The sequence below is a fragment of the Streptomyces sp. NBC_01429 genome (assembly GCF_036231945.1).
Taxonomy (GTDB): domain Bacteria; phylum Actinomycetota; class Actinomycetes; order Streptomycetales; family Streptomycetaceae; genus Streptomyces.
In genome coordinates this window covers 57,050-114,720 of sequence record NZ_CP109599.1, presented here as the reverse complement: position 1 = coordinate 114,720, position 57,671 = coordinate 57,050, and the positions used below count along the sequence as shown (strand labels likewise).

Below are 57,671 nucleotides of genomic sequence, written 5' to 3'. Positions count from 1 at the left end.
CGAAGCGGCGATCGACGAGAACACCGCGGCCGTCCTCATCGAGCCGATCCAGGGCGAGGCGGGCGTCATCATCCCCTCCGACGGCTATCTCACGGGCGTACGCGAACTCACCCGGCGCACAAACGTCCTGTTCATCGCCGACGAGATCCAGTCGGGACTGGGCCGCACCGGCACGACCCTCGCCGTCCAGCACGAGAACGTGCACCCCGACATGCTGCTCCTGGGCAAGGCGCTCGGCGGCGGCATCGTGCCCGTCTCCGCGGTGCTGGCCGACCGTGACGTCCTGGGCGTTCTGCACCCCGGCGAGCACGGCTCCACCTTCGGCGGCAACCCGCTGGCCGCCGCGGTCGGTTCCGCCGTGGTCGCGCTGCTCGAAACCGGTGAGTACCAGCGGCGCGCCAGGGAGCTGGGCACGGTCCTCGACGCCGGTCTGGCCTCCCTGGTGGGCAAGGGTGTGACGAGCTACCGCAGCCGCGGCCTGTGGGCCGGCGTCGATGTCGACCCGGCCGTCGGCACGGGCCGTGAGATCAGCGAACGCCTGGCCGGGGAAGGCATCCTGGTGAAGGACACCCACGGCTCCACCATCCGGTTCGCTCCGCCGCTGACCATCACCGGCGAGGAGATCGAGTCCGCGCTGGACGCGCTCGCCCGCGTGCTCGGCTGATCACCCCGGCGGCCCGCTTCGGCGGGCCGCCGCGATCAGCCGGACGGCAGCGCGCGCAGCCACTCCAGCAGCAGCCGGCCGACCTCCTCGGCCCGCTCCTGCTGGACCCAGTGCCCGCAGCCTTCGAGCAGGTGGGAGGAGACCAGACCGGGCAGGGTGGCCGGATAGGCCGCGATGGCGTCCGCCATCCAGGCCGTGGAGGGGTCCAGCGTCCCGCCGATGAACAGCGAGGGCTGGGTGATCGGCGCACCGTCGAGGGCGGCGAGATCCGCCCAGTCCCGGTCCACGTTGCGGTAGCGGCCCAGCGCCCCGGTCAGCCCGGTCCGCTCGAACTCCGCCGCGTACACCTCCAGATCTGCCTCCGTGAGCCAGCTGGGCAGCGGGTCGGCGGCGAACCGGTCGCGCATCCTGCCGCCCTCCGGTACGAAGTGGATGCCGCCGGCGCCGACGTTCCCCATGGTGTCGGCCGACAGCGCGGCGTAGAACCCGGCCAGCCAGCCCCGGACATCCGGCTCGATCTCGCCCTCGGCCCGGCCCGGCTCCTGGAAGTAGCTCACGTAGAACTCGCCCGGCCCGTCGATCATGCCGAACGTGTCGGTCGGACGCGGCCCGCCCCGGGGCGCGTAGGGCACGCTGAGCAGCCCCACGGCCGTGAAGACGTCGGGCCGCAGCAGCGCGCTGTTGGCGGCGATGCCGGAGCCCCAGTCGTGGCCCACGACCGTCGCGGTCCCGGCGCCGAGGGCCCGTACGACCTCCACGTTGTCCTCGACGAGGCGCGTCATCCGGTACTCGGCCACATCGGCGGGCTTCGACGAGCGCCCGTAGCCGCGCACGTCCACGGCGACCGCGCGATACCCCGCCGCCGCGAGCACCGGCAGCTGGTGGCGCCACGAGTACCACGACTCGGGGAACCCGTGGACCAGCAGGACCAACGGCCCCGTGCCCTGTTCCACCAGGTGGATACGGCCACCCGGCACAGGGACCAGCCGGTGCCGGGCGCCGTCGGGCGTCGGCGTGGACGAGGTGCTGGGGTGGTGCGGCATACGTACTCCTCGGGAAGGGCCGGACGGTCGTGACAGGGGGTCCACGCGGCCGGCCGCCCGCCCGGTGGTGCCCAGTGCCCGTCGGCCGCCCGCGCTCCGATCATGATCGCGGGTCCGCGCCCGGCCAAGCGGATTTGCCGGTCCGGCAAACCGGTGGCGGGACGGCGAGCCCCGGATCGGCCCCCGGCCGTCCGTTCCCCCGTCCGCCGAACGGGGTACTGCTCGTGCGAGGGGGAGGTACGGACGCGATCGCGGGCCGCCGCCTCCCCGACGTAGTCGGCCCGGCCCCGGGAGGACCCGTGAACGACGACAGCCCCGCCCAGGACCTACCGAGGCTGCGGCTCGGGCTCTACATCGAGACGCTCAAGGCCAGGATGCCCGAGCCGCAGTACCGGCTCCTCATGGACGTCATCCGCATGTGGGCCGAGAACGGCGGCGGAACGGTGCGCCTGCGGATGGACGACGAGGAGAAGAAGCTGTTCACCCGCGACGTGCAGCGCGAGATGCTCAACATCATGGGGCTCATCGGCGCGCTGCGGCCCGGTCACGAGGACCGGGCCGACCATGTCGTCGCCGATCTCGGCGACGGCGAACACACCAGCGGCGCCCTGACCCTGGTACCGCCCGAGGTGGCCGCCGACCCCGAGCGGCTGCGCACCATGCGCGACGAACTCGACGCCAAGGCGGACCGGCGCAAGAAGGACGAGGCGGCGCTCGACGGCATCGCCAGAGCCAGCGGCATGCTGCCCGAGCAGCCCGACGAGCGGGTTGACCGGAGCGAACGGGACGACCGGGAGGACTGACGGCGCCGGTGTCACGGCTCGGCGGCTGCGGCGGGGGCCGCCGGCGGGTCAGGAGCCGGTACGGGACTCCAGGTCGCGGCGGGTGTTCTCGCCGTACACGCCGGTCTCGTCGCCCCGGATGCCGTACCAGAGCTGGAAGCGGCCGACGGCCTCGGTGAACGTGGTGTCGTAGACCCCGTCGACGCTGCCGCCCGCGTACACGTCGGGGATGCGCAGCAGCCGCTCCTGCGCCTCGCGCACCTCAGGGCCGCTGTCCCCCTGCCGCAGCACCCCGGCGCCCGGGACCCCCGGCGCCGGGTCGGCCGGCGCCTCTGGGGCCGTCGAGGCGGTGGCCGGCGGCGGCGCGGTGGCCGGGGGCTCCTCCTGCGTACCGTTCCAGGTGAGCAGCAGCGCGGCGGCGAACCCCGCCACCGCCGCCCCGGCCACCGCGACCAGCGCCGTGGCCCTGCCGCTCCATCGCCGTCCGTCCGCGCGGGGCGGCCCGCCGGGCAGCGCCCCGCGCGCGGTGGCGGGCGGCACCTGCGGCGGGACGGGCGGCAACTCCTCGGTCTCCTGGGCGTCCTGGGCCGCGCCCGGACCGGCCACCGCCACCCGCTCCCAGCCCTCGCCCCGTCCGTCCTCCGGTCCCTCCGGGCGGAAGAGGTCACCGAAGTCGGACAGCGGCTTCGGCCGCCTAGGCCGCATGACATGGGTCGGTTCGAGCACTCCGCGCCGGGCCGGCGGGCGCTGCTCGGAGGATCCGGTCATCTGCGTGCACTCCTCCTGTCCGGCCGCCGCCGAGGTGCCGGTCGGCTGGATACGGGACGCTACCGCGCCCGCGCCAGACATGTGTGCGAATCCGCGCAATGGCTGGTCGGAGCCCCGGTCACCGGCTCCCGATCTCGATCAGCAGCGCCTGACCGGGGTTGAGCGTCGGCATCGGCAGCCCCGCGCCCGTGAGCACCGCGCCGGGCAGCGCGACCCAGCCCTCCAGCGCCGCCGAGAACCACGCGGGGCCGGCGATCTGATGCAGTGCCGGAAGGCCCGCCTCGGTACGGATCCGCACCCGGTAGCGCCCGCGCGGATCCAGTCCGGGCAGCCGGACGCGCCCCGACTGGCCGTCGGGGGACGTGGCGAGCCGGGCCCAGCAGTAGAGCGCCGAGCCCGCGTCGAGCGCCACCACCCCGTGCAGCACGGTGGCCTCGTCCGCCGGATCCGCGCGCACCACCCGGCCACTGTGCAGCAGCGGCCGCAGCTCCTTGTACAGCTCGGCCCACCGCCGCAGATCCGCCAGCTCCTCCGGCGTGCGCGCGGTGAGGTCGTCCTCGATGCCGGCGTGCCCGAACAGCGCGGTGATCCGGCCGAACGACGCGTCGTTGGTGCGCGCGGTGGTGTGACTGCGCTCCGCGCCCACATGCGTGCCGATCAGCTCGGGCGGCAGCAGCTGACCCGTCCAGCGCTGGATGGTCTGACGCTCGACGGGATCGTTGCAGTCCGACGCCCACACCCGGTCCGTGCGGGCGAGTATCGCGAGGTCGACCCGGCCGCCGCCGCTGGAGCAGCTCTCGATCTCCAGGCCGGGATGGCGCTCCCGCAGGGCGTCGAGCAACTGGTGCACGGCGTGCGTCTGCGCGTGCACGCCGGGCCGGTCAGCCCCGTCCGCGCCCTGGCACACCGCCTCGTGCAGATCGCGGTTGTGGTCCCACTTCAGATAGTCCACCGCGTACCGGGAGACCAGGGCGTCCAGCGAGGTCAGCAGATACTCCCGGGCGCCGTCGTCGGCGACGTTCAGCACGTACTGGTGGCGCGCGCTCGGGCCGAGCCCGGCGGTGTACGGGCCGAGGATCCACTCCGGATGCTCCCTGGCCAGCCGGGAGTCGAGGTTGACCATCTCCGGCTCGAACCACAGCCCGAACTGCATGCCGTGGCCGTGCACCCGGTCGGCGAGCGGTCCCAGCCCCTGCGGCCACACCGTCTCGTCCACGGTCCAGTCGCCCAGCCCGGAGGTGTCGTCGCGGCGGCCGGAGAACCAGCCGTCGTCCAGGACGACGCGCTCGACCCCCGTCGCCGCCGCCAGGTCGGTCAGCTCCAGCAGCCGGTCCAGGCGGTGGTCGAAGTAGACGGCCTCCCAGGTGTTCAGCGTCAGCGGACGCGGACTCGACGGATGCCCGGGCCGCGCCCGCAGCAGGGTGTGGAAGCGGTCGGCGAGGCCGTCCAGGCCCGCGTCGGACCAGACGAAGTGGCAGACGGGCGCCGTGTAACTCTCCCCGGGCGCGAGCCGGATCTCTCCGGGCGCGAGCAGCTCGCCGCCGCCGAGGACCGCCCCGTGCACCCCGGCCCCCTCCGGAAGGCGCTCGGCCAGCCAGCGCTGGTCCCCGCTCCACGCCACATGCAGGCCCCACACCTCGCCCGAGCGGAATCCGAAGCCGGGCACACCGACGGTGAGCAGATAGGGGGAGTCCTGCCCCGACCGGCCCCGGCGCGTCTCGCGCACATGGGCGCCGAACCCGAGCCGGCCGCGCTGCGGCGACCGCTCCCGGCACCACTTGCCGGTGAAGTCGAGTACCTCGTCGGCGCGTCCCGGCAACGGCAGCAGGGTGGTCACGCCGGCGAGGTCGTACGGTGTCCCGTCGTCCGCCGCGTCCCGGCCACCGGCGCCGAGGGGGCGCGCGAGCCGGGTGGCGACACTGAGCACCCCCGACCGGTCCAGCCGGTAGGAGAGCGTGATGTCGAGGTCGCTGATCCGGTCGGTGAGCCGCAGCACCAGCTCGTCCGCGCTCTCCCGAGCCTCCGTCAGCCGCACGCGCGGGGTGGTCGCGACGCCGCCCCGGTGCCCCTGGTGCGCCGGGGTGCCCGACCAGGCGTCGGCCTGGGTCGGCCAGACCGTGAACCGTCTCGGGCCGTCCGGCGCGTTGTTGAGCACGGCGGCCTCGGCGGTCAGACACAGCGCGGCGAGGTCGTCGTCCGTCAGCTCTCCGAGATCCTCGCCCCAGTGCAGAACACGCGGCAGCGGATCGCCGAGTTCGACGACGAAGCTCACTCCGGCCGCGCGCAGATGGACGGTCCGCGCGGTGGTGCGGGTCATGCGGTTCCCCTTAGCTGCTGGTCCTGCCCGATGGTCGTACGCCATGTGCCGTATGCACAGGATGGAGTCGTCACGCACAGGATGGATTCGTCGTAGGTCTCACTCGTCCGCCGGCCCGCCGGAATCGGACGGCTGCTCGCCGAACAGCTCGCGCACGGTGGCCCGGTGGTTGGCCCGTACATGGGCGAGGGCGTCGGCGCGCGCCCGTGCCGGGTCGCCGGAGGCGATGGCCTCGTACAGGGCGCGGTGTTCGGCCAGTTGCCTGGGCCACTGCTCGTTGCGCCGGGTCAGCCAGCGCAGCCGTCCGCCGACCGGTTCCATCACCGAGATCAGCAGGCTGTTGCCCGCCATGGCCAGGACGCGGTCGTGGAAGAGGGTGTTGAGGTCGGTGATCCGTTCGGCGTCCAGCGCCCGGGTGGCTGCGGCGGCCCGCTCCAGCACCTCCGCGAGCGCGGCGAGGCTCTCGCGGCCGGCGCGCTCGGCGGCGAGACCGGCCGCGTACACCTCCAGGGCCTCGCGCAGCTCGAAGAGTTCGTCGACGTCGCCGACCGTCAGCCGGCGCACCACCGCGCGGCGCGGGGTCTCGAACAGCACGAAGCCCTCGGCGACCAGCGCCCGGACCGCCTCGCGCACCGGGACCCGGGAGACGTCGAAGCGCTCGGCGAGTTCGCGCTCGACGAGCCGGTCGCCGGGGCGCAGCCGTCCGGCGATGATGTCCTGCCGCAGTCCGGCGAGCACACGCTCGCGTACGGCTCCCAGCGGTTCGGCGGTCGTCATGTCCCCATGATCCCCGACCGGGGCGGTGGTTGTTTTACCGGGCCGTAACCGCCGGGACACGATCGGTGGTGATCGAGGGGTCGACCATGGGGCGCGACTTTGGTATACCAAAGTCGCGCCCCCATTTCCCCCACCGGGAGGCCCCGTGTCCCTCGCCGACCGTGCCGAGACCACCGGCACCGCCGCGTTCGTCCCCGATCCCCGGCTCACCAACGAAGACCTGGCGCCCGCCACCACCCGCAAGTGGAAGGTCTTCGACCTCTTCGCGCTGTGGATGTCCGACGTCCACAACCTCGGCAACTACACCTTCGCCGCCGGGCTGCTGGTGCTCGGCATGAACGTCTGGCAGGTCTTCACCTCGCTGCTCGTCGGCTTCGTCCTCATCTATCTCGGGATGAACATGATGGGCCGCATCGGCCAGCGGCACGGCGTCCCGTTCCCCGTGGTCAGCCGCATCAGCTTCGGGATATGGGGAGCCAACATCCCCGCCCTGATCCGGGCCGTCATCGCCATCATGTGGTACGGAATCCAGACCTATCTGGCCTCCGTCGCGGTCAACGTGATGCTGCTCGCGGCGATACCCGACCTCGTCTCCTGGACGCGCCACTCCTTCCTCGGGCTCGACGCGCTGGGCTGGACGTCGTTCCTGGTCCTCTGGGTGGTCCAGGCGCTGATCATCAGCCAGGGCATGGAGTCGGTCCGTAAGTTCCAGGACTTCTGCGGCCCGGCGATCTGGCTCGTGATGATCGTGCTCGCCGTATGGATCCTCGCGAAGGCCGGCTGGTCGATCTCGCTCACCTCCACCCCGCACCCCGTCTCCACGGGCAAGCAGTTCGCCCAGTGGTTCGGCGCGATCGGCCTCATCCTGTCGATCTACGGCACGCTGATGCTCAACTTCTGCGACTTCTCGCGCTTCGCACCCGACTACCGGACCGTCCGGCGCGGCAACTTCTGGGGCCTGCCCATCAACTCGACGGCGTTCGTCATCGTCTCCGTCATCGTCACGGCCGGCTCCATCGAGGTCTTCGGCGAGGCGATCACCGACCCCGCGCTCCTCGTCGCCGAGGCGGGCAACACCTGGGTGCTGGTGCTGGGGGCGCTCACCTTCGCGATCGCCACGATGGGCGTCAACATCGTCGCCAACTTCGTCTCACCCGCGTACGACCTGGCCAATGTCTGGCCGCAGAAGATCAGCTTCAAGGTCGGCGGACTGATCAGCACCGTCGCCGCCCTGCTGGTCACGCCCTGGAACCTCTACTCCAACCCCGCCGTGGTCAACTACTTCCTCGGCGGCCTCGGCGCCTTCCTGGGACCGCTGTTCGGCGTGATCATGGTCGACTACTACTGGGTGAAGCGCGGCCGGATCGACGTCGACCAGCTCTTCGACGCCGGGACGGACTCCCGCTACTACTACCGCAAGGGCTTCAACCCGAAGGCGCTCCAGGCGTTCCTGCCGTCGGCCGCCGTCGCCGGAGTGCTCGCGCTCGTACCGTCGTTCGGCGACGTCGCCGCCTACTCCTGGTTCATCGGCACGGCCGTGTCGGCGGCGCTCTACGCACTGCTCTGCCGTACGGAACGGGCCGTGTCCGCGGCCGAGGAGCCCGTGGCCGCCCCGCCGGTGGCCGCCGAGAGCGCGGAGGTCTGAGCGGCGTGCGGATCGTCGTCACCAACTGCAACACCACTCGGACGATGACCGACGAGATCGTGCGCGGCGCCAGGGCCGCCGCCGCCCCGGGCACCACGATCACCGGTCTCACCCCGGCCTGGGGACCCGAGTCCGCGGAGGGATGGCTCGACAGCTATCTCTCCGCGGCGGCGGTCCTCGACACCCTGCGCCGCTACCGGGAGCCGTACGACGCCGTGGTGATGGCGGGGTTCGGCGAGCACGGCCGCGAGGGAGCCAGGGAACTCGTGGAGGCGCCCGTCATCGACATCACCGAGGCCGCCGCCCACCTGGCCTGCCTGCTGGGGCGGCGCTACGGCGTCGTCACCACCCTCGACCGCACGCGCGGCCAGATCGAGGACAGCCTGCACACGGCCGGCGTCGCCCAGAACTGCGCCGCCGTCGTCGGCACCGGACTGGGCGTCCTCGACCTCGGCGACGAACGCCGCACCACCGAGGCGTTCCTGACCGCAGCCGCCCGGGCCAGGGACGCCGGAGCCGAGGTCCTGGTCCTCGGCTGCGCGGGCATGACCGGGCTCCAGCGCACGGTGGGGGAGCGGCTCGGGATGCCCGTGGTCGACGGCGTCGGCGCCGCCGTGAAACTCGCCGAGTCCCTGATCGCGCTGGACCTCGCCACCAGCCGTACCGGCGGCTACGCCCGCCCGCTGCCCAAAGGGCGCTCCTGGTCCGCGCCCGCGTGAGGTACGGACGGGGGCTGCCCGCCGGTCATCCGTGGTCGCGCGGCGGGCGCAAACGGTCGCTTCCGGTCGGGATCGAGGAAACGGGAAGGGGGAGGCCGGAGCGAGGAGAGCATGGTGGCCCGGCCACCGAAGGGAACACCCATGCCCCGCAAGGACGTTGCCCGAAGACTCCTGGTCCCCGTCACCGCCGTGCTCGCCCTCGTCCTGCCGGCCACGAGCGCGCGGGCCCTGCCCGCCGACACCGCGACGGCCGGGGCCGCCGCCACGGCCGCGCGGCCGCTGGACCATACTGTCTGGCTCTGCAAGCCCGGCATGGCCGGCAACGCCTGCGGGCAGGACGCGGACGGCAGGCCCGGCACCCCGGACGGGGAACTGGTCACCCGCTATCCCGGCGGCGCCACCCGGTTGCTGGACGACACCAGGATCGCGGCCGACGGAAGCCGCGAGCGGGTGCCCTTCACCGTCACCGGCGCGCCGCCCGTCGACTGCTTCTACGCCTATCCCACGGTGGACCTGCTGGCCAATCCGCTGCTCCAGACCGGCAGCCTGCCGCCCGCGCGCCAGGACGCCCACCAGGCCGTCACCCTCACTCAGGCCGCCCGCTTCGCCGGACTGTGCCGGCTGTTCGTGCCGGTCTACCGCCAAGTGCCGCTCACCGGGCTGCTCGCGGGGATCCTCACCGGCACGGACACCGATCTTTCCACCGCCACGATGGACATCCGCGACGCCTGGGACGACTACTGGGCCCACGACAACCGGGACCCGAGGACCGGTGAGCGCCGCGGAGTGGTCGTCCTCGGACACTCCCAGGGCACGGCGACGGCCGCCGCGATGATGGCGCAGCGCGTGGACGGCGACGCCGAGGTGCGGAGCCGGCTGGTCTCCGCGATCCTGCTCGGCGGCAATGTGGAGGTCCCCGAGGGCCGGGACTCGGGAGGCGGCTTCGACCCGGACTCGACGTTCCAGCACATCCCCGCCTGCCACCGGGGCGCGGGCGAGCCGATGCCCACCGGCTGCGTCGTCTCGTACTCCTCGTACGCCCTGCCCGACGGTTCCCTCCCGGTCGCGATGGGCCGGACGGCGCGGCCGGGCCATCGCGCCGTCTGCGTCAACCGGCGGCGCTGCTGCGCGGCGAGCCCGCCGACGCGCGGGTCCCCCTCGATCTGCACATGCCCACCCGGCGGCTCGTCGGCGGCAACGCGCTGCTGCCCAACGGGCACCTCACCGTCCCCCTCGGCGGATACCGCCTCCCCGACCTGCCCACCGGCTTCGCCCACCACCCGGCCGCCATCAGCGGGGAGTGCGTCCACGCCACCGACTCCGGCGGCAGCGCCGACTGGCTCCAGATCGGCGGCGACCTCTCCGCCTTTCCCGCCTCCGCCCCCACCAGCCTGACCGGGCTGCACGTGGCGGACTTCAACGTGGCCCTGGGGGACCTGGTCCGGCTGGCCACCGTCCAGGCCGGAGCCTGGCTGGCGGAGCGCGAGGGCTGAGGGGACCGACCGGGACGCGCACCGGCTCCCGCCGAGAGCCGTAAAGCCCTCGACGGGAGCCGGTGCGGGCCGGTGCGCGGTGGTTCGGGGCGCCTACTTCGGGGTGTAGATGACGCCGAGCTTGTCGATCTCGTCGCCCGAGCGCCCGGTGAAGCCGCTGATCCGCCAGCCCGTGGGCGCGGTGTACGTCACGGCGTCCGAGGTGGGGGAGCCGGTGGCCAGGGTGCGTCCCTTGTCGGTGCCGAACGCGGCGGAGAAGATCCGGGTACGCCCGTCCTTCTGGCCCTGGGTGAGCGTGACCGAGGTCAGGTGTTCGCCGGAGGCCAGGGTGAGGGAGGCGGCGGTGCCACCGGCGCCGCCGTGACCGAGGACCGTACCCCCGTCGAGTGCGAGGGTGAGGCCGTCGAGCCGGGCGCCGCCGCGCAGGGTGAGGGTGCGGGGCTCGGGGGCGGCGGGCAGGGCGCCGGCGTCGTTGAAGGCGGTGCCGTGCGGCCCGCCGATACGGTCGGAGGCGCGGCGGTCGGCCGGCAGCGACCAGCTGAAGGCGGTGGAGTGCGGGTAGTGGTCGGACAGGTGCTTGCCCGCCGAGTCGAGGAACCCGCGCCATTCGTTGGCGTAGCGGGTGGCGGTGAGCTTCAGCAGCGGGCCGCCCCGGTAGAGGACCTTGTCCACCACCTCGCAGTCGTCGCCCGGCGCGAGCGCGTCGCAGACCAGCGCGTCGCTTCCGGCGGCCGGGGCCGAGCCGCCGCGCGCCAGCTGCACCCAGGCGTCGGTGAGGCCGTTGTCCGAGACGAGTGTGCGGATGTTGTCACCGGTGCGGGTGTAGCGGGTGTTGGTGTCGCCCATGACGATCACCGCGTTGGAGTCGCTGTAGCTCTTGATGAAACGGGAGAGCTGTTCGATGTTGGCGCGGCGCGCGGCGAGCGCGGCGTCGGTGGTGTCGGCGTTGGTGTGGACGTTGTACACGTCCACGAACACCCCGGCGGCGAGCCGGACGCGGGCGAGCGAGAACCCTTTGGGGGTGAGGCAGTCCGTGCCCGTGCAGTTGCTCCAGCGGACCCGCTCGAAGTCCTCGAAGGGGTGGTCGGAGAGGGTGTTGAGCCCGTCACCGAACGCCGCGCCGCCACTGGTGGCGGTCCGGTACGGATGGGAGTCGTTCGCGTACAGCGAGGCGTGATAGTTGAAGTCCTCCTGCACGTTGACGATGCCGTACGGCGCCAGCCGCTGCCCGATGAGCGGCGTGTTGACCTCGGGGTTGCTGTCACCGAGCCCGAGCGGCAGCCCCGCGATGTTGTACGTGAGGACGTTGAACGTGCCGGAATCACCGGCGGCGGCCGCGGCGGCCGCGGCGGGCGCCGCGCCGGCGCCGGTCAGGCCGGTGAGCGCGAGGGCGCCGGCGGCCACGACGCCGGCCAGTCTTCGGATCGGGGTTCGCATCGTGGGGGCCTCTTCCCGTGAGGGTGTGGGGACGGGCGTACACGTCCGCGCCGCGTCGGCCGGACGACCACTGTCTACGGTGAAGTAACTTATAACGCAAGAGAGTTGGGGAATTCTTCAGCGCTTGTTCCGGCAGGCGATACGGCGGTCCTCGTCGTACTCCTTGACCGTGTTGGTGATCTGATGGCCGAGGCCGAACAGTTTCATCGCCATCCGGAACTCCGCGCCGAGGCTCAGCCGCTTCACACCGAAACTGACTTCTTCACCGAGCCGGAGCCGTCGAAGTCGGCGTGCCGCTGCGGATCGGTGATCACGGCGAAGGCAGCGGAGGGCGGCGCGGCGATGGTGACGCCGCGCGAGATCGTCACATCAGGCGCCATGGTGCTGGTCCTCTCGCACGCTGCTGCTCGGCCCGCGGCTTCCCTCCCTACGTCGTGGGCTCCACGGCCTCCGGATTCGGACGGCCGAACGGCAGCGCCGGGGGTGCCAGGCTGAGCAGGGCATTCGAGGTCGCGTTGTCCGCTGGGTGGAAGGCCCAGATCTTGTGTCCTTCACTCCCCGGCAGTTCCAGGACGTGCTGGTCGAGTGCGAGCGGTCCGAGCCTCGGGTGCCGGAACAGTTTGTGGTCCATCGTCTTCTCGAAGAGGTGGTGCTCGCCCCAGGCGGATCTGAAGAAAGCGCTGTACGTGGACAGCTCCTTCACAAGCTCTGCCACACGGGCCGACCCCGCCTCGGAGCCGGCCTGTGTGCGCAGGGCTGCCACCATGCAACTGGCGAGTTCGGGCCACTCGGCGAAGAACGCCGGTGCCCCGGGGGCAAGGAAGACCATGCGGGCGTAATTGTCCCGGGGCTCCAACCCTTCGTGAAGGAGATCGCCGAGTGTGTTGCTGTCCACGATGTCGAGCCATCGGTTCACCAGCAGTGCGGGTACCGTCATGGCGCCGAGCAGATGGCGCACTGCCTCCAGGCGATCAGTGCCCATGCGGAGGCCCTCGCCGCCCCCGCCCACGGCAGCCTCCGGGGCAGATAGTTCGCGCAGGTAACGCGCCGCGACGGTGTCCAGTAGCAATGCCTTACACAGGCCTTCCACCACTGCGGGGGACGGCCGGCGTTCCCTCCCCTGTTCGAGGCGCACGTAGTAATCGGTGCTGATCCCGGCCAGGAGCGCCACCTCATCTCGCCGCAGCCCGGGCACCTGGCGCTGTGCCCCCGCGACAAGCTGGTGATGTTCAGGCCGCACCCGATTCCTTCTGGCACGCAGGAAAGCCGCCAGTGGTTCGCCTCCGCCGCGCCCCTGTGAAACCTTCATGCCACCAGCATAAGGATGTGGTGTTCGCCTTCTCGGGGACAAGGCTGTGCCCCATCACGGCTGCCCGGCTCCAGTTACGCGCTACGCGACGCCGCCGAGACCAACACGAGCAGCGTATCGATGCCGCCGGAACTACGGCTACGCGCGGCTGGGCAGGCCGTAGGGTCGGCCCGCAGCTCTGGCTGTCGCACCACTGACGCCTGAACGAAGTGTGCCGGCCCTCAGCGCGAAGAGGCTCGGCCGGTGTCGACCGGCGCGGCTGGTGTTCGGGGTGGGTGTGGCACTCCTACCCGCCCGGTTCGACGGGTGGCTAGCGTGTCGAACGCCTACCGAAGAGTCCGGATCACAGTCGGCAGCGCCTCGCTCCACTGCCCGGCCCCGGGAATGCCGTCAGGGCGCCGTGTGATCGCGGTTGGCTTCCCGGCACCCGTACAGAACGCCAATGAAAAGAGAGACACCGATGTTCGTCATCACCGGCGCCGGCGGCCGCACCGGACGAGCCGCCACTGTGCACCTGCTCGCAGCCGGACACCGCGTCCGAGCCGTCGGCCGTTCGGCCCAGCGGCTCACCGACCTTGCCGCGCGGGGCGCCGAGGTGTGGGAAGCCGACCCGACCGACCCGGCCGCGCTGACGGATGCCTTCCGGGGCGCGGAGGGCGTCTACGCGGTGATCCAGCCCAATTACCTTCCCGACCACCCCGACTTCGGCGCCTTCCAGGACCAGGTGGCGGCCTCCCTGACCAAGGCAGTCGCTGAGTCCGGCGTGACGCGTGTCGTCGGGCTCAGCAGCTGGGGAGCCCGGCACCCCAAAGGCACCGGACCGGTCATGGGGCTCCACCGCTTCGAGCAACGCCTCTCGGCCGTCCCCGACATCGACACACTGTTGTTGCGGGCCGGCTACTTCATGGAGAACCTGCTGGACCACATCGACACGGCCAAGGCCCACCACCGCATCACCGCCCCCTTCGATCCCGACCTTCCGCTGCCCTTCGTCACCACCGGAGACATCGGAGCTCGTGCGGCGGAGGAACTCGCCACCGGGGCCTGGCACGGTACGGAGGTCCTGGAGCTGCAGGGGGAACGCGACGTGAGCATGCGGGAAGCCGTGGGCGTGATCGCGAACGCCGTGCGTGCGGAGGACTTCGCCTATGAGCAGACCAGCGTCGCCGACTTCCACGCGGAACTCCGGAGGAAAGGCGTGTCCGTCAGCGTCGCGGACATGATGGCCGAGGTCGGCGAAGCTCTCAACTCCCGGCACACGAAAATGGAGCAGCCGCGTACCGCCCGCACATCCACCCCCACCTCCATCGAGCGGTTCATCGAGGATGAATTCGTTCCCCGGTACCGCGCAGCCTGAACGGATTGAAGATCCTGGCGGGGCTCACCGCGACGGACGCATCAGTTGCACGTCGAAAACGACCCGGCACGGCCCTGTCTGTCGTGACCGGGGGTGTCGTTGCCCGCAGTGGATTTCAGGGTTGCCACAACGACGACCTGGACCTTGACCGAGCAGGACGGGCCGACGAGCCCCACCGGGGCGGCTGCCGTCAGCTCGGCGCGTACTTCAGTGATACGGTCTAACCTGCGTAAGGTGAGATCGCTAAAATTAGCTATGAAAAGTTAAGGATGTCTATGAAAGTGATGTTCAGCGCAACTCCTGCCTTTGGTCACATACTGCCCTTGGTCCCGCTCATGCAGGGGGCGGTCGATGCCGGTCACGTCGTAGGGCTGCTGTCGAGTGACGGATTCCGGTCCGCGGTCGTCGAGGAGGTGCCTCCGGAGGTGGAGTTCCTCGGCGCGGGCGTGATGCCGGACGTGTTCTCCGAGGAGGCGGCCCGCCGCACCGGTGCCGATGTGTTCCATCCGACACCCGCGACCATCGGTGAGATCTTCGGCGGCGCCCGTGTCGACCTCGCTGTCGAGGAGAGCATCGAACAGGCCATCGCATGGGCTCCGGACCTGGTTGTCGCCGAGCCGTTCGACGCGGTCGGTCCGCTCGTCGCCGCTCGGCTCGGCGTCGCATGGCACAGGGCGGGCATCGGCCCGGCGCTGCCTGCGGTGATCACCGGTGAGATCGAGCGCGTGGCCTTGGCCCGGTACGACCGGCTGCACCTTCGCCCAGTCGCGGCCTCAAGCTATATCGACCCGTGCCCTCCGCAACTGCAGGATCCGGACTGGTCTCCCGTCGCCCAGGTGCGAGCGGTTCGTCCTCAGGCCCACCGTCGACTGAAGGACGTCGCGCTCGACCTGCCCGACTCCGGCGAGCACGACAAGCCGACGGTGCTCGTCACCTTGGGCACGATCTTCTCCGACCCGGACACACTTTCCGCGGCCGTAACGGCGGTCGCGGACGCCGGCGTCAATGTGATCGCCACGCTTGGCTCGTCCCTGAGGCACCCGACCGCGAGCCAGGCGGCCCAAGTCGACTCGACGAGTGTGCAGTACGTGCCTTTCGTTCCGCTGGACCAGTTGCTCGAAAAGGTCGACCTGGTGGTCGGTGCCGGAGGTGTCGGCACAGTTGTCGGCACCCTCGCGCACGGCCTCCCGATGGTGCTCTGGCCCCAAGGCGCCGACCAGCCCATCAACGCCGCACGCGCAGCCGCATCAGGGGCGTCGATCACGGTCGACTCGGCAGCCGGCATCTCTTCGGCCGTGGCGGCAGTGCTCGAGCAGGGCGCGTACCGCGAACGAGCCCAGGCAATCGCAGTAGAGATCGCCAAGCTTCCCTTGCCGGCCACGGTGATCGCGGAGATCACGAATCCGTAGCGGGTAGTCGTAGTCGTCGCCGGTGTCGTCACCCGTGGTCAGTGGTGTCTTTCTGGGGTACTTCAATGAGGGCGGGCGCTTGTAAGGGCGAGCGATGGCCTGCCGCCCAACTGGGGGGCGCCTGGGTGAGGGACCGCCGCTGACTCCGCGTACAACCGCGACAACAGGGCTCCCTGGTACTGCTCGATTTGGTTCGCGCCTGCGAGCTGCCAAGGGGTCCTGTCTTTGTGTCGAGATCACCCGCCCGAAGATCACCCCACCCGGAACCCTCTGCGGACAACCGCAGAGGCGCAGCGCGTACGGGCAGCGCGGGCGGGTGGCGTGGCGGTCACCGCCTGGTGTCGAGGCCCAAGCTCGACCTGGTCGTGTCCTGCTGCGGTTTGTATGACGTCCAGTCAGAGTCGCGGAGCGAGGAATGGCTCTCGCGCCGCCTCCGCTACGGGCCGCCCGTTTGAGGGCGTCGCGAGTCCGTCAACGGGCACTGCGGGCGCCGCCCCGCGTCCAGCACGTCCAGCGCATCCTGACCGTCATCGCGGTCACCTCGAACGCATCGGCACCACCTGCCGCCGTCACCTGTCCGGCAGCCCCGGAGCCAACCGCTCTCACCCGCTCGCCATGACCGCCTCGACTGGCAGCACAGCCCCCGGTCCTGGCGTATCGCGACCCACCTCGCAGGCTGAATGATCGTCCTCAAGGGTCGGCCGGCATCTTGCCCCAGTCACCGGCGGGCCAAGACGAGCTCCGCGAGCAGCCTCCAGCCTCCCTGGACCGGCACATCACGCGTCACCGCTGCAATCCGGAATCTGGCGCTGTCCAAGATCCCCGACGGCGTCAGGCGCTCGGCCTGGAGCGGAGACGTCGTCGACCTCGATGACGCGCGGGGCTTTCTCACCGTAGCTGAGTGGAGCCGCAGTTGATGTCTGTGGTCGCGAACGAGGAAACGAGAACAGTGTTCTTGACGTGGGTCCGGGCGGCAGTGCAGAGTGGTCCACGCGAGAGAACGGTGTTCTCGCTTTCTGAAAGGGATGGCCTGCCATGACCACAGCAACCTCAACTTCTTCCTCTTCCTGGACCCACCGCGCTCCCTCTCGCCTCTGGGATCGCATCGGCCGTAGCCTGATGGGCTTCAACGCCGTACTCACCTTCGGCGTGTTCATCAACGGGCTCTTCCTGATGGCGGACGCGAGCGACGACCGCCTCATGGTCGAGGGCTGGCGGACCTTCGGCTACTTCGTGTTCAGCGCCTTGTGGGCCCTGCTCGCGTTCCGGCCGCGTCAGGCGCCAGTCGTGTGGGAACTGATCATGTTCCACAAGATCGCGGCGTCGGCGCTGGCGCTGACCATCACCCACACCACCGAGGGCGCGCAGTCCGCGATCACCGACCCCTGGGTCGCACTGTCCACCATCTCCGCCTACGTCGCCTGCCGGGGATGGCGGTCATGGCGCGTCCTCAAGCGCGAGGCCGCCCTGCCGACCGCAGCGTGAGCCGCCGCCACCCGACACCTTCCGTCCCCGGGGGAGATCATGAGCGCCCAGCCCTCCCCCTCGAAGAGCGCAGTCCGCAAGGCAACCCCGGAGTGCTGCGACGATTCGTCATCATCTCCGCGCTCCTCGCACCCGTAACGATCGTGATCGGCCTGGCAGTCCTCGCGGTGATCCCGGTGGGCATCGTCGTCCACTTCACCCCGCGTGGGGCGCGTTGCCGGATCGCGGACCAAGCCCCACCAAGGACACGCGCCTCGCATTCGCCGTCGCCATCGTCCTGGCGGCACTCGCCTGCAGCGCCGCCTACCACCGCCGCGAGATCCGCGACGGTGGTAGGCGACAATGATCCGGAAGGAGCCACAACACACCGGCTACCCTTCTTCGCGACACAGGTGCCGTGCCGACCGGCCGGCACGCCACGACCCGGCCGAAGCGCCCTGGCTACGAGGTGCGTACGAAATGACATCGCGGCAAGCAGCGCGCGAGCACATGATGGCCCAGATCGTGAACGTCGGACGCGAGCATCTGAAGACGGTGCTCCCCGCCGACCTGTCACTGCGCGCCGTCGCCCGCGACATCGGCGTCGTACCGTCCGCGCTCTACCGCTACGTCCGCGACCGCGAAGCCCTCATCACGCTCCTCATCGTCGACGCCTACGACGAACTCGGCGACGAAGTCGATGCGGCCCTCGCCGCCGCCTCGCACCGACCTCACCGCGAACAACTCGAAGCCGCAGTCCTCGCCTTCCGCGCGTGGGCCGCCCGCGAGCCCTCCCGCTTCGCTCTGCTGTACGGCACCCCTGTCCCCGGCTACACCGCCCCCGGCCAGCAGACCATCGAATCCGGAACCCGATTGGCCGCCGCCCTCGTCACCATCGCCGAAGACGCCTGGCGCACCGGACACCTCAAGAAGATCGACGCCACGCTCAGCCCGACCCTCCGCGCCGATATGGAACGCCTGCGGCACAGCTACCACCTCGATATGCCCGTCGAGAACGTTGCACGCGTCTACGGGCTGTGGTCGGCCGTCATCGGCGCCGTTCTGTTCGACGTCTTCGGCCAGCACGGCCCGGACACCATCAGCGACCACCAGGACTTCCTGCGGGCCCACACCGCCGGCCTCGCACACACCATCGGGCTGTGACCGCTGAAGCTCCGCGGACGCGCGTTCCGAGGTCAGCGTCAGCACGCGTCCGGTCGCCGACGTGGCTACGGATCCGAGGATCCACGCGGAGGGCCTGCGTCTTGGTCCGGCAGGACTCCGAAACAACTAAAAGAACGTGTGTGTCCTGTCGCCGGACCGGGGGAGTGGGCGGGGGCAACTTCGCGCGTGCTGCCGCCTGAAAGTCCAGAGTTCCAGCAGGTCAGCGGAGACTGGACGGGATGTCAGGCACCGCAACGGGACGGATCACAGGGAGAGATTCTTCCTGGCGAGCCGTCATCGCGAAGGGGAACCTGTCGATTTCCAAGCAGAGATCGACATCGTCTGGGTGGTATCCGCTCCGCAGCCCACCGGCAAGTTCGGCCGCGGCGCGAGAAGTCCTCGCACGGTGGAGATACGGGGCCGCCTCGACATCGCCTCCGGCCATGGACTGACCGATGTATTGAGCGCAGGCCAGGTCCTCGTCGGCCTGGCCTCCCTCACCGGCGACAACGAACGTCACCGGGCCGGAATCCTCGGTCTGCAGGAACCGCGCGGTCGGGCCGGCCACCACGAAGCTCGCGCACAGGACCAGGGGTGCGTTCGCGACGGCCAGCGCGCCCACGGTCCCCGCCGTCGTCTTCTGCACCAGTGTGCGGCCGGCGAAATCGCATGACCTGAGCAAGCCAGGTGAGTTCACCGCGTCGAAGCCCGCTGCTGGAGCTCCGTCCTTCAAAGCCAGCCAACCCGGGCGGCTCTCCTTCAAGGCAAGTGCCTCACTCTCCGTTGAGGCCAGGACGATTTCTCGACGCCACGCGAGAAGGCCCAGGCAGCCACGGTGAAGGCGCGCATGACATCGATGACGACAGCAACACGGGGAACGCCTGTCAACTCTGGGATGCCAACGAAGTGATGGTCCATCGCACATTCTGACGCCCCTGGATCATCCCGAGGGCACAATTGATCCGGCTCCCGTCGGGGTGACGCTCAGCGAAGCAGACCTGACCGGGGTGCCGGTGGACAGGCTGTCGGCACCCGCGTGACCCAAGCGTAACGGTCCGCATTTCGTCGTTTCCAAGCGCTGCATGTGGGTCTCACGATCGAAGCAAGGCGGCCGACTGACTCGGCGGCCTCGCCTGCGCGTCGCGCACGCAGAATCTGGAGCTGCCGCTCGCTGGGGTGATCTCTCACGCCGCTTCCTCGGTCCGACGTGTGCGCGGACCGTGCGGTGCGGCTCGACCCGGACAGCCTGATGGCCGGGTGGGTCCGGCGGCGAGTACGGGTGGTGGGCGATGGCCTCGGGCAGCCGCGGCTGTCGGCGCCGCAGCACCGTCGCGTCGGTGGCGGCGCCTTGCGGAGGGTTTCGTGGAGGGATCTCTGCGCGCTAGGGTTCCGCGGTGACTTGGTCCGAGCGTGTGGTTGAACGGGAAAGTGTGCGGCTTGTCTGCCGGGACTGGGGCGGAGACGGGCGGGGGCTGGTGCTGCTGCACGGGCTGGCTGGCCACGCGGGTGAGTGGGATGCACTGGCCGGACCGCTGAGTTCGGTGTATCGGGTGGTCGCAGTCGACCAACGCGGTCACGGTGTCAGCGGCCGCTTTCCTTCTGACGTCTCCAAAGATGCCTTCGTTGAAGACGTCGCCGTTGTGGCGAACCAGTTGGGCCTGGAGCGCGTTGTCCTGGTCGGACAGTCGATGGGCGGACACACGGCCATCCTGATCGCCGCGAGACATCCTGAGTTGGTCCGCGCGCTGGTGGTCATCGAAGCCGACGTGGGCGGCCCCGACCCCGAATGGCCCGGGCATATCCGCCGGTGGTTCGACTCGTGGCCGGTTCCCTTTCCCTCGCGCGATGCCGCAGTCCGGTTCTTCGGCGGCGGGGCGATCGGCACGGGCTGGGCGAATGGTCTGGAGGAGCGCGGTGGCCAATGGTGGCCCCGCTTCGACCGGGACGTGATGGTCCAGTCCGTGGCGGACACTGCCAAGCACTCCTATGCACACGAGTGGGAGGGCGTCACCTGCCCCACTCTGCTCATGCTGGCTCAGTCGAGTTTCATCTCACCTGCCCGGGTCGACGAACTGATGCGCCGCCGCGTCCCGGCCATGTCCGTCAGCATTCCCGGGACCCGACATGACCTGCACCTGGAGCAACCCGAAATCGTGTACGACCTGATCTCTCAATTTCTCGCCGGCCTGCCTGCGTAGGGACGCGCCGGGCCCCCGCTGGTGTGGCCGCGTTCGGCTGGCAGCCGTCTGCTGGATCGAAGTCAGCTCCACCAACTGGTGCGCCAATCCGCCAACTGAATTGCTCAGCCGCGCTTGACGGGGTGAACCGATCGCCAGCGGCAGCTGGTCGTGCCAGGGGCAACGGGACGGGCTGTATGGGCGCCGATTTTCCACCCGTCATCGTCGTCTCAGCGCCGCAGCGGATGATCCGTCGTCCCGCGCCCTCCACTACCGTTGTCACTCCACCACGTCGGCGTCCCAGGACACCTTGATCAAGGTCGCGGGTTCCAGATGGCGGGTGGAGGAAGCTCTCCGAAGTGAATAGGGGCTGGCCGGATTGGATGAGCCCCAGGTCCGCCGCCACCCTTCCTGTGCCCGCTGGGTAACTCTCGCCATGCCGGCCATACTTTCCTCGCGTACGTCCGCGCCGACGAACACGCACACCGCTCCACGCCTGGCGTCCCGATCCCGCTACCTGCAACGAGATCCAGCGCCTGTTCATCAGTGTTGTTGTCCGGCCCGTTCACGGCCCGGCCCACTGCTGAGATGGTCCGCCTGGCGACGCGGTCTCCGGGCGCGGCCAGGAGCCGGCCATTACCGGAGACAAGTGTGACAGGGCACTTCCGCCGGCCACCCTGAGCACCGGAGTTGGTCGCCCCGAGCCAAAAGCCGAGGGGTTCCTCGGTCGCTGGGAGTAGGTCCTGCGCCTCAGGCGCGCTTCGCGCCTGCCTGGCTAGGGTCGGTCCTCATGGAGACCACAGGAATCGTTCGTCGCCAGACGGCGGAGCGTATGCGAGACGCTCTGGATCGGCTCGTTACTGAGCGGGATGTATGGGTGTCGACGGCTCACCCTGATCACGGGCCGCACCAGGTGCCGTTGTGGTTCCTGTGGGATGGGCGAGCGGTGTGGATGTGCACCAGCGCCACTTCCGTGACTGCGCGAAACGTCCGTAAAGAGCCGCGCGTGTGCCTGTCACTGCCGGACACCTTCGACGTGGTGCTCCTCCAGGGTGAGGCGAAGTGCTTCCCGGACCAGGAGGTGCCCGGAGGCGCAGCGGAAGCGTTCGCCGACAAGTTCGGGTGGGATCCACGTGTAGAAGAGGGTTCGTTTCTGTATGTATGCGTAGTTCCGAGGACTGTCCGCGCTTGGCGCGGCGAGCCAGAACTACGCGGGAGAGTCATCATGCGCGGCGGGATGTGGCTGGAATATCGGCCGTCCCTCGCCGAAGCCCCACTCTCAGGTCACTAGAGGCGCCCCGTCGTAGTCGCAAGTCAGCGGTAGAACTGCCAACCGAAGGTGTACTGCTTGTCGTGATGGACGCGCGCGTCCGCCTGGTCGTTGACGTGGGCGGCTGTGGTGAGGGGGAGCCCACTGTCTCGTCATATTCTTCTCCCGTGTCGAACTGGTTGCGGTCTCTGGGTAATGCGTTCTGGGCTCTGAATCGAGCCCTGGGTGGACAGCGGCGTCCGACTCGGATCCAGAAGTGGGTGGCCCGACACCCGGTCGGCGCCGGTCTCTGTCTGGCCGCCCCCTTCACGCTCTTCTTCTGGCTGGTGGCGTCTGAGGATGAACCCGACAATCTGCTCTTCTCCGTGCTCCTCGGGCTGATGATGGGAGTCTTCTTCGGTCTCACGGCCTTCTTCGAGCGGCTTCGGCAGCGTCGACTCAAGCGTCTGGGTATATGGAACGGATCCTGATGGAAGGTTGCTCCTCCTTCCTGTTCCCGTTCCCCCCGTTCTCGTTCCTGGCCCTGGCTGGTGTCCTCAGGCGCGGCGGCAGCTCGCACCGCCACGCCGGTGGGAGGCCCCGGGCACTGCGGAAGCGGTGGAACGGTGGACCGCCGCGATGCGGGAGTTGAGCCGTCGCGCGTTCTCCGAGCCCGACGTCGTCCCGGACGATGCGCCGATCCCGATCACTCGCGCCGGCCCGCGCACAGCGCTGCCGTCAGGGCGGCGGCCCCGGTTTCGTCGATGCCCGGATCCCGTTAGGGAAGAGGGCAGGTGAGGGGAAGGACTCGTTCGGTCAGCCGGCCGGTGAGGTGGGTATCGGTCACGGCGGCGTCGGTGAGCCAGTCTGCCGTGGTCAGTTGGTTCGCGAGATCCCGCAGTTCAACGGGGTCAACGGCACACCAGGATGTGAGGGGTTCCAAAGTGATGCCCTCGCCGGAGGGGCCGAGTTGTCCGTCGGCGCTGGTCCGGGTGGCGAGTGTCAGGGCGAGCAGCCGGGTGTTCGCCGAGGCTTTGAGTTTGCGGAGCTTCTTGTCCGTGACCACTCTCTGGGCCCATCCGCTGAGCTTCGGCCGCAGTTTCTTGCCGAACGTGAAGGGGCTGGGTGTGTCTGGGCGGGGTGTGAGGGAGGGGACGGCGATGGGGGTGGGGTTTTCCGGCCGGGAGGCGAGAAGGTCGCCGACGGTGCCGGGGATGCTCAGCCACCCACACTCGGCCAACTGCTCGGTCAGATGTTCCGGATCGGTCAGGCCCAGCCCGGTGAGGTCCTGTCCGACGAGGTTACCGACACCGGTGTGTGCGGTGCGCAGGGTCAGCATCACTACCAGCAGGCGCGCCTCCGGGCCGGGCAGCGGGCTGTTGGCGGTGGCGTGGTCGAGGACGGACCGGGCGTGCTCCCAGTGCGCGGGGCCGGTCAGCAGGCGGGGCACGACCGGACCGTCGGCGTCCGTGCCCTCGCCTGTGCGCTGCTGGTGCTGGAGGCGGGCGGCGGTGGCGGCCTGCTCGGCGCGCTGGCCGTCCAGTCGCAGGCGTGTGTCGCCGGTGGCATCGGCCCAGGTGGCAAAGGCGCGTGCCTTACGCGCGTGGAGGTCGGCGAGCAGTGCCAGATCGGGCTCGGGCCGCTGCTGGTAGGCGCGGAAGAGGTCACCGAGCTCGATGAGTTCGTCGCGCAGCTCGACGGGCCGCAGGTTGTAGGGGATGACCCGTTGGGCGATCTTCTTTTGCCGGTGGCGGCTTCGCGCAGGGGCGGGGCGGGTAGCCGGAACCCTCTGCGCGTCGGCCGCGGGCGAGGGGCTGTGGGAGAACTGCGCGCTCGCGGGCATGGTCGACGGCCGGCCGTCAGCCGCCCGGGTTCCCGACGACAAGACAGGGGCGGGAGCTGGCGCGGCGGTGGAGACGATCTTCGCGCCGGGTGTGGCGCTCGCGCAGCGCGAGCAGCATTCCATGGCCCGCCACCAGCGTCCTGCCCGGTCGCTGAGCACGGCCAGAACGACCGCACCGCCGCACCGCCAGGGTTCGGGGCGCTCACCACGGCGGTCGGGACGGGCATGGGCGTGGCAGTCCTCGGCCTTGCAGGCGCAGTACGCCTCGGCCCGGGGCCCGGAAGCGGCCCGCAGATGGGCCTGGAGGTGAGCGGCCGCCGCCGCACGGCCGGCCGCCGCGGACGGCAGACGCTGCGCAATGCAGGAGGGACGGCTGCACGAGATACGTACCGCCGCGCTCCCACGGTCTGCAGCGTCCAGGCGCACCGTCCACCTGCGCCCCAGTACTCGTTCATCCAGCTCGCCGGACGTGGTCTGCGCCATCCTGTCTTCCTCCTCTGGTGTTCCCACCGCCCGCCGCCGCGTTCACTGCGACGGACAGTGGCGTGGCGGCGGCTCTACCGTATGCAGGGATACGGCCCTATGGCTGGTGAACTCCCTCAAACTGGTGAACTCCCTCAATGCGCCGGGAGTTACCGTCGCCGGATTCGCGGCCTTCCCGAACGCCCTCGGTCTTTGTTTCGAAGGTTCACTCGCAAGGGTGGCCCCGGCGGATTGAGGGGAGTGGCTCGGACGCTGTACGACACCAGCTCACGCTCACTGCCCCGGTCCGGGGCAGGGCCGAGGCTCCACCGTACGAAGCGGCGCGTGTGCGGCCGTCAGCTCGTCGGGGCCTCGACCTCGGCCTTGAGCGCCTGGAGCCAGACGTCCAGCCCTCCGCCGAGCATGTCGGCGACGGCGTCACGGTCAGCCCCTTGCAGCGAGTCCAGCAGCGGGGCGTCCCAGGACTCCTGGGTGTGTACGTGGGTGCCGTTGTCGGTCTTGGTGAAGATCCAGAGGTGCGTTCCCTTGTCGATGGTGATCGCCTTGCCCTTCGCGGGCCCCTCCCAGATCACGCACGTGCCGGACTCCACGTGCTTGACGCTCGACGTGATCGTCAGGGTGTCCGCCGGAGCGAAGTCCGACTTGGGCACGGGAGTGGTCCACCGGAACTGGGACGTGGAGGAGAAGGCGCCGGAGTCGAGGCGCTCGATGGTCAGGACCGCGTCCTGCCACTTCTTCCACTTCACGACGTCGGTGTGCACATCCCAGACCCGTTCGATGGGCGCGTCGATGTCGATGTCGGACGAGCGGGTGAGGGACGCCTCGGGGTCCGTGCTCTTCCCGCCGCACTGATTGTCCTGGGACTGTCCGGCCGCCCCGGTGGCGGACGCGGCGGCCGACGCGGTGGGGGTGTTGCTGTCCTTGGCGCTGGGCTCGGAGTCGTCGCCGGAGGCGCAGCCACTGAGAGCGATGGTCAGGCCCACGGCCGCGGCGATCGTGGCGGCGGCCTTCCTGGCGGGACGACGCGGGGAAGCGGAGACGTGCATGGAGCTCCTTGTTTCTTGTTGTGGTGGAGACATGTTGTGGTGGAGATTTCAGGAGTGGTGGTGTGTCTGCGGCACGGCGCCGACCTTCTCGCCCTCGCCCAGGACGACGAACTGGCCCATCATTCCGTTGTCTTCGTGCTGCAACAGGTGGCAGTGGTACATGTACGGCCTGTTCGGGTCGGTGTGACCGCGGAAGCGCATCGCCAGCCGGTAGTGCTTTCCCTGTGCCAGCAGGACGGTGTCCTTCCAGCCGCGCAGGTGTGGTTCCGGTTTTCCGCCGTCGACCGTCAGCACCTGGAACTGCACATCGTGGACGTGGAAGTTGTGCAGGAAGCCGTTGTCGTTGACCACGTCCCACACCTCGACGGTGCCCTCACGGACACCGAAGTCGATGCGGTCCATCGCCATCGACCGGCCGTTGATCTGGTCCGACGAGAGCACGAAGGAGCGTTCCCGCGCGACCTTTTCGCCGGCGAGGTCCGGTGCGTCGCCCAGCGAGGAAGGGATTTCGGCGCCGTCGGACAGGGCGGCCGCGGCCCGGAACCGGCAGATGTCGAGGCGGTCGTCGAAGCCTTCGATCCGTCCCAGGAAGCCGCCGTACTCGGACGGGTAGGAGCGAAGTTCGACCCGCTCTCCCGGCTTGAAGGCGACCACGATCTCGGCGCGTTCCCCCGGCGAGAGGTACAGGCGCTCGGTGTTCCACGGTCTGGCGAGCAGACCGCCGTCGGTGGCGACGAGCGAGAACGTCCGGTCGTCGGAGAACCCGAAGTTGTACAGGCGCGCGTTGGATCCGTTGAGCAGCCGCAGCCGCACGAGTCCGGTCGTGACATCGACGTACGGGCCGATCGTGCCGTTGACGAGTACCTCGTCACCGATCACGCCCAGCGAGCCGCCCAGCGGCACCCGTTCCTCGAATTGGTTGTCCCCGTCGAACGCACGGTCCTGAACGATCATCGGGATGTCGTCGACACCGTATTCGGACGGCAGCTTCGACGTCTCGGTGTCCTCGTCGTCGATGAGGAACAGTCCGCCGAGGCCCCGGTACATGTGGTCGGCCGTCGAGCCGTGTATGTGCGGGTGGTACCAGAGCGTCGCGGCGGGCTGGTCGATCGTCCACCGCGGTCGCCAGGTCTCTCCGGCCGGGACGATCTGGTGCGGTCCGCCGTCCATGGCCGCGGGCAGGTGCATCCCGTGCCAGTGGAGCGAGGTGTCCTGATCCAGGCCGTTGCGCACGGCGAACTCGACCTGCTCGCCGCGCCGCGCGCGGATCGTCGGACCGAGGTACGTACCGTTCACACCCCAAGTGCGGGTGGTCGAGCCGGACTTGAACCGGGTCCTGCCCGACTGGATGCCGAGCGTGAAGACGCGGACACCCGAAGTGCTGATCTTCGACTCTGCCAGCGGCGGGATCGACAGGGCCTTGTCGAAGGCGATCTTGCCGACCGTGTCCTGTGCCGCGGCGGCATAGTAAACACCGTAACCGCCGCTGGTGAGGACAACCGCGCCCCCTATACCGAATCCGAGGGCCTTCAGCGCTGCGCGTCGTTTCATGGGGACACCGTCCCGCGCCGGAGGGCCCCTTCGCGTCGGCGAAAATTACGTAGACCCGGTGTGCCGCCGACGGTTCCGCCGACAGCCGTGAAGGAGAGAACCTTGGCTCGATCCCGGATCAGGGAAGCAACCACCCTGGACGACGCCGCCGTACTCGGCCTGATGACGGAGTACATGACGTGGGCGCTCGCCACGTTCGAGCGCACCTACGGTTTCGCCATGGCCGGTGACGTCCGGCATACCGGCGCGGCGCGGTGCGCACCTGGGCTCGCGGATGCTGGACTGGCTGCTGGAGCGCGCCCGTGATGACCTCAGCGCCCGGACCGTCCGGCTGGACAGCAACCGTTTCATGGCCGAGGCCCACCGCCTCTGCACCTCCCGGGTTCACCGAGCGCCCGCCCTACGAGGGCTCGGAGATCCCGGCCGACCTGCGGCACCTCTGGCGTTTCTGCGAACTTCACCGCAGCTGATCGTTCCGGCCGCCGGACCTCGACGTACGTGGGTGGATGGGGCACTGACGTACGTAGTTCTTGCCGACGCGAAGGAAACCCCGTCGCGGGAGGGTTTTCCCGTGAGGTCCCGTTCGGGTGGACCGTTCTCGACCTTACGTTCCTGACCCACGACCCGCTGACCCACGGCCCGCTCACCCGCTGACGGAGCTTGCCGATGCGCATCCTGTTCACCGCAGTGCCCGCGCACGGGCACATCCTGCCGCTGGCACCCCTGATGACCGCAGCGGCCGAGGCCGGGCACACCGTCGCCCTGCTCACCGGCGCCGGGACCCGGCACATGGCCGAGCGCGAACTGGCGCCTGAGGTGGAGCTGCTGGACACCGGGGTGGGCACCGGAGCTGGTCCTGGCCGAGGCGTTCGACACCGTCGGCCCGCTGGTCGCCGCACGCCAGAGGGTGCCGTGGTACCAGGTGGGGATCGGTCCCGGGGTGGCGCCGTTCCTGACCGAGCGCATCGGCCTGGCCGTGCTCCCGCACTACGAGCGGGCCGGGACCGAGCCCGTCGCACCGCTCGGCTGCCTCGACCCGTGCCCGCCGGTGCTCCAGGACCCGGACTGGTCCGCACCCGGGCCCGTGCTGCCGATCCGCGCCCAAGCCCACCGCCGCCCGGCGGGCACCACCATCGAGTTGCCCGCGTTCGCCGATCCGGGCAGGCCGATGGTGTTGCTGACGCTGGGCACGGTGTTCTCCGACGGCGCCACCCTGACCGCGTGTACGGCGGCTGTCGCCGACGCGGAGGTCAACGTGCTGGCCACGCTCGGGGCCGCGCTTCCTCAGCCGCCCGAAGTCCACGGCGCCGGGGAAGTGTGCTTCGTGCCGTTCGCGCCGCTTGACCAACTGCTCGACGGTGTGGCACTGGTCGTCGCCGTGGGCGGCTCAGGGACCGTGCTGGCCGCGATGAGCCGCGGCATCCCGATGGTCCTCCTTCCCTAAGGAGCTGACCAGCCCGTCACCGCGGCCCGCGCCGCCGCGGCCGGAGTCGCGACCGTGGTGGGCTCCACCGCCGAACTCACCAACGCCGTCACCCGGGCGCTGGGCGACTCCACCCTGCGCGCCCGCGCCGCGGAGGCCGCCGCGTACATCGCGGAAAACCCCGCCCCCAGCGAGGTCATCGCGATGCTGACGAAGACGGCAGGGGCATGAACGTACTGATCCACGGGGCGAGTGTCGCCGGTCCGGTACCGGGGTACTCGCCGTACCGATACGGGATGCGGAACGCCTCCTCATCCCGTAGCGCGTGCACCGCGTGCACATCCCGACGAACGAAATGGAACTGATGTCCTCTCATCCGGTGCTTCCCGTCCTGGACCACCTGGCGCGCGTGATCGGCGCGACGACCCTCGAACAGGACACGGCGCCGACACCGTGCGCCGGTCTCGACGTGGTCCCGCTGCGCCGGCACCTGCTCGGCGGGATCGGATACTTCACCATCGTCCTGGCCGACCCCGACGGCGACCAGCGGCCGGATCCGCGGGCCTGCACCGGTCCCGACGAGACCGAAGTCCTGGTCGCGGCGATCGGGGCACTGTCGGCGGCCGTGCGTGCCGCGCTGGCCGACGGCGTCGAGACGGTCTCCGTGCGGGCGCCCGCGCTGGGCGGCACGTTCCCCGGTGATTACGTGCTGAGCATGCTGGTCGCCGAGGCCGTGGTACACGGCTGGGATATCGCCCGCGCCACCGGTCAGACCTGGCGTCCCGGTCCCGCGGCGACGGAGCAGGCGCACGCGCTGCTCGCCGACCAGATCAAGCCGGAGTACCGGGGCGGCACGGGTATGCCGTTCGCCCCCGAGGTGCCGGTGAGCCCGGACGCCCCGGCACTGGACCGGCTGCTGGGCTTCGCGGGCCGGTCACCGGACTGGACGCCCACGCCCGTCACCACGGGCGGTTGACCCGGGCCGGGCGCGACTGGTCCGTACGGGCCCTTTTCGACTCTTCCACCGCGCGGCACCGGCACGTTGGCCGTCGCCGTATTCGCTCCCCCCCGTCTCCCGGAGGCCCGTTGCCCGCCATACCCACCAGCGACGTCGATCTCTACACCGAATCGGCGCGCATCGACCCGTACGACATCTATGCCGGACTTCGGGCTCTCGGGCCTGTGGTGTACCTGTCCCGCTACGACCTCTACGCGTTGCCCCGCTACGACGAGGTGCGCGCCGCCCTGATGGATTGGCAGACGTTTTCGTCAGCGCGGGGAGTGTTCGTGGATCCGGACGTGAACGCCCAGCTGGAGGGGATCACGCTGTGCAGCGATCCGCCCGAACACACGGCGATGCGCTCGGTGCTGGGGCGGCCGCTGCGGCCGGACCGGATGCGCGAGGTGACTCCGCGGATCGAGGCCGAGGCCGACCGGGTTGTCGGGCGGCTGGTCGGCCGGGGCCGGTTCGAGGTCGTCACCGAACTGGCGGAGTACCTGCCCATGACCGTGGTGTCGGACCTGGTCGGGCTCCCCGATCACGGGCGGGAGAAGATGCTGGAGTGGGCTGCGGCCATCTGGAACACCCAGGGGCCCGCCGACGACCGGGCGGCCGCGGCGGGGCCGGCCGTCGAGGAGTTCATGGCATTCGCCATGAATGACGCCGTGCCAGGGAGAACCACCCCCGACGGCTGGGCGGCACAGCTCTACGAGGCCGCCGACCGCGGCGAGATCCCGCAGGACAAGTGCCCGGTGATGATGCTCGACTACGTCACTCCCAGCCTGGACACGACCATCCTCGCGATCACCAACGCGGTCGCGCTGTTCGCCCAGAACCCGGACCAGTGGGATCTGCTGCGCGCGGACCGCTCGTTGATCCCGCACGCGATCAACGAGTCGCTGCGCCTGGAGACCCCGGTGCCCCAGTTCAGCCGGGTCCTCACCGGGGACCACGAGATCGGCGGAGTTCCGCTGGCCGCCGGCTCACGGGTCGCGCTGCTCTACGCCTCCGCCAACCGCGACGAGCGCCACTACCCGGACCCGGCGCGCTTCGACATCACCCGCCGCCCTTCGGACCACCTCGCCTTCGGACGGGGAGAGCACGTGTGCGTCGGGATGCACCTCGCCAGGCTGGAAATGAGCGCGCTGCTGGAGAGGCTCGCCGACCGGGTCGCCGGCTTCGAGATACTCGAACGCCGACCGATGATCAACAACGGGCTGCGCGGTCTCGACCACCTGGAAGTGGCGATCGAACCTGCGACCTGACGCCCGGCACCGCATCCCGGAGAGCGCCAACCGGGCCGCCGCGCTGCCTCGTACGGCGGCTCCGGGGTGCGGGGTGGTCCAGGGGCGGAGTCTGTCCGGGTGACGGATCGCCCAGCCACCGTGGCCGCCGGCTTGCCTCGCCGCCGGCGGGGATCGTGGCAGGGGCCATTAGAATCGCGCGATGCCCAAGGACAGCTCCTCCGAACTCGTCGTAGCCGCCCCGGACCCCGCGTGGATCACGCGGGGCCGGGCGCTCACCGGCGAACTGTATGAACTGCTCGCCCCGCTCGCTCTGCACGTCGAGCACATCGGCAGCACCGCGGTGCCCGGTATGGCGGCCAAGTCCGTCCTCGACGTGCAGATCAGCGTCCGTGACCTCCAGGAGGCGCAGGACGCCTTCGCCGGGCCGCTGGCCGGTCACGGCTACGATCTCGCGCCGTACCGGCAGGACCATGTGCCGGCCGGCAGCGACGACGATCCGGCCCGCTGGACCAAGCGGCTGTGGATCAGGCGCGGCCAACCGGGACCGGACGTCAACCTCCATGTCCGGGCGGCCGGTTCGCCCAACGAACGGCTCGCGCTGCTCTTCCGCGACTGGCTGCGCGCCCACCCGGAGGCGGTGCCGGCCTACGCGCGCTTCAAGCAGGTGCTCGCGGAGGCCGTCCCGGACCTCGCCACGTACGCCGATGTCAAGGATCCCGTCGTCGATCTCGTCGTCGCCGTCGCCGAACCCTGGGCGCGGGCCACGGGCTGGCAGCCGTCCCTCACGATGACGGTCAGACCCGGCGACGTGCGGCCCTGACCCCCGCGGCGCCCGGGTGCAGGGCCCGTAGCTCGGGGCTCAGGGCCGCACGTGGCCCGAGCCCGCCCAGGCGACCCACTGCGCCACCGCGTTGGTGGCGTAGCAGCCGGACGGCAGGAAGAGGCCGAGTTCGCAGGTGTGCCGTCCCGGTGTGTCGGTGTCCTCAGCCGTACGCACGACCCGGACCCGGGTCTGCACGACCGTCGGGCGCAGTCCCTCGGTGCGACGGATCGTCCCGTCTGTCCAGCGGTGGCGCTCGTACGGCAGCGACGTCGCCTCCTGGAGCAGCGCCAGCACATCGTCCCGGCGAGTGGCGAAGACGTACGGGATGCCCTCGCGCCGGGTCTCGTCGAGCGGATGGCGACTCACTTTTCGCAACAGCGCGGCGAGTTGGCCGTTCCAGACGTACGAGGCGTGCGCGCACAGGTAGAAGGCCCGCACCCGGGGGTCGATCAGGTCGAAGAACGCGGCGGCCGAGCCGGTGAACTCCAGGGCGCGCTCCGCCTCCCGGGACTTCGACTCCCGGACAAGGGCGAGCGCGGCGTCGAAGTCCTCCTCCAGGAGGGCGCGGCCGATCCGGTGGGTGGTCCTGGGGCCGCCCGCCACCCCGAAGCGCTGGGTGTCGTAGTAGTTGACGAAGAACAGGTCCCCGGCGCGCTCGCCGAGTGCGCCGACGTTTTCCACGAACCCGGCGGACAGCCCGCGCACCAGGATCCGGAAACCGTTGCCCTCCAACTGCCCGGCACGCAGCCCGTGGTGGCCGTAGCCGTGCAGGGTGAGCCGCATGGTGCGTTCACCGGAGGCGTGGCGGGTGTTGAACTCGGCTATGTCCTCCTGGGTCACCCTGCCCCGGCACGCGAGGTGCTGCTCGGTGACGGCGTCCTCGTCCTTGAGGCCGGCCGTCGAGAGCTCGGCGGCGGGCACCCCGCAGACGGCGGCGATCCGCTCGACCGCCTCGAACGTGGTGTATCCGCGCTTGAGCAGGCGCAGGTACTGGAACGGCGCGTCCGGATCGTCCTGGACGGGCAGGACCATGCTCTCCTGGACCACGAAGTCGGTGGCGTGCGCCTTGAGGATGGGGTTCTCCACGGTCACTCCGTTTCCTTTCGTCCTGCCGGGGTTTCCCGGCTCTGGGCGCTACGGGGCGGGTGGGGCGGGTGGGGCGGATTGTCCGGGTGGTCCGGGTGGGGCGATGGTGGTGCCACGGGTAGGCGGAGATGCGGGGTCCGCCTTGGGGGCGTTGCCGCCGCCGTTGCTGTTGCCGTTGTTGCTGCCGCTGCCGCTGCCGCTGCCGCTGCCGCTGCCGCTGCCGCGCAGGAGCGAGGTCGCTGTGGCCGCCAGACAGAGACAGAGCAGTACCAGCAGCGCCGTACGGTGGTGTCCGACGAGGGGCTCCGGCCCCCCGGACGGTCCGTGTCCGGAGACCAGCGCCAGCGCCAGCACGGAGCTGATCAGATAGCCGGCGTTCTGGAGCATGGACCGTACGCCGTTGGCGATGCCGCGCCGGTGCGCCGGTACCAGCGACATGAGTTCGCCGGTGTTCGGTACCCCGAACAGACCGGCGCCGACACCGGTCAGGAACAGTCCCAGTCCGATCAGACCGATCGGTGCGGGCGGCCCCAGCCACAGCGCCAGCACCAGCAGCGCGATGCCCAGGGCCGAGGTCGCCGTGCCCGCGCTGGCCAGCAGCCGCGCCGGGTGGCGGGTGGCCAGCCGCCCGGCCACCGGGGAGGCGACCATCGCGCCGACGGCCATGAACATGACCTGGAACCCGGCGGACAGGGCGCTGAGGCCCTCGACCGTCTGGAGGTACAGGGACATCACCAGCACGACGGAGAAGTACGACATCGCCGTCAGGAAGGCGGCCAGCAGAGCCATCGACCGCCGCCGGTCGTGGAAGAGCCACGGGTCCACCAGGGGATGCCGCTGCCGCCGCTGGACCAGCGGGAAGACGAGGAGGGCCGCGACCGCCACGGCCGCGCTCACCACGACCGTCCCGCTCGTCCACCCCTGCGACCCGCTCGCGGTGAGCGCCAGCGCCCCGCCCCCCAGGAACAGGACCGACAGCAGGGCGCCCCCGACGTCGAAGGTCTCGCCGGATCCCGGGCCGTCGTCCCTTCGCAGGACGTACGCCGCCCAGCCGCAGGCCGCCAGACCGGCCGCCCCGCTGGTCCAGAAGATCCCCGACCAGCCCCGGAAATCCGTCAGTACCCCGCCCAGCAGGGGCCCGGCGGCCTGGGTGGCCGAGATGAGCGTGGCGTTGACACCGAGGGCGCGGGGCAGCCGTTCGGGCGGGAAGGAGTCCGCGAGCAGCGCCGTGGTGTTGGCGATGATCGCCGATGCCCCCACTCCCTGGAGGATCCGGCCCGCCACCAGCCACCAGGCGTCCGGGGCGAGGGCGCAGCCGATGCTGGCCAGGGCGAACAGGGCGACGCCCGTCAGATAGAGCCGGCTGCGCCCGAACAGGTCCGCGAGGCGGCCCCAGACCAGCAACAGGACGGTTCCGGCCAGCAGATAGCCGAGGATCATCCAGCTGGCCTGCGCGGCGGAGGCCCCGAAGTGCCGGACGATCCCGGGCAGGGCAACGTCGAGTCCGCTGGTGTTGAGGCCGGTGAGCAGCGCGGTGAACGATGTCGCGGAGAGCACCCGGCGGCCGTAACGGGCCGAGGCCGGGCCGGCCGCCGGGGCCGTCAGAGTGGTCTGGTGGGGGTGGGTCAAGGAAGGGCGCCCCGATCGGTCGCGGGGCCGCCCGTTCGCCCGTGATCCGGCACGTGTCGGTCTGGAAGGTGGGTGAGCGACCGGTTCCCGCCTCGTGTGCGGGGCCGGGACCGGGCACGTCCGGGTCGGGGCGTGCCACGTCCGTGCCGGGTCACTGTACGTCCGGGCCGCACCGTCGTACGTCCGCGACCCGCGGCTCCTCGTCCGTCGCGGCGCCCGGGTCGACGAAGTGCACGAGGAGGGTGCGCCGGTCCTCGGAGGCGGCGTCGGACACGGGGGCGACGGAGTGCCAGGATTCCGCTGACCTGACCAGCAGCACCGAGGAGCCCCGCAGGGGCGCGACCTCGGCCCGTATGTCGTCCGCGTCCGAGGAGCCGAGGATGCGCAGCGATCCCTGCCACCCACGCGGCCACTCGGAGTTGAAGTACCAGAGCTGGGTCACCACCTTGTCGGCCCGGTCGGTGTGCGGCGCGATCCAGTAGCCGGGGCCGTAGCGGACCGCGCGGGCCTCGACGCGGCAGGTGCCGAGCGGGCGGCCGGTCGCCTCGGCCACCGCCGCGCGGTACTCGGACGAGGCGAGCTCGGCCACGAGCCGTCGCCACAACGGGGACAGGAACGAGTGACTGGCGGCGACCGGGTTCCCTCCGGTGATCAGCGGCAGGTTGCGGGTGCGGTACGTCTTCTCCGAGTCGCCGCCGGTCCGTTCGGTCAGCCGGAACCCCTCGGTGGGGAACTCCTCCTCCAACCGGTGCGCGGTCTCGCCCGGTGCGCCGCGCAGGGTGCCGGGCAGTTCCGCCCAGCGGAAGGGGCGTTCGGCCAGCTCCGCCCGCCTCAGCGCGGTCAGATCAAGCACCGTGCCCTTGGAGCCCTTGGAGCCCTTGGAGCCGCTGGAGCCGCTGGAGCCGCTGGAGCCGCTGGAGCCGCTGGAGCCGCTGGAGCCGCTGGTGGCGTCGGTTTCGTCGGATCGGGACGCGCCGGTGGTCGACGGGTCGTCAGACATCGTGCATCTCCTCCTTGTCCTGGGAACCCGCGGGACCGTGGGCGTCCGGGGCCGGTGCCGTACCCGCGGTGATCCGTGCGCCGAGGGAGCGGAGTTTGCCGGGCAGCCCGGCGTAACCCCGGGCCAGGTGCTCCACCCCGTACAGCCGGTGCGGGGTGCCCACGGCCAGAGCCGCGAGCAGCAGCGCGGCGGCGGCGCGCAGGTCGTTCCCCCGCAGCGGTCCCGGCGCCGGACGCAGCGCCCCGGGGGCGATCCGCAGCTCCTGCCCGTGCACACTCATCCGGGCGCCCATCGAGCGCAGCCCGTCGACGTAGCCGAACCGCCCCGACCAGACGGTCTCCACCAGCGTCGAGGGCGCCGAGGCGGCCAGCAGGAGCAGGGCGAACAGGGGCTGCGCGTCGCTGTAGACGAGATGCGACGCGGCGACGACCCGCTCCGCCGCCAGCGGACGCACGGGCGCCCGGACGCGCAGGAGTTCGCCGTCCCAGTCGAGCGGCACCCCGATCCGCCGCAGATGGAAGAGTTCCGGGGCGAGCCCCTCGCGTACCACCTCCGGGCGGGTCAGCCGCAGTGTCAGCTCCTGGCCGAGCAGCACGCTCGCCGTGACGAAGGTGACCACCTCCAGGAGGTCCGACGGCAGTGCGACGGTGGCGCCGCCGACCGGGCCGTCCGTGCCCTGGATCTCGATGGTGTCCGGGGTCACGTCCACCGCCACCCCGGCTCGCGCCAGCACCCGGGCCAGTTCCTGGGCGTCGGGCTTCGGATAGGGGTGCCGCAGTACGGTGCGGCCCCGGGCGGTGGCGGCGGCCAGCAGCGCGGTCTTCGTCGCCCCCGAGTAGTGGGGGCCAGTGGGCAGCCCGCTGTGCGGGTCGGGCGTGGAGAAGTCGGCCAGGTCGATCACGGCTCCGCGCAGTCCGCGCGGGGCGGTCGCGGTGAACGCGCCGCCGTCCGTGACGCAGGTGGCCCCGAAGCGCTCCAGCACCCGGGCGATGTGCTCCATCGGGCGCCCGCCCCGGTGCCCGCCGCCGATCCGGCAGCCCCCGTGCGCCCCGGACTCCACCCGCCCGTGCCGGGCCAGCAGAACGGGCAGCAGATACGCGCCGCCGTGCACCTGGGCCGACCAGCCGGCGGGCACCTGATGGCCGCTGAGCGTGGCCGCGTCGATCCGTACCCGCTCACCCGCACCGTCGATGTCGACGCGGGCGCCGAGCGCGCGCAGCATGCCCGCCAGTGCCTGGCGATCGGTCAGATCCGGTGCGTCGCGCAGCTCCCAGGGTTCCTCCGAGAGGCAGGCGGCGGCCATGCAGGGCACCATCAGGTGCTTGAACCCGGACATCCGCAGCTCGCCGGAGAGCGGTGGCCCGGCCTCGACGTCCCAGTACGGCCCGTGGCCCGCCGCGGCGCGGTCCTCGGTGAGCGGCGCGGGGGTCAACTGAGGTTCCACATCTCCACCTGGCAGGTCAGCCGGTACTGCGGGGCATGAGCGGCCACCGGGGCGACCGCGTGCCAGGAGTGGTCCGAGCGGGCGAAGAGCACCGAGCGCCCGCCGCCGGGGACGATGGTGGCGTACGGGCTGACCGACAGGTCGGGGCCGGTCCTGACCTCGAACTGCCCGCCGTGGTCGTCCGCCCAGTCGTCGTTGAGGTAGATGACATGGGTGGCGCGTTTGCCCGCCTTGTCGGTGTGCGAGGAGATGCGGTCCCCGCCCTGGAAGACGAAGAGACCGACGTCCAGCGCGGTGTCGCTGACGTCGACGCCGATGGTCCTGCTCACCCAGTCGCGATAGGGGGCCGCCTGGAGGTGCTCGACCAGCCCGTGCCACGCCTCGCCCATCTGCGCCATGCCGGGCTCGGGCGCGCCGTGACGGATCAACGGGAGGACCGCCATCCGGTACGTCTTGTCGCCGTCGCCGGTGCGCTCGGCCGGCCGCAGCGCCCGCGGCGCGGGCATCTGCTCCCGCAGGGTCCGGGCGGCGGGCGCCGGGATCACGGAGTGGGCCACGGCCCACCGGTACGGTTCGTCGTGCCGTTCCACCGGCGCGTTCAGGTCCAGCAAGAGCCTGTCCTCTCCGTCAGTGGTGCTGAATGGGGTGGGGCGATGCCGCACCGGCGGTCGTGGCAGGAGCGGGTTCGTCGGGGGTCTCGGGCAGCCGAGCCCCGTAAGACACTTCGGGGGTCCCCTCGGAGCCGGGCTCGCGGCTGCGCAGGATCTGTACCTCGGTGAAGGCGCGCCGCTGGCCGGCCGCGATGTCCCAGATGATCTCCGCCACCCGGCCGGGATCCATCATGGCGCCGAAGTCCAGCGCGAGACCGGTGTGGAAGTCGGGTACGGCCAGGCCACCCGGGTTGACGAGAGTGATCCGGTTCTCCGGGTGGGCTGCGGTCAGTTCGGGCACCAGGTTGCGTACGAAGGCGGCCTGCGCGGCCTTGAGCCCGCAGTACAGCGTCTCGCGCTCGCGCCGCTTCCAGGACGACGAGGAGGCGATCGTGATCAGGTGGACGGGCCCCCCGGCCTCGGCCAGGAGCCGCCGCAGGAAGAGCACCGGGCCGGTGAGGAGCAGCCGGGTCAGCTGCTCGACCTCGTCCTCGGTGGTCTCCGCCAGGGTCTTCTTCAGGAACGCCCCGGCCACCCAGAGCACGTAGCAGGGGGTCGGTACGTCGACGGGGGCGCTGCGTACGCTCTGCGGATCGCACAGGTCCAGGGGGCGGGCGAGGAGGCCGTCGGTGTCGTCGAGGGGTGCGGCGGAGCGTCCGTAGACCACGGTCCGCAGCCCCCGGTCCCGTGCGCCGAGGGCGAGTTCGCGGCCCAGGCCATGGGTGCCGCCGATCACCACGGCGCCGCGGAAGGGGCTGGGCAGCGGCCGGGGGACGGAGTGCTCGGGTGGGGACGATGGGCTCATGCGGGCTCCTGTCGCCGGGAGTTCGGGACCGTACGGACGCACAGGCGGGTACGGACGGGCGGATACGGACGAGCATGGCCGGAGGGTTTCTCCGCCCCGGGGGAGGAGGCAAGGAGACGGCCGCCGTGGCAGTGGGCCGGCCGGGCGTACGCCGGTACACGGCGTTCTGGGTGTCCCACGGCTGACCTCTCCTCGCCTCCACCGCCGGGCGGAGGAACCATCGGAGCGTTCAGGGCCGGTCGCCCCCACGCGTCCCGGAGGGGCGCGGACCGCTGGAGGGGCCGGTCGGTGGATCGTCGGGTCGGTCGGCGCACGGATCGGTGAGCGCCGCCGACAGGGCCGTCAGATCGGCGGGGCGGGCCCCGGCCCTGATCAGCGAGGCCCGCACACCACCGTGCCGCTGCCGCAGCTCGGCGAGCCAGGTCCGCATGATCACGGCAGGTGTGGAGAGGTGGACGACGTAGTCCTCGCGTGTCCAGCCGTGCGCCCGCCACTTGTGCGCGAAACGGTCGAGCAGCGGGCCCAGCGCCGTACCGCTGGCCGCGTAGTCCTCGGCGATCAGCTCGTCGGGCACGTCGGCCAGGGCCAGCAGGGCGGCGACCACCACCGCCGTACGGTCCTTGCCGAGGTGGCAGCAGACCAGGAACGGCTCGTCGGCGGCGCTCGCCAGGGCTTCGAACAGGGCGGGGACGCCGCCGACGGTGCTCTCCATGAGAATGGCGTGGTAGTAGCGGACATAGTGGTCGGGTGTCGGCCGGGGGAGGTGCACGATGTCGCGCGGATAGCCGGTGAGCGGGGTGCGTGTCCAGCGCACACCGTGCGCGAGGAGTTCCGCCGGGGCGCCGGCGCGGTCCCGCTCGCTCGGTGACCGGAGGTCGATCACGGCCCGCAGCCCGTGACGTTGTGTCAGTTCGTCTGCGGTCCCGGCGTCCATGACCGCCCCGGCGCCCGCGCGCCAGATCCGGCCCGGCACCACCCCCGGGGGCGCGACGGCGCGGAGGTTGACCGCGTCCGCGGCGGGCCGGGGCGCCTGCGCGGGTGACCGCGGGGAGGCACTCACCGGGCGAGCGGGGCGCTGAAGACGATCGGGGGAACCGGGGTGCGGGGGCTGTCCATCAGCGCTGCCTTTCCGAGGAGGGGGGCGTGGTCGAGCGTCCGTGGGAGCGGGACGCGTAGGGACGTCCGGACCGAACGGGGGCCGGACAGGGGCCGGTCGGGGGTCGGTCGAGGGTCGGTCGAGGGGGCGGTCGGGGCGATGCCGGAACGGCCGGGTCAGGGGTAGAGGAAGTCCCGGTTCGCCGACCGGAAGGCGCGTCGGCGGGCGAAGGCGGGACCGGAGGGCGCCGTGACGGGCGCGGCGGTGGGTCGCCGCAGCAGCCGCCCGGCCACCACGTGCGCCGCCAGCTTGTGCGCCCAGGTCTCGTGACCGTCCTCGGCGGGATGCCGGCCCTTCCACCCGGTGCCGGACGCCCGTAGTACGTCGGCCATGGAACCGTCGGCGTCGCCGAACCGGTAGAAGCAGGAACGGTCCACCATGTCCGCGCCCCCGCTCTCGGCGAGCCCGGCCCTGCCGAGGCTGTCGAAGGAGCTCTCGATGGAGTCGAAGAACAGGTACGGGACCCGGTGCAGCCGCAGGAACGACTGGAGGGAGAGGATCTGGGTGAGCAGCCGGGTCCCCGACTCGTGGTCGTGCCAGGCCAGCTCACGGTAGACATCGGTGAGCCGCTGGACATCCGTGTGCTGATGCTGCTGGTACGGAATGACCTGCCGGAAATCACCGTCCACATAGAACTCGCGGCGCATGGCGCCCGACCAGCCGATGACGACCAGCAGATGGCCTTTCTCGACGACCTCACGGTGCCCGGTCAACCAGTCGAGGGTGGTGCGCAGTATCCGGTCGTTGGAACCGGAAATCACCGCGTCATTCACCACCTGCTCGGCATCGAGGAAGTCACCGAGCCGGGCCGGCCAGGAATGTTCCTCTCTATAGCGCTGCCGGTCCGGATCCGGATCGAGATCGTCCACCAGCTCGGCGCCGTACGTCATGGAGCAACCATTCGCATACACAAGCACGACTTACCTCCGGACGGCGCATGGAAGTAGCGCAACGAATTTCGGGCTGGTGTGGATTGAACACTCCACGCCACGGGACGGCAACAGTGCCTGAGCGTCCTCCTGACCGGAGCCCGTCGATTCCGGTCAGAGGAAGAAGATGGCCCGCCGGTTCCGTGTGTACGGTCCAACGCCTGACCTCGGAACCTTTCCCGCGGTGTCTCCGGGCGACGAAAAAAAATCGGCCAGAACCGCGGAGGTGCGTCGATTCAGTGAATAGGGAGCCCTCCGAAAGGGGTAGAACGGACCACATGCTTCCGGCGTAACCAGGGCGCCCCATGCCCGTTCCGCCCGCAGGCCCCGCGTTCCCCGCGGCGCGTGTCCGGTGAGCCCGCCGGATCGTGTGGACCGCAGGTAAGAACCCCCTTTTCCCCGTCGGACGGCACCGGCCCACGGCCGCGGTGCCGAACGGCGGCTCCCGTACTTCCGACCTGTCGACGCAAGGGAGCACACATGACCGACGTGCTGGTGATCTGGCCGCCCCACGTGCCGAGTTACTTCAACGCCGGCCACCACAGCCCGCTGTACATGGTGGCCGGCCATCTGCGCCGGCAGCCGGGTACGGGGCGGGTGGACACCTGTGAGGCCGGCACTCTGAGCATGAACTGGAAAGGCGTCGGTGACCTGCTCTACCAAGGCAGCTACGACGTCATCGCGGTGATGAACGACTTCGACGCGGTGGACGGTCTGGCGCGATTCACCGAGTACGCGCGGGTACTTTCCCCGCAGAGCCGTCTGATCACTTTCGGCCGACTCTCCAGCCTCAACCCCGGCTATTTCCGCCAGTTCGACCTGGACGCCGTCGTGCAGTCCGGGGACTACGAGACCGGAGTCGCGCTCTATGTCAACAGCCTCGTGAAATCCGGTCCAGAAATCGCCCCTGTGGCTGGATTTCCCGGCGTCGCTGTACGGGGCGGCGAGGGTTGGCTCGAACCCGATGGGCGAGGGCAGCGGCTCGCCCCCGAGGAGTGGTCCCTGCCCGATGTCGACGAAATCCCCTACCAGGACTACGATCGCTTCTACGCGAAGGACGAGCATAAATTCTGCGGGATCCCCTTCCGGCGGGAACTCGTCGTACCGGCGGCCCGGGGATGCCCGGTCGGGTGTGAATTCTGCGAAGTTCCTGAGATCTTCGGACTCCGCGAGCGCCGTATGCCGGTGGACGCTGTCATCGATTACATCCGGGACAGCTACGCCCGCCATCCGTTCGAATACGTCGCCTTCTACGCACCCACTTTCACGCTCGACCGGCGCTGGGTCCGGGAGTTGTGCGAGCGGTTCATCGAAGGCCCTGTCTCGCCCCAGTGGAAATGCGCGACCACCATCCACCACCTCGGCGAGGAACTGGTGGCCCTGATGGGCCGGGCCGGCTGCGTCCGTATCTCCGTGGGGCTCGAAACCCTGGAGCCGGACGGCCAGGACGGGCTGCCCAGGAACAAACGCATCGAGGAGGAGCGGTTCGGGACGCTGGCCCGCTGGTGCGACGCGGCCGGGATCGAGCTGAACGCGTTCGTCATCGTCGGTCTGCCCGGCACCACCATCGAGGGCACGTCCCGCACCTTCGAGTTCGCCCGCTCCCTGGGCGCCCGGGTCCGCCCGACCATGTACACCCCGTTCCACGAGATGACGGCTGATATGACGACCCATGAGGTGGCGCGGTTCAACCGACAGCTGATCAGCGGGAAAGCCGTCTCCGCAGAAGACGGCGCCGGGGACGGTTCCGGAGACGGCTCCGGTGACGGCGACACCGGGACCGGCGCCGGGGGAGGGGCGCGGCCCGAGGCGGACGCCCGTTACGGCTTCATGTTCGGCCGGGAGGACCGCCTCACCAGCGTCCACGAACGCATTCCGCAGCGGACCACGCGTTGACCGCCCCGGAGCCGGCCGGCGGGGACCGCGCCGCCCCGCAACCGGTCGGCGGCACAGGCTACGACACGGGAGAACCCGGCCATGTCCCGCCCCGGCCGCGGGCCCGCACCGTCGACCTCGACGGTTTCCGCTTCCCGCTCGGCACGGAGACCCTCGGCCTGAGCTGGCACCCCCGCGAGCGCCGCCCGGACACCCTCAACCTCAAGAGCTGCGAACTCCAGCACCCGTGGAGCGACCGGCTGGTCGCGGGCGAACTGGCCGCCCTGCCCCTGGCGGAGACCATCGCCTACCCCTTCCAGGACCGCGTCCTGGACGTACTCGGCACCTACCACGGCCTCGACAGCGGCCACATCCTGCTCACGGCGGGCTCGGACAACGGCATCGGCCTCGTCGTCGACGCGCTCGTCCGGCCGGCCGGACGGCTGCTCCTTGAGGAGCCGGCCTTCGAGGCATGGCGTCATTACGCCGGGCTGCGGCGGGTCCGGGTGACCGGCGTTCCCGGTGTCACCGGCACACCCCCCACGGCCGACCCGGCCCCCCTGCTGGCCGCGCTGCGGGCGACTCCGGGGCCGGCTGTCGCCGCGGTCACCAACCCTGGCAGCCCGAGCGGCCTGCTCCACTCGCCCGAGACGATGCGCCGGTTCGCCGAGACAGCCCGTGAGCGGGGCCATCTGCTCGTGATCGACGAGGCGTACGGCGACTTCGTCCACACCTCCCACGCGCCGCTGGTCACGGAGTTCCCCAACGTGGTCGTGGTGCACTCGTACTCCAAGGCGTTCGCTCTGGCCGGTGTGCGCATCGCCGCGCTGCTCGTCCACCCGGACCTGCGCCCACACCTGGGCCGTTTCCGGCCCGAGAACGCGGTCGGCGCCCCCGGCGTCGCCCTGCTGGAACGGCTGGCTCCGCAGCGCGCGCGGTGGCGGGAGATCTGGCGCGACGTCCGCGCCGTACGGCAGGAGTTCACCGAGCGGGTGCTGTCCGCCCACCCAGGGTGGCAGGTGCTCCAGCCGGGTGCCAACTTCGCCACGTTCTGGTCGCCCGACCCCGCCACCGCCGACGCGGCCCGCGATCATCTCGCCGCGCACCGCGTCCGTATCCGCTCCCTGTCCGACCTCCCCGGCCTGGGCGGCTGCTTCCGGGTCTCCCTGGCGGACCGTCCGGCGATGGAGCGGGTGGCGGAACTGCTCGACGCGGTGGCCGACCATCACCGGGTTCCCGTCACCCCCGTCACCGTTCCGGCCGCCCCACCGCAGGCCGTAGCGCACCGCCCGCCACCGTTGTACTGACCCTGGCCCCGCGCCCGCGCGGGCGCGCGCCCCACTTTCCTTCCCGGCTCCCGTGACTCCGACATCGCGTACCACTGGAGGTGCCGCACCATGGCGCACATCCTCGGCCTGTCCTGCCGCAGCCACGACGCGGCGGTCGCGGCCGTCCGCGACGACGAACTCGTCTTCGCCTCGCACTGCGAGCGGTACAGCAGACGCAAGAACGACGCCGCGCTCTCCCCGCGGGCGCTGGCCGCCGCCCTCGCCCACCTGGACCGCGTAGACGACGTCGTCTACTACGAACGTCCCCTCCTCAAACGCACCCGGCAGCTCCGCTCCGGACAGTTCGCCCTGGCGGCCGACCCGGTCGGTCTGCGCGCGTATCTGCGGGGATTCCCGCAACTGCGCGGGGCGCGCGTGCACATCGTCGACCACCACCACTCGCACGCCGCGGGCGGCTACTACACCTCCGGCCTGCCGGAGGCCGCCGTGGTCGTCGTGGACGCCATCGGCGAATGGAACACGGTGTCGCTGTGGCACGGCCGGGGCGAGCGCCTCGACCGGGTGGCCACGGTCGACTACCCGCACAGCATCGGCCTGTTGTACTCCGCCTTCACCCAGCGCGCGGGCTTCAAGCCGAACGAGGAGGAGTACATCATGATGGGCCTGGCGGCCTACGGGACGCCGGACCTCGCCGACCTGATCTGGGACGACTTCGTCGAACGGGCCGACTGGCCGGACTTCCGACTCACCCGCTCGGTGCACCGCGGCATCGCGGACTGGCGCCCCGAGCTGAACGACCCGGCCACGCTCGCCGCCAGCGCCCAGGAAGTGACCGAACGGCTGCTGGACGGGCTCTTCGCCTGGGCGGCCAGGGAGACCGGCTCCCGCAACCTGGTCTTCTCCGGCGGTGTCGCCCTCAACTGCGCCTACAACGCCCGCCTCGCGCGCTCTGGCCTCTTCGACACCATCTGGATCATGCCGAGCCCCGGCGACGCGGGCAGCTCGGCCGGCGCCGCCCTCGCCCACCTCGGCCGGCACATCACGTGGCCGGGCCCGTACCTCGGCCACGACATCGAACGGGAACCCGACCTGGAGGACGCCCTCAAGCGGCTCATCCGGGGCGAGGTGCTGGCCGTGGCCCACGGCAGGGCCGAGTTCGGCCCGCGTGCGCTCGGCAACCGCAGCCTCCTCGCCGACCCCCGGCCGCCCACCGCCAAGCGCCGGGTGAACGAGATAAAACGCCGCGAGCCGTTCCGGCCGTTCGCCCCCATCGTGCTGGAGGAACACGCCCACGCCTTCTTCGATCTGCCCGTACCGACCAGCCCGTACATGCAGTTCGTCGCGAACGCGCGCGACCCCGAGGCCCACCTCGCCGTCTGCCACGTCGACGGCACGAGCCGGGTCCAGACCGTCAACGCGCGCCAGAACCCCTTCATCCATGCCCTGCTGCGGCGCTTCCACGAGGAGACCGGCTGCCCGATGTTGCTCAACACCAGCCTCAACATCAAGGGCGAGCCCCTGGTGAACACCGCCGAGGACGCGGACCGGTTCGGGAAGCTCCATGGCATCCCCGTCCTGTGACGCGCCGCGCGGGCGAACACCCCTGCGGATCGCGGTCCTGGGCAGCCCCGGCAGCGGCAAGACCGCCTTCTGTCACCTGCTTGCCGTCAGAACCGGCCTGCCGCTCTATCACCTCGACGACCTGTACTGGTCCCCGGGCTGGTCCCGTCCCGGCGAGGCGGAGTGGGCCCACCGCATCGACGCCCTGTGCGCGCTCCCGCGCTGGATCGCCGACGGCAACTACGCGGGCAGCGCCGAACCCCGCGCCCGCGCCGCCGGCCTCGTCGTACTCATCGACCGGCACCCGCTGCTGTGCGCGGCGGCGCTGGTACGCCGCAGCCTGCGTCTGCGCCGTACCGCCCACCACCCCGGGACCGCTCCCCGGGGCCGGCACGGACCGGAGTACGTGCCGCGCCGCCTCCGGGAGGCCGGCGACCCCCCGGTGCTCAGCCTGACCGCCCTGCTCCGCAAGGCCCTGCTCTTCCGGCGCCGGGACCTGGTCGTCATCCACGACGCCCTGCACCGCACCGGCACCCCTGTCCGCCGCTGCCGTACCCGGCGTCAGGCGGCCGTCCTGCTCGCCGAACTCGCCCGGTCCGCCCCGTACCCGCCGTCCCCGGAGCTTTTCCCCGAACCGGCGGTACCGGGGGAGCGGCATACCGTCGGGCCGCCGGAAGGGCGGGCGGCGGAGGGGCAGCCGCCGGAAGGGCGGGCGCGGCAGGGGCGGGCGCCGGATGCTCCCGAGCCGTACGGGCACCCCGCGGACGGCCGCTCCGCTCACCCCGCCGTCACGCCCTGCACCTGCCCGGCCGCCGCCGCGCCGACCCTCTGGAGGAGCCCATGACCACCGCATCGCCCGCCCCCGCCCCGGGCGCGCCCGACCGCCCGGGGCCCGCCCGGGGTCTCGCCGAGATCGCTGACATCGTCACACCGTTCGCCGTACGGGCTGCCGCCACCCTCCGGCTCGCCGACCACATCGCCGCCGGACACACCCGTCTGCCGGACCTGGCCGAGGCGGCCGGCGCCGACCCCCAGGCTCTCGCCAGGCTCCTGCACTTCCTCACCAGCCGGGACATCTTCGCGGAACCGGAGCCCGGCACCTACGCGTTGACCGAACTGGCCGGTGAACTCCTCGCCGACCACCCGGCCAACCTCAGGCAGTGGCTGGACGCCGACGAGGTGGCCGGGCGGCTCGACACCACCTTTCCCCATCTGGTGGACGCGGTCCGCTCCGGAACCCCCGTCTACGAGAAGGTTCACGGCGCCCCGTTCTGGGCCGACCTGGGCGCGTCGCCCGCCCGTACCGAGTCGTTCGACCGGCTGATGGCGCAGGTCTCGCAGTCCACTCGGGGAATCGGTACCGCGTACGACTGGTCGGATGTCCGGCACGTCGTCGACGTCGGCGGTGGCACCGGTGCCCTGCTGCGGGAAATCCTCCAGGCCCATCCGGAACTGCGCGGCACGGTGGCCGATCAGGCCGGGTCTGTGGCGGAGGCCCGTCGCCACCTCGCCGCGTACGGCTTCGGCGACAGGGCGGACGCGGCGGTCACCGACATGTTCGACCGTCTGCCGCCCGGCGCGGACGCGTATCTCCTCTCCCGCGTTCTGGCGGACTGGGACGACGAGAGTGCTGTGCGGATTCTGCGGACGTGTGCCACCGCTGTCGCCGAGGGCGGCCGGGTGCTGATCGCCGAGCGGGTGCTGCCGGGCGATCCGTCCCCCGGCACGCTGGAGAGCGCTGAGGAGGCGGCCGAGACCCGTCAACTGACCTCGCACGACCTGCGCATGCTGGTCCTGCTGGGCGGCAGGAAGCGCTCGGTGGCGGAGTACGCCTCGCTTGCCGCCCGGGCCGGTCTCGGCCTGTCGGCGTCCGGCCGGTTACCGGGAGGGGCCACGGTGATGGAGTTCCGCCTGCTCGGGCGCTGATACCGGCCGCCGGGGCCCGTGTGCCGGTACCGCCCACTGCTGATGGGGGCCTCGCCGGGGTGACTCTTCCAGGCGGACACCTCGACGTACCACTGCGCCCTTCTCCACGTGCAGCCCAGGACGCTCGCCCGAGTACCCCTCGTCCGGCAGTGCCTCGCTCCTGCCCCCGCCCCTACGGTGTGGCCTTCGGCAGCGGCGCTGCTGAGCGATGTCGAGGGCGACGCCACGGGTGAACGGGGGCGGGACGATCGAGCTACCGCGCACGCGGCTCGCGGCGTGATCCGTCCGAGGGAGAGAACTGCCGACGGGCAAGGAGTACGCCGTGCGGTGGGGTGGCATGGTCCGTTCATGAAGGTGATCAAGAGGGTGACGGCGGCTGGCGTCAGCGCCTGTACGGCAACGGCGATCTCGGCTGGAACCACTTCTCGGGCAAGCACAACATCAAGAAATGCCGGGTGGTCGTGATGTTGATGAGTTGGGGAGCGACCGAGGCTCTCGCCGCATGGACCTGCTCGGCAGCTGGTGACCCTCTCGGGGGCAGGGGCAGGCACCTGCGATGTCAGTGGCAGCTGCCAGGATGACGCCCATGACAGTCAAGGAGATAGCCCGGCATGACGTGAGTGAGTGGAGTATCAACCAGGCACTGAAGGACATTGATCGGCGGACCAGTAGCCGCTGGCACACGATGCGGTACGACTGCTACTCGGATGCGGAGTTGCAGGCCATGCGCGACGACCTCCTCGATCACCTCGCCGCCCGCACGGTGACGGACCCTCAACTTGGCACGGCCTCGTCATGGATCGTCCTGCGCACCGCGGCGGAGTGCGCCCGGGGGTTCCTGGACCTCGGCTGCTATCCCACCGGCGACCACGAGATCGTCTTCCCCCTCATCGACGAGAAGATCAGCAGCGACGACCTGGCCCTCGGGGACGTGGTGGAGCACGGCGCCACCGCCAGGGACTGGCTGGACGCCTTCGCATTGGGCGTGATCAGCGGCACGGTGTGGGAACGGGACCGTGTCATCGGGCTGCAGTTGCGTGACCAGGCATCCACGATTCACGACGGGCTGCCGTACTCGAAGCTGAAATCAACGTCGGACCCGGCGGAACTGGCGGAGATGGACGCCCTTGCCTGCTACCTGACCAAGGCCAGCGGACACCTGCCTCGGGACTGGCCGTCGGTATCTCTCTGCATGCCGGAAGTCGACGAGCGTCTCGATGCGGCGCTACGCCTCGATGCCCTCGGCGCCTTGACTCCGGATCAGCAACTGCTGCGCGTGCTCCTGGAAGATAACCAGGCGGCCTTCGAGCAAGCCCTGGAGCATCGTCTTGTCCAGCACCGTGAGAGCGCGCCCCCCGACGCGGCGCCCCGCAGCCTGCTGCCGCAGAAGACCATCGCCCTGACCGCGCTGGCAGTCCAGGTGCACGCCTGGGACGTGCGCGTTCAGTCGGCCTACCTTCCCCAGGGCTTGCTGAGTGCCCCCGAAGACGCGCCGTCGGTCAGTAGATGAAGTCGGTCAGCACAGGACGTGGACGCCGTAACCGTCGGCCCCACCCGCGCCTGGATTTCAGGCGTCGTCGAAGGTCATGCCAACAGGGCGAGAACGCTCAAGCGGGCCAAGTATGGCCATGCGTCCTACGAACTCCTCCGGAGGCGCATCCTCATCCAGCCCGGACTTTCACAGGACTGCGGACAGAGCCGAAATCACGCAGCCTCATCAAGAGTTGACTACCCTGTGGTTTCCGGTGAGAAGGAGACGTGGCGACGCCACGGTCTCGGGGGTTGGGGGAAAACATGGGCATGTGGAAGCGCGTCTTCTGCGCCGGCGTGGTGCTCGGCACGGTGTGGAGCGGGGCTCCCGCGGCCTCGGCGGCGACCACGCCCACCTACAACGTGTGGCACTGGAACATCGCCGGGAACACCCTGCACAGGGGATCGACCACGGACGGCCTGGTGGACGCCGCCGTTTCCTCGATCAGGAACCGCAACGCGGACTTCGTCTCCGTCAACGAGATGTGCTTCACCCAGTACAAGGCATTCCAGGCCGCCCTCGTGTCGGCGGGCTGGCCTCAGGACACCGGGAACTTCTCCCGCTTCGCCGAGACCCGGGCCGCTGACAGCGGACTCTGCGGCGGCTCCGGCGCCTACGGGAACGCGATCTTCAGCAAGAGGCCTCTCGCCACGTCCAAGCAGTACACCCTGCCGTCGGACGGCAGGGCGGAGAACCGGAAGATGCTCTGCGCCCCACTGGAAGCAGAGCCGCTGATGAAGTTCTGCGCCGTTCACATCACCACGAGCAACGAGACCACCGACGGCGTCCGCAACAACGAACGCCAGATCAACCACGTCCTGGCAACACTCGACGGATTCGACGCCGCCGGTCAGACGTACATCATCGCGGGCGACTTCAACGCTCAGCCCCACTACGGACGGCTCAACGGTTTCTACGCCCCGTCCGCCAACACCGTGAACAACCCGTCCAACACCGGCTCCCACCGCGAACTCGACGACGCGGACCCCGACCACTGCCCCGGCTACGGCGAGTGGACGGCAGTCGGCACCCCGAGCGTGACGCCGCCCTGCGGGGGCTCCGCGAAGATCGACCAGATCTTCGTCCGGGAATCCCGCATCGTCGGCTCCTACAGCGCCGATTCGCTGGGAATATCGACCAGTTGCACCGGGGTCAGCGCGTGCTCCGACCACCGGATCCTCATCGGGACGGTCCGGGTCACGGTCGGCTGACGTCCGGCGGTCAGGCGCTCGCTGCCGGAATCTTCCCCGTTTTCCGCGACTTCCAAGAGGCAGACCATACTCTCGGCCTCGGCCGCAATATGCGGAAAGCCATCAACGAGGGCCGTATCGACGGAGACTCAAGTCGTGGTCAGCAGGTTGCCGGTGTGGAAGTCGCCGTGGAACCAGACCGGTGGGCCATCCCATCAGTGGGCGCTCAGCGCCGCGTCCCACAACTCGGTCATGGCTGCGGCGTCGAACGCGCCGTGGACCTCCGCGATAGCGGCCCGCGTCGCGCGGTCCCGGTCGGCCGGCGGCCGGCGCCTCGGCCTGTACCGGCGGCGGGCCCACGGCGGTCAGTTGCGACAGCAGGTCGGGGCGGGTGGAGACGCAGGCCCGGCCGTTCACCCTGAGCGTCGTGGTACGCCCCGGGATGACGAACAGCAGCCCGGCCCGTCCGGTATCGCCACCGTCTGGGTGTCCAGGACGGCGACGAATCCGGCGGGGCCGCCGCGCGGGGAAACGTCGCAGTTGCCCTCGGTATCCGCGCTGGCGACCAGGACCAGCGACGAGCAGCCGATCAACCGTCGGGTCTGATCGGTGAGTTCGTTCATCTGCTTGCGCAATGCCGCCTCCTTGGGGAGCTCGTAGGCCCGGCGCAGCGCCTCCTGGTCGGGCACGGCGTCGAGGCGGAGCGAGTCGAAGGCACTCCTGGCAAGAGGTGGCGTCATGCCCCGGCCCTAACGGGCCGACCTGCGTTGATCTTGTTCGGAAGTGCGGGGACATGAAGACACCCGCGCGAGAAGACACCCGCGCGAGAAGACGCCCGCGCGAGTTGTCCGGTGGGTGAAGACCAAACAGACCCGCGCGGCCATGTCCCACCCTGCCTCCTGCGGGCTGTCGCGCCAACGGCGGGGCGAGTTGGTCGCGGAACTCGCCCCGCGTCGGGCGGCGCGCTGTGAGTCCGGGCGCTACGGGCGACGTGAGGGCGGCCGTCGGCGCGCTGCCACCGGTTCGGCTCGGGACGCGTGAGGTACTGAACCCGACGAGCCTGTAACGAGGCCCATGAGCACCTGTTTTCGATCCCTGGCTATGGGCTTTGAGAACAGTTACCTCTCGCGGTACGTGTCAGCGGCCCTGATCCGGAACGCCGTTGACCGCGCGGGCTGATGTTTCACGGAACTGTTTGGGCGAGGAGCCGACCACGCGCCGGAATGCGGTGCTGAACGCGCTTTCGGATTTGTAGCCGATTGCGAAAGCGAGTTCGGAGATCGTTCGCGTGCCGTTGCTCAGGGCGTCGCGGGCGAGGCTCATCCTCCATTGGATCAGATAGTCCAACGGTGTGGTTCCGACCCGGCTCTTGAAGGATGAGGCGAAGGCGGACCGTGACATGCGGCTGATTCCAGCGAGCTCTCTGAGAGTCCAGGGGTGTCCCGCGTCGGCGTGCATGGCGCGAAGTGCGGCACCGATGCCGTCGTCGTTGAGCGCTCCCAGCCAGCCGGTGGGCCGATCGGTGTGTTCGGCGTGGGCGCGCAGCATGTGGACGAACAGGACCTGTGCGAGGTGGTTCAGGACGAGAGAGCTGCCGGCGGCGGCGGTTTTGGTCTCGGAGACCAGGAGCTCGCTGAGGTGTGCCAGGAGCTTGCCGCGGGGATCCGCGGCGCGGACGAGCACGAGCAGCGGTAGAACCTGGGTCAGGACCGGGGCGTTCGTGTCCTCGAACGAGAAGTGCCCACCGCAGAGGTAGGTGTCCTCCTCGGCCTCCGGGCCGATGCGTACGACACCGTCCCTGGCGCTTCCCCACACCGGCTTCGCGGGGCGCGGCGGTGCGGTGAGTGTGCTGCCCAGGACGTACGGCGGGGGGTTGCCCAGCAGGTAGAAGTCGCCCTCTTCCAGTAGTACGGGCTCGTGCCCGTCCAGGGCCAGCCAGCACGTGCCGCGCGCGACGACGCCGAGCTTGACATCGGAGGACTGGTCGAAGCGCAGCGCCCAGGGGCCTGCCGCGTGGAGACCGGGGTCGATCACGGTACGAGGGCGCAGAAGACCGATGGCGTCGGTGATCGGATCGCCGGAGCCGAGCATGCGCTCCTCCTTTCTGGACGATACGTAAAGAAATAAGGACTACATGTGATGCACCGTACCGGGGTGTTCCTGAAGTATGGCTATCGAAGCAGGTCAGCACAGAGAGCTATGGAGGCACTCGCATGGGACAGCTTGAGGGCAGGACGGCTGTGGTCACCGGCGGCAGCACCGGAATCGGTCTGGCCACCGCCGTACGTCTGGCGGACGAGGGTGCGTATGTGTTCATCACAGGGCGGCGCGAGGCCGAGTTGGACGCGGCCATCGAGACCATCGGAACGTCCAGGGCCACCGCGGTGGTCAGCGACATCTCCGAGGCAGCCGGCCTGGACCGGCTCTACGACGCGGTCCGGGCCCGGGGACAGGGACTGGACGTGCTCGTCGCGAACGCGGCGACCGGTACGTTCGCGACGCTGGAGCAGACCACCGAAGAGCACTTCGACCAGATCTTCGGAATCAACGTCCGAGGCACTCTGTTCACCGTGCAGAAGGCGCTCCCGCTCTTCAACGACGATGCCTCGGTCATCCTGACCGCTTCCACAGCCGCCGACAACGGCATGGAGGCGTTCGGGGCGTACGCGGCCTCCAAGGCCGCCATCCGGTCGTTCGCGCGGACATGGTCCAACGAACTCAAGGGCCGGGGCATCCGGGTCAACGCGGTGTCGCCGGGCGGGGTCGAGACTCCCGGGCTCACCAATATTCTCGGCGGGGAGGAGACTCTGTCCGCGGTCAAGGAGAATGTCGCCGCGACCGTGGCCAAGGGCCGCATAGGGCGTCCCGAGGAGGTCGCCGCCGCCGTGGCGTTCCTCGCTTCCGAACAGAGCAGCTACATCGTTGGCGCCAACATTTACGTCGACGGCGGGCAGAACCAGATCTGAGAACTCGATTTCGTGAACCGGCGGAGCACGGCCGGCTCCCCGCTGAGCACGGCCCGCCCGTATGCCTGGAGGACGGCCGGCTCGGCACCGAGCTGACAGCCATCCGCTCTCGTCCGGACCAGCGGAGGCCGGCCGTCCTCCGCGACGGTGTCGCGCAAGGAGGCCACGCCGCGTTGCCGGCGGACTGGTCCCGGAGGGCACGTATCGGGTCGTGATCAACCCGTGGGATGCCGGAGTGTTCGCGTCGCGTGGGGCGTTGTTTGTCCGCGAACGGAGGCGGGGAGGAGGAGGATACCGTTCGTGTCCAGGGGAGAGGTGCGGGGATGCTGACCGAGTCACTGATGGCGTTGGCCGCGGCGGGTGGGACCGCCGTCGCGCAGGCCGCTGGGACGGAGGCGTGGGGGAGCGTCAGGGACAGCGTGGTCCGGATGTTCCGGCGCCGTCCGGACCGGAGCGGTGAGGACGAGGTCGAGCGCGACATGGAGCGGACGGCGCTGGTCCGGGCGTCGGGCGACGCGGAGGGAAGCAGCCGTCAGGCACGTCTGTGGGAGGAGCGCTTCGCCGTCCTGCTCCGCGACGCGGACGACCAGGTCCGGCAGCAGGCGGAAGCGGAGCTGAGGCGGCTGGTCTCCCTGGTCCCGGGGGTGGCTGACCGGTACCCGGCACTGAACGTCCACGGCAACACCTACGACAAGTCCCCCCAGCAGTACGGCAACCACAACCACATGCAGAACCACTACGGCCCCGACGCGTGAAGCGCCGCGGGCCCGATGTCCCTGACGGTCCGGGCAGACACCGGCAGGACGCCGCGCACCTGACGGGGAACACGTACCGCAACAGCCCTCAGCAGATCGGCGACCAGGGCCTTCAGATCAACACCTGGAATCTGCCACGGGGGGCCAGGGTCCAGGTGGTGGGACGGATGCCTGACGTCGGCCGGTGGATCGACCGGGAGAACGAGACCCGTCAGGTGCTCGCCCGGCTGGACCCCGGCCTCGGCGCTTCGGGGCCGGTGGTCGTGCACGGCCCGGCCGGTGTGGGCAAGACCCTCCTGGTCCGGGCGGTGGCGCAGGAGGCGAGGCGTGCCGAGCGCCGCTGGTTCAGCGGCGAGCTGTTCATCGACGTGGACAACAGGCCCGGTGACGCGGGCACGGTCGGCAACGGACTGAGCCGAGCACTGCGCCTGCTGGCCGTGGCGCTGGACCGCCCCGCGCCCCGGTCGGGGACGCTCGACGAGCAGCGGGAGCTGTTCGCGCACTATCTGCTCGACCACGCCGAGCAACACGGCAGGCCGATGCTGATCGTCGTGGACGGCGCCACCGCCGCCGACCAGGTCACCCCGTTCCTGCCGCCCGGCGGGACCGGCCGGCTCCTGGTCACCAGCCGCCGCCAGCTGCCAGAGCTGCTGGACGAGCACGCCGGGTTCCACGCGCTCGACCGCCTCGCGCCCTCCGACGCCGTGGCCCTCCTGGCCTCGGTCGTCGAGCACGCGCTCGGCAGGGACCGGCGGGTCATCGATGACCCCGAAGGCGCGCGGGCGGTGGCCGAGTACTGCGACCGCCTGCCGTTCGCCCTCATGCGGGCGGCACACCTCCTCGTCACCCGCCCGGGCATGTCCGTCAGCAGCCTCCGCGACAGACTCGCCGACTCCACAGGCCGACTCGCCGAACTGGACACCGGAGACCGGAGCGTGCGCTCAACGCTCGACGAGTCGTACCGGCTGCTCTCGACCCATGCCCAGAGACTGCTCCGGCTCCTGCCTCTCCACCCCGGGCCCGACATCGGCGTCCACGCCGCCGCCGCACTCGCGGGGGTCTCGCCGCTCCGGGCCGGCGACCGGCTGAGCGAGCTGCATGGCCTGTGCTTCCTTGAACGGAGCACCGGCTACGAGGGGTACCGCTTCGAATCCCTGGTGCTGCTCTATGCCCAGGAGCGCTGCCAGGAAGCCTCCGACGACGAGCGGCAGGCCGCGCTCTCCCAGCTCATGGACCATTACGAGGTGACGGCCAGGGCCGCCGTCGAGTGCCTGCCCGGTGTCCGTCACCACGATCACCGGGCTACCTACGCGGCGGTCTACGGGGCTACCTACGCGGCGCAGAGGAGCCGAGCGCCGCACTCCGCCGCCCGTGCGGACGCGGGCTTGAGGACCGTCGGCTCCGCGCTGGCCTGGCTGGACGCGGAGCGTCCGAATCTGGTGGCCGCTGTCGTCCGCGCCCAGGACAACGCATCGTTGCAGAGCCACGCCGTCTCCTTGGCGTTCGGCCTGACGCCGTTCTTCGACCTGCGCAAGCACTGGGACGACTGGCTGCTCACCCACGGGTCGGCAGTCCGCGCGGCGCGCCGGCGCGGGCTTGAGCGACACTGCAGCCGCCTGCTGCGGGAGATCGGCAGGGCGTACCACCAACAGGGGCTGCTTCAGCAGGCGTTGGCCCACTACCGAGAGGCGGTGGATGCCTGGGACCCCCGGGAAGGGCGCCCGGACGAGGCGGTCTCCCTCATGTACCGGGCGCTGAGCGAGCTCGACGAGCCCTTGCGGCCCGGTGGCGAGGGCGTCGCCGCGCTGGAAAGCGTGCTGGAAGCGTGCGAGCGGCGCCCCAGCGCCCCGGTCGTCCGGAAGTCCAGGAGCGGGATCGCGGCGATCCTCAACAACCTCGGTGTCATCGAGGCCCGTCACGGAGACGACCTGCGGGCCCTCGCCCGTCACGAGCAGGCCGTCGACCACAGCCGACGTGTCAGCGACGGACGTGGTGAGGGGCAGTCGCTTCTGCACCTGGGAAATGTCCAGCTGCGGCGCGGCAATCCGTCGTCCGCCGGGAACTCCTACCGACGGGCCTTCCACGCCCTCCCGGCCGAGGACCGGTTCAGCCGTGGGCAGGCCGCGTACAACCTGGGTCTCGCCCGGGCCGCGGCGGGTGACGTCCGCGAGACGCGTGACTGGATGGGAACCGCGATCCAGTACTTCGCCGAGGTCCGCCCGGACGAGGCGCGGCACGAGGCGCGGAAGCTGGAGCAACAGGCACGGGAGGCGCACCGTCTCGCCCGTCGTCTCGTCCGCCGCCGCGCCTCCTTGCGGCGCATCCCTCTGAAGCCGCTCAGCCCTCTCGTCGTCCTGCCGCCGGTGGCCGCACTCCTTCTGGACGACATCTCCCCGGACACCCCCCAAGGTCTTGCTCGCGGGGGGCAGTTGCCGGACGTTCACACCGCGTCCCACGGCCTGGTGGAACCACTGCTCCCGGACGACGCCGTACTCGCCGCCCTCCCCGTGGGCGCTGTCGCCGACGCGACCAGGCTCACCGTCTCCGCACTGCCCGTCGACGCGGCCGAGGAACGGCCTGCCCCCAAGGTCACGTACAGCTATGGCGGGGGCAGCGGATCACGCGCCCGCGACACGAGCGTCGGCGGCTACCGCTCATCCGTCGCCGCCGGCGACGACCACTCCTCCAGCGGCTCCAGCAGTTATGACTCCTCCTCATCGTCCGAAGAGAGTTACGGGACTTCGTACGGTGACGACTCCGCGTCCGACAGCGGTGGGAGCAGCGCGTCCGACTACGGTGACGAGCCCTACTAGGGTGCGTATTGAGTTGTGATCAACCGGTGGCTCGGGTGGGGTCCTTGAGCCAGATCATCGGGGCGCGCAGGTGGAGTCCGGCGAGTTAGCTGTCCGGGGTCTTGCGTACCGGGTGGCGATGCCTCGCCATGCCTTCAGCTTGTTGACCAGGCGTGTGCGTGTGCCATCCGAAAGGACTCACACGTCGTTCCCCCGTCCGCTTCCGCCCGCGAGAGCGGTTCGCCACACGCCGCGATCAGCACGCCCGGCAGCCACAGCACCGCGCGGTCCTGCGACAGGCGGTCGTCCGCCGCATCGCTCGACTCGCCTCGATGCGCCGCCTGCAGAACGAGCGCTCCGTACGGGAGCCCGACGGGCCCGACACGGCGCGGACGCCCGCTTGACGTACGTACCGGGACAGACCAGATCCTTGATCACTTGCCGCACGGAAAGGTCGTTTGGCGCGTCCGAGACGATCTGAGCGGTCGTCTCGATACGAGGCAGGTAGAAACCCCCGCCCCGCGAGTCGGCGACCGCCGGCCTGGTCTGGCACAACACCACCGTATCCGGCACGATGACAGTGGCGACGGATCAGGTCTTCTCAGGTCTCCAGCACCGGAGCCGGCCGACGGGTACCGGGTGGCCCGGCGGTCTCCCGGCCAGCCTCGGGCGCGGTGACGAGCTCGCGCACCGCCGCCGTTGCGGCCGGCACCGGAGCCAGCGCCATCCTTCGCCTTCGGCCCCAGCTGCCCGAGCGCGTCGACCGTACCCAGTTTGTCCGTCGCCGCCGCGGACGGCGACCACCCGCCGTACCGGTTCATCCTGCTGGGCCGCGAGCCCGAGGTGGTCGGGACGGCCTCGCAACCGGACGACACCGCCGACCGCATCGACCTCAGGGCGTAAACCCGTGGGCCGATGCCCGCGCGAGTAATCAATCGGCGGGCCGATGCCGCGCGGGAGGGGCACGTGGCAGCGTTCCCCTGTGCCCACGGCTTGCCCGTCGCGGCACGGTTGACGATCCGTCACCACGGGAGGGCACATGACCGCCACGCCGTTCATCAGCCGCAAGGGCATGACGCGCCGCCGCATGTTGGGAGCCGCGCTGGCCGCAGGGGCCGCCGTGCCGCTTGTCGCCGCCAACCCCGCGTGGGCGGACCCGGCCGAGGCCGGGTCCGCCTCGACGCGGCTCATGCTGCCCGTACCGACCGGGCCACATCCTGTGGGCATGGTCCAGTTGCACCTCGTCGACCGGTCGCGTCCGGACGACATCGCGGGCCTCGGGCACTTCCGCGAGCTGATGGCCACCGTCTGGTACCCCGCCCGGAACGTCGAGCGGTACCCGGTGGCGCCCTGGATGCCGGCCGGCGCGCTTCAGACGTTCCTCGCCGACGCGGGGTTAAGCGCTCTGACACCCCTGGCGCTGCTCACCGCCGGCCACGTGGGCGCTCCGGTGCGGCGGTCGGGCAGACGGCTGCCCGTCGTCGTGTTCTCGCACGGCGCGCACAGCCACCAGGGCGACCACACCGTCATCGTCCAGGAGCTGGCCAGCCACGGATACGCGGCTGTGACGGTGGCTCACCAGTACGACTCGTACACCGAGTTCCCCGACGGCCGGATCGCCGTCCCGCTCTACGACAGGCAGGCGCCGACGCTGCCCGGGGACTTCGCCGCTGACCTGCGCTTCGTCCTCGACTGCGTCGAGCAGCTCGCCGCCGGGTGCAATCCGGACGTCGACCAGAGGGAGCTGCCGGCCGGGCTGCTCGGCTCCCTCGACCCGCGGCGCATGGGCGCGTTCGGCTGGTCGAAGGGCGGTACGGCCACCGCCTGCGCCACGCTCGCGGACGAGCGCATCCGGGCCGGGCTGAGCCTCGACGGCCCGATGCAGATGAACCCGCCGC

General features: G+C 70.7%; 50 protein-coding genes and 3 pseudogenes (2 of these 53 running past the window's edge). 30 read left to right on the top strand and 23 right to left on the bottom strand.

Features of this window, described 5'->3' with window-relative positions:
- Window positions 1-664: the 3' portion of an ornithine--oxo-acid transaminase gene (gene rocD, locus OG627_RS00545; protein ID WP_329060279.1), read on the top strand. It extends 581 nt beyond the left edge of the window; the window shows 664 of its 1,245 coding nt (coding positions 582-1,245); its start codon lies off the left edge, out of view; the stop codon is at window positions 662-664.
- Between the two features lie 35 nt (window positions 665-699).
- Here the strand turns inward: rocD and OG627_RS00540 are convergent, their stop codons facing one another.
- Window positions 700-1,707 carry an alpha/beta fold hydrolase gene (locus OG627_RS00540; protein ID WP_329060277.1) on the bottom strand — a complete coding sequence of 336 codons (1,008 nt, stop codon included), beginning with the start codon at window positions 1,705-1,707 and terminating at the stop codon, window positions 700-702.
- Window positions 1,708-2,006: 299 nt separating this feature from the next.
- On the opposite strand from OG627_RS00540, the gene OG627_RS00535 reads away from it, so the two are divergent.
- Complete coding sequence (locus OG627_RS00535; RefSeq protein WP_329060275.1) at window positions 2,007-2,510, top strand: hypothetical protein; 504 nt, start codon at window positions 2,007-2,009, stop codon at window positions 2,508-2,510.
- A 48-nt stretch (window positions 2,511-2,558) separates the two neighbouring features.
- Here OG627_RS00535 and OG627_RS00530 read toward each other — a convergent pair whose 3' ends face one another.
- The 3 genes from OG627_RS00530 to OG627_RS00520 form a co-directional block, all read right to left on the bottom strand.
- Window positions 2,559-3,338: a peptidoglycan-binding domain-containing protein gene (locus OG627_RS00530; RefSeq protein ID WP_329060273.1), complete on the bottom strand. Its 780-nt coding sequence runs from the start codon at window positions 3,336-3,338 to the stop codon at window positions 2,559-2,561.
- Window positions 3,339-3,375: 37 nt separating this feature from the next.
- The gene (locus OG627_RS00525) at window positions 3,376-5,574 is read right to left on the bottom strand and encodes an alpha-galactosidase (protein ID WP_329060271.1); all 2,199 of its coding nucleotides are present in this window, start codon (window positions 5,572-5,574) and stop codon (window positions 3,376-3,378) included.
- Window positions 5,575-5,673: 99 nt separating this feature from the next.
- On the bottom strand, window positions 5,674-6,351 hold the full coding sequence (locus OG627_RS00520) for a GntR family transcriptional regulator (RefSeq protein ID WP_329060269.1): 678 nt from the start codon (window positions 6,349-6,351) through the stop codon (window positions 5,674-5,676).
- A gap of 145 nt (window positions 6,352-6,496) precedes the next feature.
- Between OG627_RS00520 and OG627_RS00515 the strand changes: the two genes are divergently transcribed.
- From OG627_RS00515 to OG627_RS00505, 3 genes are all read left to right on the top strand, one after another.
- The gene (locus OG627_RS00515; RefSeq protein ID WP_329060267.1) at window positions 6,497-7,996 is read left to right on the top strand and encodes an NCS1 family nucleobase:cation symporter-1; all 1,500 of its coding nucleotides are present in this window, start codon (window positions 6,497-6,499) and stop codon (window positions 7,994-7,996) included.
- A 5-nt stretch (window positions 7,997-8,001) separates the two neighbouring features.
- Window positions 8,002-8,715 carry an aspartate/glutamate racemase family protein gene (locus OG627_RS00510; RefSeq protein WP_329060265.1) on the top strand — a complete coding sequence of 238 codons (714 nt, stop codon included), beginning with the start codon at window positions 8,002-8,004 and terminating at the stop codon, window positions 8,713-8,715.
- A gap of 141 nt (window positions 8,716-8,856) precedes the next feature.
- Window positions 8,857-10,110, top strand: a complete 1,254-nt coding sequence (locus tag OG627_RS00505; RefSeq protein WP_329060263.1) for a DUF3089 domain-containing protein — start codon at window positions 8,857-8,859, stop codon at window positions 10,108-10,110.
- Between the two features lie 191 nt (window positions 10,111-10,301).
- On the opposite strand, the gene OG627_RS00500 is transcribed toward OG627_RS00505, so the two are convergent.
- From OG627_RS00500 to OG627_RS00485, 4 genes are all read right to left on the bottom strand, one after another.
- Window positions 10,302-11,633 carry a jacalin-like lectin gene (locus OG627_RS00500; RefSeq protein ID WP_329072236.1) on the bottom strand — a complete coding sequence of 444 codons (1,332 nt, stop codon included), beginning with the start codon at window positions 11,631-11,633 and terminating at the stop codon, window positions 10,302-10,304.
- 129 nt (window positions 11,634-11,762) lie between these two features.
- A complete protein-coding gene (locus OG627_RS00495; RefSeq protein WP_329060261.1) occupies window positions 11,763-11,891 on the bottom strand; it encodes a hypothetical protein in 129 nt (42 codons plus the stop codon).
- Complete coding sequence (locus OG627_RS00490; RefSeq protein ID WP_329060259.1) at window positions 11,888-12,025, bottom strand: hypothetical protein; 138 nt, start codon at window positions 12,023-12,025, stop codon at window positions 11,888-11,890. The genes OG627_RS00495 and OG627_RS00490 overlap by 4 nt, the downstream gene beginning before the upstream one ends.
- 47 nt (window positions 12,026-12,072) lie before the next feature.
- Window positions 12,073-12,954: a helix-turn-helix transcriptional regulator gene (locus OG627_RS00485; RefSeq protein ID WP_329060257.1), complete on the bottom strand. Its 882-nt coding sequence runs from the start codon at window positions 12,952-12,954 to the stop codon at window positions 12,073-12,075.
- Window positions 12,955-13,396: 442 nt separating this feature from the next.
- Between OG627_RS00485 and OG627_RS00480 the strand changes: the two genes are divergently transcribed.
- From OG627_RS00480 to OG627_RS00465, 4 genes are all read left to right on the top strand, one after another.
- The gene (locus tag OG627_RS00480) at window positions 13,397-14,311 is read left to right on the top strand and encodes an NmrA family NAD(P)-binding protein (RefSeq protein ID WP_329060254.1); all 915 of its coding nucleotides are present in this window, start codon (window positions 13,397-13,399) and stop codon (window positions 14,309-14,311) included.
- A 275-nt stretch (window positions 14,312-14,586) separates the two neighbouring features.
- Window positions 14,587-15,720, top strand: coding sequence for a glycosyltransferase (locus OG627_RS00475; RefSeq protein WP_329060252.1), 1,134 nt, complete (start codon window positions 14,587-14,589; stop codon window positions 15,718-15,720).
- A gap of 1,035 nt (window positions 15,721-16,755) precedes the next feature.
- Window positions 16,756-17,205 (top strand): hypothetical protein, encoded by a 450-nt coding sequence (locus tag OG627_RS00470; RefSeq protein ID WP_329060250.1) that lies wholly within the window; start codon window positions 16,756-16,758, stop codon window positions 17,203-17,205.
- A 459-nt stretch (window positions 17,206-17,664) separates the two neighbouring features.
- The gene (locus OG627_RS00465; protein WP_329060248.1) at window positions 17,665-18,348 is read left to right on the top strand and encodes a TetR/AcrR family transcriptional regulator; all 684 of its coding nucleotides are present in this window, start codon (window positions 17,665-17,667) and stop codon (window positions 18,346-18,348) included.
- A 220-nt stretch (window positions 18,349-18,568) separates the two neighbouring features.
- Here the strand turns inward: OG627_RS00465 and OG627_RS00460 are convergent.
- Window positions 18,569-19,266 (bottom strand): annotated as a pseudogene (locus OG627_RS00460) (2-phosphosulfolactate phosphatase).
- 476 nt (window positions 19,267-19,742) lie between these two features.
- Here OG627_RS00460 and OG627_RS00455 point away from each other — a divergent pair.
- From OG627_RS00455 to OG627_RS00445, 3 genes are all read left to right on the top strand, one after another.
- Window positions 19,743-20,546 carry an alpha/beta fold hydrolase gene (locus OG627_RS00455; protein ID WP_329060246.1) on the top strand — a complete coding sequence of 268 codons (804 nt, stop codon included), beginning with the start codon at window positions 19,743-19,745 and terminating at the stop codon, window positions 20,544-20,546.
- 769 nt (window positions 20,547-21,315) lie between these two features.
- On the top strand, window positions 21,316-21,816 hold the full coding sequence (locus tag OG627_RS00450; protein ID WP_329060245.1) for a pyridoxamine 5'-phosphate oxidase family protein: 501 nt from the start codon (window positions 21,316-21,318) through the stop codon (window positions 21,814-21,816).
- Window positions 21,817-22,055: 239 nt separating this feature from the next.
- The gene (locus OG627_RS00445) at window positions 22,056-22,265 is read left to right on the top strand and encodes a hypothetical protein (RefSeq protein ID WP_329060242.1); all 210 of its coding nucleotides are present in this window, start codon (window positions 22,056-22,058) and stop codon (window positions 22,263-22,265) included.
- Window positions 22,266-22,552: 287 nt separating this feature from the next.
- Here the strand turns inward: OG627_RS00445 and OG627_RS00440 are convergent, their stop codons facing one another.
- The 3 genes from OG627_RS00440 to OG627_RS00430 all read right to left on the bottom strand — a co-directional run bounded on the left by OG627_RS00440 (window position 22,553) and on the right by OG627_RS00430 (window position 26,697).
- A complete protein-coding gene (locus OG627_RS00440; RefSeq protein WP_329060239.1) occupies window positions 22,553-24,100 on the bottom strand; it encodes a hypothetical protein in 1,548 nt (515 codons plus the stop codon).
- Window positions 24,101-24,435: 335 nt separating this feature from the next.
- Complete coding sequence (locus OG627_RS00435) at window positions 24,436-25,146, bottom strand: SRPBCC family protein (RefSeq protein WP_329060237.1); 711 nt, start codon at window positions 25,144-25,146, stop codon at window positions 24,436-24,438.
- A gap of 48 nt (window positions 25,147-25,194) precedes the next feature.
- Window positions 25,195-26,697, bottom strand: coding sequence for a multicopper oxidase family protein (locus OG627_RS00430; RefSeq protein WP_329060235.1), 1,503 nt, complete (start codon window positions 26,695-26,697; stop codon window positions 25,195-25,197).
- Window positions 26,698-26,799: 102 nt separating this feature from the next.
- Between OG627_RS00430 and OG627_RS00425 the strand changes: the two genes are divergently transcribed.
- The 6 genes from OG627_RS00425 (at window position 26,800) to OG627_RS00400 (ending at window position 31,187) form a co-directional block, all read left to right on the top strand.
- A complete protein-coding gene (locus OG627_RS00425; protein WP_329060234.1) occupies window positions 26,800-27,003 on the top strand; it encodes a hypothetical protein in 204 nt (67 codons plus the stop codon).
- Window positions 27,004-27,619: 616 nt separating this feature from the next.
- Complete coding sequence (locus tag OG627_RS00420) at window positions 27,620-28,141, top strand: glycosyltransferase (RefSeq protein ID WP_329060232.1); 522 nt, start codon at window positions 27,620-27,622, stop codon at window positions 28,139-28,141.
- A gap of 54 nt (window positions 28,142-28,195) precedes the next feature.
- Entirely contained in the window at window positions 28,196-28,351 is a 156-nt protein-coding gene (locus OG627_RS00415; RefSeq protein ID WP_329060230.1) for a hypothetical protein, read from the top strand.
- 133 nt (window positions 28,352-28,484) lie between these two features.
- Window positions 28,485-29,096, top strand: a complete 612-nt coding sequence (locus OG627_RS00410; protein WP_329060228.1) for a TIGR03086 family metal-binding protein — start codon at window positions 28,485-28,487, stop codon at window positions 29,094-29,096.
- 110 nt (window positions 29,097-29,206) lie between these two features.
- Entirely contained in the window at window positions 29,207-30,385 is a 1,179-nt protein-coding gene (locus OG627_RS00405) for a cytochrome P450 (RefSeq protein ID WP_329060225.1), read from the top strand.
- 181 nt (window positions 30,386-30,566) lie between these two features.
- Complete coding sequence (locus OG627_RS00400) at window positions 30,567-31,187, top strand: GrpB family protein (protein WP_329060223.1); 621 nt, start codon at window positions 30,567-30,569, stop codon at window positions 31,185-31,187.
- A 39-nt stretch (window positions 31,188-31,226) separates the two neighbouring features.
- Here OG627_RS00400 and truD read toward each other — a convergent pair whose 3' ends face one another.
- From truD to OG627_RS00360, 8 genes are all read right to left on the bottom strand, one after another.
- Window positions 31,227-32,282 carry a tRNA pseudouridine(13) synthase TruD gene (truD, locus tag OG627_RS00395; RefSeq protein ID WP_329060221.1) on the bottom strand — a complete coding sequence of 352 codons (1,056 nt, stop codon included), beginning with the start codon at window positions 32,280-32,282 and terminating at the stop codon, window positions 31,227-31,229.
- A gap of 42 nt (window positions 32,283-32,324) precedes the next feature.
- Window positions 32,325-33,905, bottom strand: coding sequence for an MFS transporter (locus OG627_RS00390; protein ID WP_329060219.1), 1,581 nt, complete (start codon window positions 33,903-33,905; stop codon window positions 32,325-32,327).
- 151 nt (window positions 33,906-34,056) lie between these two features.
- A complete protein-coding gene (locus tag OG627_RS00385) occupies window positions 34,057-34,905 on the bottom strand; it encodes a 2OG-Fe(II) oxygenase (protein WP_329060217.1) in 849 nt (282 codons plus the stop codon).
- Window positions 34,898-36,349 carry a hypothetical protein gene (locus OG627_RS00380; RefSeq protein ID WP_329060216.1) on the bottom strand — a complete coding sequence of 484 codons (1,452 nt, stop codon included), beginning with the start codon at window positions 36,347-36,349 and terminating at the stop codon, window positions 34,898-34,900. The genes OG627_RS00385 and OG627_RS00380 overlap by 8 nt, the downstream gene beginning before the upstream one ends.
- Window positions 36,334-36,960, bottom strand: coding sequence for a 2OG-Fe(II) oxygenase (locus OG627_RS00375; protein ID WP_329060214.1), 627 nt, complete (start codon window positions 36,958-36,960; stop codon window positions 36,334-36,336). Before OG627_RS00375 ends, OG627_RS00380 begins: the two co-directional genes overlap by 16 nt.
- A gap of 16 nt (window positions 36,961-36,976) precedes the next feature.
- Window positions 36,977-37,804, bottom strand: coding sequence for an SDR family oxidoreductase (locus OG627_RS00370; RefSeq protein ID WP_329060212.1), 828 nt, complete (start codon window positions 37,802-37,804; stop codon window positions 36,977-36,979).
- Between the two features lie 229 nt (window positions 37,805-38,033).
- Entirely contained in the window at window positions 38,034-38,864 is an 831-nt protein-coding gene (locus tag OG627_RS00365) for a tyrosine-protein phosphatase (RefSeq protein ID WP_329060210.1), read from the bottom strand.
- Window positions 38,865-39,076: 212 nt separating this feature from the next.
- Window positions 39,077-39,850: a DUF6071 family protein gene (locus OG627_RS00360; protein WP_329060208.1), complete on the bottom strand. Its 774-nt coding sequence runs from the start codon at window positions 39,848-39,850 to the stop codon at window positions 39,077-39,079.
- Window positions 39,851-40,369: 519 nt separating this feature from the next.
- On the opposite strand from OG627_RS00360, the gene OG627_RS00355 reads away from it, so the two are divergent.
- The 7 genes from OG627_RS00355 (at window position 40,370) to OG627_RS00325 (ending at window position 49,281) form a co-directional block, all read left to right on the top strand.
- On the top strand, window positions 40,370-41,785 hold the full coding sequence (locus OG627_RS00355) for a B12-binding domain-containing radical SAM protein (protein WP_329060206.1): 1,416 nt from the start codon (window positions 40,370-40,372) through the stop codon (window positions 41,783-41,785).
- Window positions 41,782-43,071, top strand: coding sequence for an aminotransferase class I/II-fold pyridoxal phosphate-dependent enzyme (locus OG627_RS00350; protein WP_329060204.1), 1,290 nt, complete (start codon window positions 41,782-41,784; stop codon window positions 43,069-43,071). Before OG627_RS00355 ends, OG627_RS00350 begins: the two co-directional genes overlap by 4 nt.
- Before the next feature lie 90 nt (window positions 43,072-43,161).
- Window positions 43,162-44,634 carry a carbamoyltransferase family protein gene (locus tag OG627_RS00345; protein ID WP_329060202.1) on the top strand — a complete coding sequence of 491 codons (1,473 nt, stop codon included), beginning with the start codon at window positions 43,162-43,164 and terminating at the stop codon, window positions 44,632-44,634.
- Window positions 44,615-45,457, top strand: coding sequence for a hypothetical protein (locus tag OG627_RS00340; protein ID WP_329060201.1), 843 nt, complete (start codon window positions 44,615-44,617; stop codon window positions 45,455-45,457). Before OG627_RS00345 ends, OG627_RS00340 begins: the two co-directional genes overlap by 20 nt.
- Window positions 45,454-46,539: a methyltransferase gene (locus tag OG627_RS00335; protein ID WP_329060199.1), complete on the top strand. Its 1,086-nt coding sequence runs from the start codon at window positions 45,454-45,456 to the stop codon at window positions 46,537-46,539. Before OG627_RS00340 ends, OG627_RS00335 begins: the two co-directional genes overlap by 4 nt.
- 586 nt (window positions 46,540-47,125) lie before the next feature.
- Window positions 47,126-48,049 carry an immunity 49 family protein gene (locus tag OG627_RS00330; RefSeq protein ID WP_329060197.1) on the top strand — a complete coding sequence of 308 codons (924 nt, stop codon included), beginning with the start codon at window positions 47,126-47,128 and terminating at the stop codon, window positions 48,047-48,049.
- A gap of 290 nt (window positions 48,050-48,339) precedes the next feature.
- The gene (locus OG627_RS00325; protein ID WP_329060195.1) at window positions 48,340-49,281 is read left to right on the top strand and encodes an endonuclease/exonuclease/phosphatase family protein; all 942 of its coding nucleotides are present in this window, start codon (window positions 48,340-48,342) and stop codon (window positions 49,279-49,281) included.
- 197 nt (window positions 49,282-49,478) lie between these two features.
- Here the strand turns inward: OG627_RS00325 and OG627_RS00320 are convergent.
- The 3 genes and pseudogenes from OG627_RS00320 to OG627_RS00310 all read right to left on the bottom strand — a co-directional run.
- Window positions 49,479-49,580 (bottom strand): annotated as a pseudogene (locus OG627_RS00320) (phosphotransferase); the annotation flags it as partial.
- A gap of 16 nt (window positions 49,581-49,596) precedes the next feature.
- A pseudogene (locus tag OG627_RS00315) lies at window positions 49,597-50,000 on the bottom strand (MSMEG_1061 family FMN-dependent PPOX-type flavoprotein); the annotation flags it as partial.
- Between the two features lie 397 nt (window positions 50,001-50,397).
- Window positions 50,398-51,351, bottom strand: a complete 954-nt coding sequence (locus OG627_RS00310) for an AraC family transcriptional regulator (protein WP_329060193.1) — start codon at window positions 51,349-51,351, stop codon at window positions 50,398-50,400.
- Between the two features lie 122 nt (window positions 51,352-51,473).
- On the opposite strand from OG627_RS00310, the gene OG627_RS00305 reads away from it, so the two are divergent.
- From OG627_RS00305 to OG627_RS00285, 5 genes are all read left to right on the top strand, one after another.
- Complete coding sequence (locus OG627_RS00305) at window positions 51,474-52,226, top strand: SDR family NAD(P)-dependent oxidoreductase (protein ID WP_329060191.1); 753 nt, start codon at window positions 51,474-51,476, stop codon at window positions 52,224-52,226.
- Between the two features lie 323 nt (window positions 52,227-52,549).
- Window positions 52,550-52,981: a hypothetical protein gene (locus OG627_RS00300; protein ID WP_329060189.1), complete on the top strand. Its 432-nt coding sequence runs from the start codon at window positions 52,550-52,552 to the stop codon at window positions 52,979-52,981.
- The gene (locus tag OG627_RS00295; RefSeq protein ID WP_329060187.1) at window positions 52,978-55,794 is read left to right on the top strand and encodes a tetratricopeptide repeat protein; all 2,817 of its coding nucleotides are present in this window, start codon (window positions 52,978-52,980) and stop codon (window positions 55,792-55,794) included. Before OG627_RS00300 ends, OG627_RS00295 begins: the two co-directional genes overlap by 4 nt.
- 753 nt (window positions 55,795-56,547) lie before the next feature.
- Window positions 56,548-56,676: a hypothetical protein gene (locus tag OG627_RS00290; RefSeq protein WP_329060185.1), complete on the top strand. Its 129-nt coding sequence runs from the start codon at window positions 56,548-56,550 to the stop codon at window positions 56,674-56,676.
- Window positions 56,677-56,812: 136 nt separating this feature from the next.
- Window positions 56,813-57,671, top strand: partial view of an alpha/beta hydrolase family protein gene (locus OG627_RS00285; RefSeq protein WP_329060183.1) — the 5' portion only. The gene runs 359 nt beyond the window's last position; only the first 859 of its 1,218 coding nucleotides appear in the window; the start codon lies at window positions 56,813-56,815; the stop codon falls past the right edge of the window.

Coding starts and splice junctions, on each gene's coding strand:
- OG627_RS00525 (WP_329060271.1), bottom strand. CDS start 5,574: ATGACCCGCACCACCGCGCGGACCGTCCATCTGCGCGCGGCCGGAGTG.
- OG627_RS00345 (WP_329060202.1), top strand. CDS start 43,162: ATGGCGCACATCCTCGGCCTGTCCTGCCGCAGCCACGACGCGGCGGTC.
- OG627_RS00475 (WP_329060252.1), top strand. CDS start 14,587: ATGAAAGTGATGTTCAGCGCAACTCCTGCCTTTGGTCACATACTGCCC.
- OG627_RS00355 (WP_329060206.1), top strand. CDS start 40,370: ATGACCGACGTGCTGGTGATCTGGCCGCCCCACGTGCCGAGTTACTTC.
- OG627_RS00490 (WP_329060259.1), bottom strand. CDS start 12,025: ATGGCGCCTGATGTGACGATCTCGCGCGGCGTCACCATCGCCGCGCCG.
- OG627_RS00520 (WP_329060269.1), bottom strand. CDS start 6,351: ATGACGACCGCCGAACCGCTGGGAGCCGTACGCGAGCGTGTGCTCGCC.
- OG627_RS00370 (WP_329060212.1), bottom strand. CDS start 37,804: ATGAGCCCATCGTCCCCACCCGAGCACTCCGTCCCCCGGCCGCTGCCC.
- OG627_RS00430 (WP_329060235.1), bottom strand. CDS start 26,697: ATGAAACGACGCGCAGCGCTGAAGGCCCTCGGATTCGGTATAGGGGGC.
- OG627_RS00360 (WP_329060208.1), bottom strand. CDS start 39,850: ATGACGTACGGCGCCGAGCTGGTGGACGATCTCGATCCGGATCCGGAC.
- OG627_RS00435 (WP_329060237.1), bottom strand. CDS start 25,146: ATGCACGTCTCCGCTTCCCCGCGTCGTCCCGCCAGGAAGGCCGCCGCC.
- OG627_RS00305 (WP_329060191.1), top strand. CDS start 51,474: ATGGGACAGCTTGAGGGCAGGACGGCTGTGGTCACCGGCGGCAGCACC.
- OG627_RS00340 (WP_329060201.1), top strand. CDS start 44,615: ATGGCATCCCCGTCCTGTGACGCGCCGCGCGGGCGAACACCCCTGCGG.
- OG627_RS00450 (WP_329060245.1), top strand. CDS start 21,316: ATGGAGACCACAGGAATCGTTCGTCGCCAGACGGCGGAGCGTATGCGA.
- OG627_RS00385 (WP_329060217.1), bottom strand. CDS start 34,905: ATGTCTGACGACCCGTCGACCACCGGCGCGTCCCGATCCGACGAAACC.
- OG627_RS00440 (WP_329060239.1), bottom strand. CDS start 24,100: ATGGCGCAGACCACGTCCGGCGAGCTGGATGAACGAGTACTGGGGCGC.
- OG627_RS00485 (WP_329060257.1), bottom strand. CDS start 12,954: ATGAAGGTTTCACAGGGGCGCGGCGGAGGCGAACCACTGGCGGCTTTC.
- OG627_RS00505 (WP_329060263.1), top strand. CDS start 8,857: ATGCCCCGCAAGGACGTTGCCCGAAGACTCCTGGTCCCCGTCACCGCC.
- OG627_RS00410 (WP_329060228.1), top strand. CDS start 28,485: ATGTCCTCTCATCCGGTGCTTCCCGTCCTGGACCACCTGGCGCGCGTG.
- OG627_RS00470 (WP_329060250.1), top strand. CDS start 16,756: ATGACCACAGCAACCTCAACTTCTTCCTCTTCCTGGACCCACCGCGCT.
- OG627_RS00310 (WP_329060193.1), bottom strand. CDS start 51,351: ATGCTCGGCTCCGGCGATCCGATCACCGACGCCATCGGTCTTCTGCGC.
- OG627_RS00480 (WP_329060254.1), top strand. CDS start 13,397: ATGAAAAGAGAGACACCGATGTTCGTCATCACCGGCGCCGGCGGCCGC.
- OG627_RS00530 (WP_329060273.1), bottom strand. CDS start 3,338: ATGTCTGGCGCGGGCGCGGTAGCGTCCCGTATCCAGCCGACCGGCACC.
- OG627_RS00325 (WP_329060195.1), top strand. CDS start 48,340: ATGTGGAAGCGCGTCTTCTGCGCCGGCGTGGTGCTCGGCACGGTGTGG.
- OG627_RS00300 (WP_329060189.1), top strand. CDS start 52,550: ATGCTGACCGAGTCACTGATGGCGTTGGCCGCGGCGGGTGGGACCGCC.
- OG627_RS00540 (WP_329060277.1), bottom strand. CDS start 1,707: ATGCCGCACCACCCCAGCACCTCGTCCACGCCGACGCCCGACGGCGCC.
- OG627_RS00330 (WP_329060197.1), top strand. CDS start 47,126: ATGACAGTCAAGGAGATAGCCCGGCATGACGTGAGTGAGTGGAGTATC.
- OG627_RS00400 (WP_329060223.1), top strand. CDS start 30,567: ATGCCCAAGGACAGCTCCTCCGAACTCGTCGTAGCCGCCCCGGACCCC.
- OG627_RS00335 (WP_329060199.1), top strand. CDS start 45,454: ATGACCACCGCATCGCCCGCCCCCGCCCCGGGCGCGCCCGACCGCCCG.
- OG627_RS00465 (WP_329060248.1), top strand. CDS start 17,665: ATGACATCGCGGCAAGCAGCGCGCGAGCACATGATGGCCCAGATCGTG.